Origin of the sequence: Parabacteroides acidifaciens, assembly GCF_003363715.1 — a bacterium.
GTDB classification, from domain to species: domain Bacteria; phylum Bacteroidota; class Bacteroidia; order Bacteroidales; family Tannerellaceae; genus Parabacteroides; species Parabacteroides acidifaciens.
The window spans coordinates 1-44,296 of sequence record NZ_QREV01000043.1; the positions used below are offsets into that span (position 1 = coordinate 1).

A 44,296-nucleotide genomic window follows, 5' to 3' on the forward strand; every position below is an offset into this window, starting at 1 on the left:
CTCAAAAAAGGCGAAAAAGTCCCTTTTTGAGGTCAAAAAAGCGGATTAACATTTGTTTTGTTTCGGATGTCTTTTGAGGCTGAAAAATGCGTTTTATACAATAAGCCTCCCCTGTTTGGATAGTTTTATATTATATCGAGGCTTTTTGATTATATTTGTATCTCCTTATAATAGATTCATTGTAACAATATATCATATTATGGAAATGTATAAAGCAAAAGAAAGCCGGTATGCCGATATGGTTTACAGGCGTTGTGGAAAGAGTGGATTACTGTTGCCCGCCGTTTCTTTGGGATTGTGGCATAACTTTGGCAGTGTGGACGTGTTCAGCAATTTTATACAGATTGCACATGCTGCTTTCGACAATGGAATCACGCACTTTGATCTTGCCAATAACTACGGCCCTGCTTACGGATCGGCGGAAGAGAACTTCGGCCGTATATTAAAGAAAGGTTTAGGACACTACCGCGACGAGCTTATCATTTCCACAAAAGCCGGATATGATATGTGGCCCGGCCCGTACGGGAACTGGGGAAGCCGTAAGTATTTGATGGCGAGCCTGGACCAGAGCCTGAAACGGATGGGGCTGGATTATGTGGACATCTTCTATTCGCACCGCCCGGACCCTCAGACGCCTGTCGAGGAAACGATGGGTGCACTTGTGGATATCGTGCGCCAGGGAAAAGCGCTCTACGTAGGTATCTCGAATTATAATGCCGAGCAAACGGAAAAGGCGCTTGCCGTATTGAAGGAACACCGGGTGCCCTGCCTGATTCACCAATCACGTTATTCCATGTTGGACCGTTGGACGGAGCCCGACCTGCTGCCTCTGCTGAAACAGGAGGGAGTCGGGATGATCGCTTTCTCTCCGCTGGCACAAGGAATGTTGACGGACAAATACCTGAACGGTATTCCTGAAAACTCCAGAGCTGCTAAATCCACGGGACATTTGCAACGGGAACAGGTGACGGACGAGGTGGTTGCCAAAATCCGTCAACTGAACGAACTTGCCGGAAAACGTGGTCAGACGTTGGCCGAGATGGCACTTGCCTGGTTGCTGAAGGATGAGCGGGTGACAAGCGTCCTGATCGGCGCCAGCTCCGTAGCCCAGTTGATGGACAACCTGAAAGCATTGGGGAATATCACTTTCTCAGAAGAAGAATTGCAAACGATAGAAAATATATTAGCTTAATACTCAGCTTAATGAAACCATTCTTATACCAGGTCGCCTCCCTGTTTTACTCTCAATACGGGGCGGAGATCAGCCGGTTGGCCTTTGTTTTCCCGAACCGCCGTACAGGACTTTTCTTCCAGAAATACCTGTCGGAGGTAGCCGGGAAGCCGCTTTTCTCACCGACTATCCTGACGATTAACGACCTTTTCGTGCAACTTAGCGGCAAGCAGACTGCCGACCGGATCAGTATGCTGTTCAAATTGTATGGCATTTATCTGGAGCACAGCGGTTCGTCCGAAACGTTCGACGAATTCCTTTATTGGGGCGAAATGTTGTTGAACGACTTCGATGACATCGACAAATATATGGCGGATGCCCGTATGCTGTTCACGAACGTGACGGACCTGCGCGAGATTGAGAATGATTTCAGTTTTTTGAGTCCGGAACAGATTGCTGCTATCCGGACGTTCTGGTCGTCCTTCTATCCGAAGGGAGATACCCCGAATCAGGAAGAGTTCCTGGCTGTCTGGCAAATCCTGTATGCTCTGTATGCAGACCTGCGGGAAGCATTGTCTGCTGAAAATAAAGGCTATGAGGGGATGATTTTCCGGGAAGTGGTCGAGCGGATGGAGAAGGAGGAATGTTGTGACCTGCCTTATACAAAGATTGTATTTGTCGGTCTGAACGCCCTGTCTGTGGCTGAAGAACGTTTCCTCTCCCTGCTGCAAAAACAGGGTATCGCAGATTTCTATTGGGATTATGCCTCTCCGAAGGTGACTGATCCGGATAATAAGGCTTCCTATTTTGTGGAACGCAATTTAAAGCAATTCCCCTCGCAATTGACAATTGACAATGAAGAGAGCGACGACAAATTGTCAATTGTCAATTCTCCATTGTCAATTGAAGTGATCGGTATCCCTTCCGGTATCGGGCAGGCCAAACAGGTGTATAGCATCCTGAGCGATCTTTGCAAGGAGGATGAGATGAGTGCCGAAGAGGCCTTGAAGACTGCTGTAATCCTGCCGGATGAACACCTTTTGATCCCGGTCTTGAATGCAATCCCTGAACAGATCAAGCGGATTAATGTGACGATGGGATATCCGTTGGCAGGTACGCCGGTGGCTTCCCTGATGGAATATATTCTGGCTTTGCAAAAGAATGTGCGTTATGTGGACAGACAACCGGTGTTTTATTTCCGGGATGTTTTGCCGATCCTGAACCACCGTTACATAATGACGACTTCCCCGGATGTTATTTCCAGGCTTGTGAAAGATATTTCAGAGAATAACAAGATATACATTTCGTATGCGGATTTGAATAAAACCGCTTTGCTATCCATCCTTTTTACTCCGGTAACGGCTGTAGATATGTTCTCTGATTACCTGATTAATGTTTTGCAGGAGTTGAACAAAGCGATTGACAATGGACAATTGACAATTGACAATGAAGAGAGCGACGACAAATTGTCCATTGTCAATTGTCCATTGTCAATTAAAGACGTGGAGCAAGAGTTTATCTTCCACTACTTTACGACAGTCAACCGAATGAAGGAAGTCATGCAGGAGGCCAACGTCGAAATGAAGATCGACACCTATTTCCGTCTGCTGAAACGGGTGACGGATACGATTACGATTCCTTTCCACGGTGAACCTCTTTCAGGATTGCAGATCATGGGTGTGTTGGAAACGCGTGCGCTTGACTTCGACCGCCTGATCATCCTTTCCATGAATGAAGGAATCTTCCCGTTGAAGAAAGCGGCCAATTCGTTTATTCCTTACAACCTGCGCCGCGGTTTCGGTCTGCCGACCTATGAGCATCAGGACAGTGTCTGGGCCTACCATTTCTATCGTCTTATCTACCGTGCCAGCCATGTCAGCCTGCTCTATGACACGCGGAGCAACGGATTACAGACAGGAGAGGTGAGCCGTTTTGTCCACCAGTTGCATTATCATTACGAGGAACCGATACAAAATAAGTTAGTTGTCTATAATGTCTCTTCCTCCAAGACCCCGGCCCTGCAGGTCGCCAAGACGGAAGAGGTCATGAACCGCCTGGCCGTCTTCCGTAAAGACGGGCCGCGTGCGATTTCAGCCAGTGCGATCAATACGTATCTGGATTGTCCGTTGAAATTCTATTTCTCGGTTGTCGAAGGCATCCAGGAAGAAGAAGAGGTGAGCGAGACGATCGAAAGCAATGTCTTCGGGAGTATCCTGCATAAAGTGATGGAGGAATTGTACAAGCCTTTCTGCGGAAAGATGGTAACAGCCGATTTGCTGAAAGCGATCCGGAAAGATACGCCTGCCCTGACGGGTGCCGTTGCCCGCGCCTTCGCCGAAGTGTTCTTCAAGACAGATGTTGTCCGTCCGCTTACCGGACAGAATTTCCTGATTGGCGAGATGATTCGCAAGTATGTGGAGAAGGTACTGGAGCGTGACGGTAAACTGACGCCTTTCCGGTATATCGAATCGGAAAAGAGGATTAACAGACTGTTCACGCTTACGGATAAGAGCGAGATACAACTCAAAGGCTTTATCGACCGTATAGACGAGGTGCGTGATGCCGTCCGTATCATCGATTATAAAAGTGGGAGCGGCACACCTCAGTTTACATCTGTCGACGCCCTTTTCGATAAAGAAGAAACGGACCGCTCCAAAGCTGTCATGCAGGTCTTTATGTATGCCTGGATGTACGGCATGGCTCCTGCCGGAAAGGTGATACAGCCAGGCATATATTATATGCGGACGCTCTTTTCTCCATCCTTCGATGCCGGCGTCTACCAACGCATCGACCGGAGCAAGACGGAGCTGGTTGTTGATTTCGCCAATTACTATACGGACTTCGAGAATGGCCTCCGGAAGTGCCTGGATGAGATATTCGGAACAGAAACACCGTTCGTGCAGACACCTAACGGAAAGGCATGTACGTATTGCCCGTTTAAAGATATTTGCGGGAAATAAGACCAGGTTAGCTTCTGCTGAATGTCTGGCTGACAAACTTCAGGACTTCCGGCAGAGCTGTCCGCCAGTACGTCCAGGAGTGCCCGCCGCCGTGTACGCGAAATTCGTGTTTGATGTTCTTCTGCCGCATGATCTGGTGAACTTGGAAATTTCCTTCCAGCAACCCGTCTTTGTCACCGCAATCGATATAGTAACGGATGTTGGGCAGTTTGTTTTCGTCCCAGTCGGAAAGTATCTTTTCGACGCTGTTCTTATGCCAATGTTCGTCGCCCGGCCCGAACAGGCGGTTGAATAGATCCTTGTGTGATTTGGCTTTCCGCGTATCCATGACCGAATCATCGAAGACTGCGGCGCTTAGCGGGGCGCATGCGCAAAACATATCCGGATGGTGCAGGCTGTAGAGGAATGATCCGTATCCGCCCATCGACAGGCCGGCAATGGCACGGCTTTCCTGGTTGCTGCGAACGCGATAGGTCTTTTCCATATAAGGGATCAGTTCTTCAAAAAACATATCTTCGTAAGGAACCTTTCCGTCATACTGGTTCACATACCAGGTGTCCCATGCGTCCGGCATGACGATGATCATTGGGACTGCCTCTTCATTGGCTATTGCACGGTCGGTAATCGTTTTCATCTGACCCATATGTATCCAGTTTGTTTCATTGTCTGTGTAGCCATGCAGAAGGTAAAGGACCGGATAATTCCTCTTTGAGGTGTTGTAGTCGGAAGGCAGGTAAATGGAGTAAGAAACTTTCCTTCCTAATTTCTGACTGTCGAATGAGAGCGATTCGAATACGGCACTTTGTGAATATCCTGCAAGATTGACTAACAAGCACAGGATAAGAGATAAGCATACTTTGTTTTTCATATAATATTGATAATTAGATTTGCCAGTTGTTCACGTAGAGGGGGTGCCAAAAGTCCCATTTATAGCGTCTGTGTCCTGGCGGGCTTGATCCGCCATCTTATCCTAATCATTGTAAATCAATTTAGTATGAGATTGCGGGGCAAGCCCGCAATGACATGCTAAAGCGTTAGAACTTACATTTGACGCACCCTCACGGATTAAAATTAATCGACAGGATAAGGGAACTGTGTCAGTCCTTTATACATGAACTGGTAAGTCGGCACTTCAACCCCCAATTCTTCAGCGGTCCGGACAACATAGCCCGTCAGTGTCTCCACCTCCGTACGGCTACCCCGTTTGAAATCACTATGCATGGAAGTGGTGGAATTGTTCGGCATGATCTTCTGTGCTTCAATAGAAGAAAACACAGGATTATCTTTAAACCGGATGCCTTTTGCCTCTGCCACGCTTTTCAGTTCATAGCTTAATGTAATATACAGGTCGATATGACGGTCGAGCACTTCACTTATCGTTTCATTAAAATAAGATGTGGCGGTTGCGGCTGTCGAAATCATAAAGAACTTTTTCCATATCTCCAGATCGATGTCGTCCGGCACAGTTGTCAGGATACGGGCGTTTGCCAATATCTCCTGCAATTCCTTCAACCGTGTTTTGTCTTTTTTGTTGTTACCTAAAAAGACACGGTCTTTGATTGTGAATTTCTCGATTCTTCCCGGTCTGACTAAGCGGGAACCTATATACACGCATCCTTTCCAGACTTCGTTGTCCGGTAATAATTTCTGTATGCGCTCTGTTATGTCCGCCCCGTTCAGGAGAGGGATGATAACCGTATCAGGTCCGATTATCGGAGCCAGTTGGGCTATATTCTCGTCCAGGTCGTAACTCTTGGTACAACAGAACAGATAATCGACCGGACCGCCTATCTCGGCTGGCTTGTCAGTCGCAAGGGTAGGCTTGGCTTTGATCGTCAGGAATGTATTTTTGACTTCGATGCCGTTTTCCCGGATTGCTTTCAGGTTTTCACCTCGGGAAATGAAATAAACATCTACATTGTCTGAATCTTTGTAACGGGCGGCCAATAATCCTCCGTAGTAACCGCCTACGGCTCCTATGCCGGAAATTGCTATTTTAGTTTTACTCATGTTTTATACTATTATTCTGCAAAGATGAAAAATAAAATTGGAATAACTATATCAGTTTGAGTTCTTTTAGAAAGTCAGGGATACATTGTTCAAAATTAACACCGAAACGATAATCCGTTTTCGCTTTATAGGTCCGCCGTATGCTGTCTGCCGTGAAGTTTACGGCTATCTGTGCCGATTCGTTTAAGCTGAAATTGTTCAGTAACCCGGATAGCAGGGCGCTCGCGAAAATATCGCCTGTCCCATGATATGCCCCCGGTATCCTTTGGGTGAACAGGAAGCCGACTGCATCTTCTTTTCTGTCGTAGGTCGCGGCTCCTAACTCTTCTTCTTTGAAATAGACACCTGTCAGTACGACTTTTTCCGGTCCGAGCTTGCTTAATTTCTTTAAGATATTTTCGATATAGGCCTGGGTGTAAGGGCCAGAATGGTAACTTTCTTCCAGCAATAAGGCGGCTTCAGTCAGGTTGGGGACGATGATGTCGGCTTTCTTGCACAGCGAACGCATACCTGCGGCAAACTCCGGTTGGAATATGCGGTATAGTTCGCCGTTGTCAGCCATGACCGGGTCTACCAGGATCAGATTGTCTTTGGACTTGAACAGGGTGAAGAACTCTTTGACAAGCTCCAGTTGGTCGAATGATCCTAAAAAGCCGCTGTATGTGGCATCGAATCTGATGTTCAAGGATTTCCAGTGCTGCATAAATGCCCGCATATCGCTTGTCAGGTCACGATAGGTATATCCGTTGATACCGCCCGTATGGGTGGATAAGATGGCTGTCGGCATGGCGCATGCTTCTATACCGGCTGCTGAAAGAATGGGTAAAGCGACTGTCAGCGAGCATTTCCCGAAACCGGACAGGTCATGGATGGCTGCTATACGTTTTTGATGTTCTTTATTTTTCATATCTGATACTGATTTATCCATATAACAGCCAATCGGGGAGAATCGTTCTCTGGTGGCAGGGGAAATGCCTGACTGTATGTCGAATAGTTATTTTTATTACTTTTGTGGCAGGCTTATGATTACTAATATGACTCATTAATAATAAAAGAGAATATGGAAAGAAAAGAAAATGCTGAAATATATCTGGCTGGCGGATGCTTCTGGGGAACGGAACATTTCCTGAAACAGATCAGAGGTGTGGAGAGTACGGAAGTTGGCTATGCGAACAGCCATGTTGCAAATCCGACCTATAAGGAAGTCTGTACCGGAAATACCGGGGCAGCCGAGACCGTTAAAGTTGTTTATAACCCGCAAATTGTAAAATTGCAGTTGCTGCTGGAGCTTTATTTCCAGACCATCGATCCGACCAGTGTCAACCGGCAGGGTGGTGACAGTGGCTTGCAATATCGTACAGGCATTTATTATACGGATAAAGAATATCTCCCGGTTATTGAAGCAGCCATACATGAATTGGCAAAAGCATATGCCGATCCGATTGCGATTGAAATAGAACCGCTCGTTAATTTCTATGCGGCGGAAGATTACCACCAGGATTATTTAGATAAGAACGTAAACGGCTATTGCCATATCAACCCGAAACTGTTCGAGTTGGCACGCAAAGCGAATATGTAGTTCGTATTTTAGGGGACGCAGACTACGCAGACGAGCGCAGAATAACGCAGAAATATAATTTAAATCTGCGTTAATCTGCGCTCGTCTGTGTTATCTGCGTCCGGTAAATCAGAACTTCTGCATATTCAGGTTCTTGTCCACCAGGATACCGTCGATCGCTTTCAGGTTGAATTTAACCTTGCGTTTCGCTTTCAGCTTGATGGTGAAGAGATCCGTTGAGCCTTCAAGCGTCGCCTTGTCGCCCAGATTGACGAAAGTAGGATAGAGCGCTTTCTGGCCGCTTGTGTGCAGGCGGTCGTACGTCAGGTTCTCCATTGCACCCAGACCGGCAGGTTCGATACCTGCGAAGTCATAGTCTTGCTGATCGTACGGAAGGGCGAAGCTCAGTGCATTGACAGCTTTGAGATCCTTACCTTTCACGAGGATTTCTATTGTCTCGCCTGCGTTGTAAGTCTGCTTCGGAGTGCTCAACTCGATTGTTCCGGCTACGCGATCCGTGCCCGGATCTTCAATGCCGTCTTCCAATTGGGTGGCAACAACCGAGATGTCATATGCATCGATCAGTCCGTTGCGGTTGATGTCGCCGGCGCTGACGTAGTCGAAATCGCTGTCGCCACGGCGCAGCCCCGTGTAGTTCATATACGAAGTCAGGTCGTTTGCATCGATCTTCTTATCGTTGTTGATGTCGCCCGGCAGATAGCTTTCAGTTCCCGGAACCTTAAATACATACAGTTCGCGGCCGGCACCGTAGTTGCCAACGCCTTCCGTGATGTGCAGCTTGATGTAACGGGCCTTCGGCTGTTCCTTGAATGTGAATGTCTTCACGTCGCCGGTGCGTTCCCAGCGGAAGGAGTCGACAGCTGTCCAGTCTTCTTTGTCCATACTGTAGGACACAGAGCCGGCGAGGATCGTACCGTTGCCACCATCCTGGCGAGGCAGGTAGTCGAACTTATCCAACTGGTTGATCGTGCGCAGGTCGATAATCATGTCGAACGGCATTGCGTTCTTGCGGTATTTCGTATGGAACATATCGCCCAACTCAGCAAAGTCGAACAGACGGAAGATTTCGAAGCCTTCCTGTTCTTCGGCTGTTACTTCGCCGCGAATGCCCTTGATCGCAAATTCCAGCGGGTTGGACTTAGTCTTGACAGAGACGGTAGACCAGTCGGACTGGCCATCTTTGTTGACTGCACGGACTTTGAATGTATAATCTGTTTCGGCACTCAGATCGTCGAACAGCAGTTCGGTGTTCTTGATCTGCGTGTACAGCATACCGTTGAACTCGATTTCGTAGAAGTCGGCGCCGGAGACCTTGTTCCAAGTCGGTTTCAGCGTGTAGGCTTCGATGTTTTCATCCGCCACCTGTACTGTCGGTGCAGTCAGTGAACCGGTAGAAATGCGGTGGCTGTCGCCCATTTCGAACTTGTAACCGTCGATGTTGACAATGGTTTCGTTTTCGGTGATGTCCGTAGCGGCCAGCTTCACTAACAGCTGCGGGTTCTTGGTGATCGTAACCTTTTCAAATTCGCTTCCTTTGGTGGCGAACTTGTTCAGGTTTGGAGTTGCGTCGTAGAAGTAAACGTCTGTGCCGTTCAGGTATTCGGCCATCGAACGGGCTGCGGTCAGTTTCACTTTGGAAGAACCTACTTTAGCTGTGATCTTCTTCGGCATTTCCGAAAGGTTGATGCGTAGTTCGGTTGCCTTTTCCTTCACGAAGCCGTCGAAGTTCCCTTTTGCCGGGTGTATCGTGATGGTAACTTTATCCGGATTATTTTTACCGTTTGAATCGATGATGGTCTTATTACCGATCACTACTTTCACTGCCGGATCATTGTTGTTACCGATCTCTATTAGTGTCGTAACACCTTCACCTTTCTGGTAAGCTTGTGTAATACCATCGTCGTCATATTCCGTGAACGAGCTGTAGCCCGACGGATAGAGTTCGTAGATACGCAGGTTCTTGTCGATTTCCTTTACATTATTATTCGGGTTCGTCATCGGGATGATCGCACCGGCTTTCACGAATACCGGAAGTTTCCAAAGCGGAGAGGCGAAGTTGTTGACAACGCAGCCGCCTGTATATTGTTCACCGGTGAAATAGTCGAACCATTCACCTTTCGGCAGATAGATACCGTCGCGGATGTCGTTACCTTTCTCGTCTGCCTGTGTTTCCTGGTAGATCGGGGCAACGAGGAAATACGGGCCATACATAAATTGGTATTGCGTAGCCTTACCGTATGTATAAGGATTCGGATCTTCGAGGAACATGGCGCGGATCATCGGCTTGCCGTCTACCGCTTCGCGGGCGATACTGTAGGCATACGGCATCAGTTCTGATTTCATCTTCAGATACCAGCGGTTGATGGAAGTTGCCGGTTCGCCTAAGGCATGCGGGTATTTCTCATTCGATCCCCAGCCGTCCATATTCAGTTCCATCGGCGTCCAGGTCTTCCACTGGAAGTCGCGGGTGTTCATTGCCAGGTTCTTGCCTCCGAAGATACCGTCCATGTCGGACGTGATGTTCGGCTGTCCGGAAAGTCCGGAACCGATATAAGTCGGGATGTGGAAACGGATGTATTCCCATTGTCCGCCTGTCTGGTCACCCGACCAGACACCGGCATAACGCTGTGTACCGGCCCAACCGTCGAGGGAGATGATAAACGGACGCGCATCGTTTCCGTAATACGGCATGATATGTCCGACGTCGGACACACCGTTCAATCCGAACGAGTAGCCCCAGCCAACCCAAGCCACGTCTGTTTTCAGGACGCGTACACCTGCGTCGCGCACCTCTTTCACGATGTCGCGTTGCAGCAGGGCGCTGATACTGTCTTTCGGATGCAGGTCCGATTGAGTCCAGAGACCGATTTCGACACCGTTCTGATGTGCGTAATCTGTCAGGCTCTTCAGGTTCTGGATATTGCCGTCCAGCGTTTCGGTCTGTCCATAGCCGGCTCCGTAGCCGTCGTTAGGCAGCAGCCAGCCGAGCGGCATATCATGATTCTTATAGCGGTCGATCACGGCACGTGCGGAGAACTGGTAGTTGTTCTTTTCGCCGTTCAGCGATTCTTTGATACCGCCGTTGTCTTTCTGGCTTTCCTTGTAGCGTTTGCCGTCTTCAAAAAGGATACCCTTTTCGTCTTCCACCCAGTAGTCGCGGTTGTAGGCATTCAGGTGTCCCTGGTAGAAACCGAACTTAGGCAACAGCACCGGGTTACCGGTCAGCTGGTAGAAGTCGTTCAGCAGGGCGACAGCGCCGTCGTTAACCATATAAAAGGCATCCAGATAGTCCGTGTCGTGTGACAGTTTCACCGTACCTTTCTCGGCTGCGCCGAAATCATATTTCCCTTGTTTGAAGGTGTACCACATGAAGCCGTAACCGTTCGTTGACCAGTAATAGGGAGTAGGAGAGGCCACGCCTCCGTCTGTCCAACTGTTCTGGTTTTCGATGGCGATTGCTTTTCCCTTATGTGAGAAGCGTCCGTTTTGCACGCCGCCACCGTAGAAGTATTCGTCGGGATTTTCTTTCAATGTCAGGATTGTCTTTCCTTTTTCGTAAGCCACCGGTTTCACCTCTTCGAAGGCCACTGTGTTTGTGGCAAGGTTGGTGACTTTCAGCAGGGCGGTCGATTTGTCCAGTTGCAACCGGACTTTTCCGGTCGTGATGGTTACTTGTCCGTTCTCGTCCTTGATATCCAGTGCTGACACCGGTCGGCGGGGATTGTTGACCAGGATTTGTGCTTCCGGTTTGGCTTCCGGATCGCGGATAATGCCGCCATTGTTGTCCTGGAACACGCGGAAGATGTTATCTCCGTAGAAGTCGAATGTCATTCGCTGGTTGTTGGAGAAGATTACGTCGACCGTTGTCGGGTTGATTCGCTGCACGCCGGTTATTGCTTGTCCCTGTTGGGTGATAGCCATCCCGTTTCCCGGGGTAACCATTGCCATTACTGGCGCAGAGGACAGCATGAACGGCACAGCTAAAGCGATCAGGATCGCCTTTTTCTGTTTACGATTAGCCATTAAGCGTTTCATGTTTAAATTAATTGATTTATTCAGGTTTTTATATCTGAAGACAAAAGTACGTAAAAATAATTTTACTTTCAATTTTCAACTCTTAACTCTCAACTATATTAGGGGACTTATTGTATAAAACGTATTTTTCCGACTTGAAAGACATCCGAAACTAAACAAATGTTAATCCGCTTTTCGGCCATCAAAAAGGGACTTTTTCCTCTTTTTTGAGCATTCTCCGCCACAAAGATGACCTTTATTTCATTTTTCTGGTACTTTATCGCCCTGAAGACGGTCGTTGTACCCTATGAAGACGGTCGCCATCCAGATGAAGACGGTCGCGAGGGCGATGAAGACGGTCGTCGTGGCGACAAGCTCCTTGAACTTCTTTTGGAATATTTGGAACGCCATCCGTTTTGTTTTGAAATATTCGATTCTCCGGGAGTTAAGGTTTATCACTTTGACGGTGTTTCCGGTTTTCAGTAATCAAATTGCACGCTTTTTGGAGTGGACTTAGCACCTCATTTTATCTATTGTTATCCGATCAGGTTAAAATCATGAAAAGAGTCAATCCAAAATCGATCAAGATTTCGGACGAAATAGAAAAACGGTTGAAATGGGGGTTATTGTATATTATTCAAGTTTGCTTTTTCTTTTCATTGGTATATTGACATATTATCTAAATGATATTTAACATCTAAAAGAACGGAAACTGTGACGGAGGATAATGAAGCATTTGAATTTTAAATATTCAATCCTAAAAGCCTGGCAGATTGAGGAACGGGATATGCCTGTTTATTCATAATAATGTATAAGGACACCTTTTTTGAGGCTCACTTTTAATCCCTAACTTCACCCGCTATTAATGTTGAATTAAAAAAGATTTTTATGAAAAAAGGTGTATTTTGTTATGCTATGGCATCACTTTGTATTGTATCTGTTATGTCGTCCTGCGATGATGATGACGATAATAAACTGGCGCCCGGTTATTCCGGCAAGGATATAAGCGGACAGGTGGAGCTTGTGCGTGATGCTGAAACCAAGAAAGCGGTTTTGAATGTTTCTACCGATAATGCCTGGCAATTGTATGCGGGAACGACTGAGGATGATATCGATTTGAGTGCACCTTATCTGGATGGAAGCGGGAAAGGAACTTTCGACGTGGACGCAGATACGAAGGCGAGGTCCCTTTTCCTGTTTAAGACCTCGGAAGGGCAGGGATTCGTGGCCGAAAAACATTTGCCGATGGAGGGCGGATATAACTTCCGTGATTTGGGAGGTATCAAGAACAGCGAAGGACGGTTTGTGAAGTGGGGAAAAATCTTCCGGACCGATGAAATGAATAAGTTGACCGATGAGGACTTGGCCTATTTAGCCAGCACCGGCCTGAAAACGGTTGTCGATTTCCGTACGGAAGCCGAAAAGAAAGGCGGTATGGGAGGTATGATACCGGAAGCATACGACAAGAATCCTTCGACTGTCGAAGAGACATATGAGTTGCCGATCAATGCCGGTAATATCTTTTCGGACGAAGTCATCGGCTATATAAGCGGCGGAGCTACAGCCGAACAACTGGAACCGATCATGGTCAGGACGTACGAGGAAATCGTGAGCGTGGATGAATATGTCGCCATGCTGAAACAATTCTTTACGTATGTACAGAATGAAAACTGCCTGCCGTTGAGCTACCATTGTTCCGCCGGAAAAGACCGTACGGGAGTGGCAACGATGCTTATCCTCTCGGCTCTTGGTGTGGACAAGGCGACGATTATGAATGACTATATGTTCAGCAAAGAATGTATTGCCGGGAAATATGACCGATATGTTGCCATGCTTCCCGCTATCGCCCCGTTGGTAACCGTAAAGGAAAACTACCTGAATGCTGCTTATGATAAGATTACGGAGAAATATGGCTCGGTGGATAAGTTTCTGACCGAAACCTTGCAGGTCGATATCCAAAAAATGAAAGATTTATATCTGTATTGATATAGGCATTTGCTCTTCTCTTTCCTGGGAAAAGGCGTGTTGTAATAAATATTACTTATCAGGTGATAGATAAATCCTATCCTTGCATCTGATAATAAGTAATATATAAATGATTACATTGCACAAAACACAATTAAACCGGAAATCCCATGAAAGAGAAAATTGATCAGTTAGAGGCTCTCAACCATCAGGCGGAATTAGGTGGCGGAGAAGACCGGATCGCGAAGCAACATGCGGCAGGAAAGCTGACTGCACGTGAACGTATTGAACTGCTCCTTGAAAAAGGCAGTTTCGTCGAAGTAGACAAGTTTGTCACCCATCGGTGCACCGAGTTCGGACTCGAGAAACAGCGTCCGCTGGGCGATGGGGTCGTGACAGGCTACGGGATGATAGGTAAGCGTACCGTCTTTGTCTTTGCCCAGGACTTCACGGTCTTTGGTGGTGCATTGTCGGAAACATATGCGCGTAAGATTTGCAAGATTATGGATATGGCCATGCAGTTGGGAGCTCCGGTGATCGGGCTGAACGACTCCGGCGGGGCGCGTATCCAGGAAGGTGTCCGTTCGTTGGCGGGGTATGCGGAGATATTCCTGCGCAACTCCCTTGCTTCGGGCGTGATCCCGCAGATCAGCGCTATCATGGGCCCGTGTGCCGGGGGAGCGGTCTATTCGCCCGCGCTGACTGATTTTATCTTTATGGTGAAAGATTCCAGCTATATGTTCATCACAGGCCCGGAAGTGGTGAAGAGCGTGACGCAGGAAGAGGTGACAATGAATGATTTGGGCGGTTCGGAAGTGCATAGCACAAAATCCGGCGTGGCCCATTTTACGGCGGATAACGACATGGAGTGCGTCATGAAGATACGCGAACTGATGTCGTTCCTGCCGAACAACAATATGGAAGAACCTCCCTTCGTCCCGACGACCGACAGCGCCAACCGCATCGACGAACAGTTGAACAACCTGGTCCCTATCAACCCGAACCAGCCCTACGACATGAAAGACCTGATCGTGTCGGTGGCAGACGATAATAACTTTTTTGAAGTACAGGAAGAGTACGCCCGTAATATCCTGGTCGGCTATATCCGCCTGAACGGGAAAACAATCGGGGTGGTGGCGAACCAGCCGGCTGCCCTGGCCGGGACGCTCGATATCAATGCGTCGGTAAAGGCGGCCCGTTTTGTCCGTTTCTGCGATGCGTTCAACATCCCGCTACTGACGTTCGTGGATGTACCTGGATTCCTGCCGGGCGTGAATCAGGAGTACGAGGGGATTATCCGTCATGGTGCCAAACTGCTGTATGCCTATTGCGAGGCGACTGTCCCGAAAGTGACCGTTATCACACGCAAAGCCTACGGAGGCGCCTACGATGTGATGAGTTCCAAACATATCCGGGGCGATATCAATTTTGCTTATCCGACAGCCGAGATCGCCGTGATGGGTCCTGACGGCGCCGTCAATATCCTGTTCCGCAAAGAACTGAAAAAGGCGGAAGACGTAGAGAAGAAACGTAAAGAATTGCAGGACGATTACCGCGAGAAATTCGCCAATCCTTACCGGGCGGCCGAGTTGGGATATGTGGACGAGATTATCGAACCTTCGGTGACCCGCCCGCGCCTGATCCGCAGCTTCGAGCTGTTGGCTAACAAACGGCAGTCCAATCCGCCGAAGAAACATTCCAATCTTCCACTTTAAAACGCAGTCAGTTATGATTAAGAAAGTATTAGTAGCCAACCGCGGCGAGATCGCCATGCGTATCTTTCGTACCTGCCGCGTGATGAATATCCCCACCGTCGCCATTTATACACACGTCGACCGGGGCGCCCTGCATGTCCGCTATGCAGAAGAAGCCTACTGTATTTCCGAGGATGCAGCCGACACTTCTTACCTGAAGCCGGAACTGATCCTCTCGATAGCCAAAAAGACCGGCGCCGCTATCCATCCGGGTTACGGTTTCCTGTCGGAGAATGCCGATTTTGCCCGCCGTTGCGAGGAGGAAGGTGTCATTTTTATCGGGCCGAGCGCCGACGTGATCGCCCGTATGGGTGTCAAGACGGAAGCCCGTAAGATTATGGCCGCGGCCGGTGTCCCGATTGTTCCGGGGACGGAGGAACCTGTTGCCGGTCTGGAAGAAGCCCGCCGTGTGGCGCTTGAAGTCGGTTACCCGATCATGCTCAAGGCGCTTGCCGGAGGGGGTGGAAAGGGAATGCGCCTGGTCCGCGATGAAACGGGGTTAGATGAAGCCTTCCGGCTTTCCCGTTCGGAAGCCGCCAACTCGTTCGGCAATGACGCGATTTATATAGAGAAATACATCGAGCATCCGCATCACATCGAGGTGCAGGTGTTGGGTGACAAATATGGGAACGTGATCCACCTCTACGACCGCGAGTGCTCGATTCAGCGCCGTAACCAGAAGGTGATCGAAGAAGCTCCTTCGCCTTTCGTGAAAGACGAGACGCGGCAGAAAATGCTGGCCGTGGCTGTCGAAGCCTGCCGCAAGATCGGTTATTACAGTGCCGGGACGCTCGAGTTTATGATGGATAAGGACCAGAATTTCTATTTCTTAGAAATGAACACCCGCCTGCAGGTGGAACACTCCGTGACGGAAGAGTGTACCGGCGTTGACTTGGTGCGCGACATGATCTTAGTGGCATCCGGCAGCCCGCTTCCCTATAAGCAGGAAGACATCGAGTTTCGCGGGGCGGCCATCGAATGCCGTATCTATGCCGAAGACCCGGAGAACAATTTCATGCCTTCGCCCGGCATCATCAAGGTGCGCGAGGCTCCTGAAGGACGTAATGTCCGCCTGGACAGCGCTGCCTACGCCGGCTTCGAGGTATCCCTGCACTACGACCCGATGATCGCCAAGCTATGCGCCTGGGGGCGTAACCGCGAGTCGGCGATCTCCAACATGGTGCGTGCCCTGCGTGAGTATAAGATTTTGGGAATCAAGACGACCATTCCGTTCCACCAGCGTGTGCTGCATAACGAGACATTCCTTTCTGGCAACTACGACACGACCTTCATCGACACCAAGTTCGACAAGGAAGACCTGAAACGCCGCCAGAACAATGACCCGCTTGTAGCCGTGATCGCTGCCGCTATCAAGCATTTCGAGCAGGAGAAAGAGGCTGCCGCACGGGCAACAACTGTTCCTCTCGTAGGCGAATCTCTGTGGAAGTATTACGGCAAGTTACAGATGACTGCCAATAATTATTAAGGAGGATTTATTATGTCAGCAAAAGCATTAGCGACTTATTTCGCAACAGTAAACGATATACCCGATACCGAGTTTAAGGTGGAAATCCTGGAAGACGGTCCGGTTAAGAAAGTCTCCGTCAATGGAAAGATATACGAAGTGGATTACAATATGGGAGGCGACACGATCCATTCTATCATCCTGAACCATAAATCGCATGGCGTGCAGATCTCGAACATCGGCGTCGACACGTATGAAGTGAAGAATAAAGGCGACCTGTTCCAGGTCCAGGTGATCGACGAATTGAAGAAGATGCGCCAGTCCCGCATCCGCTCGCAGGCTGCCGGACGCCAGGTGATCACAGCCCAGATGCCGGGTGTTATCCTCAAAGTCCATGTCAAACCGGGCGAGGAGGTGACGGCAGGCACTCCGCTCTGTGTCCTCGTCGCCATGAAGATGGAGAATGAGATTCGCAGCCCGATCGACGGTGTCGTAAAAGAAGTCTACATCGCCGATGGCGACAAGGTTGCCGTAAACGATAAGATGTTGGTAGTAGAATAGTTTTTTGTTCATTTTGCAATTTTTCATGGTGGTAAAAGGGAGTTTCTGCGAAGATTCTCCCTTTTTTGAATTTAAGGGGCAGTAGCGCTTGATTACTAATGAAATATTGTTTGGATAGAGTTGTCTATTTTTAAGATTGTACAGGCTGTTTTTGCGGAAATATTAAGATTAACTTTTTTATCGTTGCTTAAGTTGTAAGTATTCTTTAGTTTTGTCACCAATCCGAACCTTGAACACAAGGTTCTATGTTTAATTAAAAAAGATGACTTTATGAAGAAAATTTTTACTTCGATTAGTATGGCGCTATGCCTTGCTGCGTCTTCCTTTACTACCTCTGCGCAGACAGTGCAGTTGAGCGAAGCTCAGAAAAAACAGATACAGAAAGAAGTTCTGCCTGTCGTATTCGAACAGATCAAAGAACAAGCAGGTCTTGACATCTTAGGATTGGCACAGCCACAGTTGACATCCGATTTTATCGGAAGTTTGCCTATTTTTAATGCACAAAGCGGTTTACGGGCAGATGCGACTGATCCGTTCAAGTTGCAAGTGGACAGTATTATAATTAGTACTGCTGCTATTCCTGGCATTCCCGCCTTCATCGCTCCTATACTTGGGGAGAAACTGAAAGTGGAATTTTCGGACTTCAAGACCACCACGATTCCAATGGTAAGTATGTTCATAGGACGTGACTTAAAGATCGAGCTGCCGGGTACTATCAAAGCTGGGGCATTGGCAGAGATTAATATCACAACCACTGGTAAAGATGGCGATTTGGCTCCGTTTACAATGACTATGACAATGTCTTTGTTAGGAGGTGCTGCTACGCCGTTGTTGGAATACTCCATGATCCAGAATCCGACGACTTCTTTGCTTGAGGCATCGTTGGATATCCAGGAAGGAATGAGAGCCCTTATGGGAATGTTGTCACCGGCCGAGCCTGGACAGCCTGAGACGCCGGCTATGGATTTCCTGGTAACGATGAATCCTGCCGGCTTCTTTACCGGTGCAATCCCTATGTCGCTCTACGGTGTTCCCGAAGCTGCTCCTACACAGAGAATCCCGATGGGAGATGCTGCCCTTGCTCTTGATTTCAGCAACCAGCAGATGCCGATTAAATCCATCGGACTTACTTCTTATGAGATGGCACAAGCTAAAGGATGGCGTGATCTCATGTTCAAGATGGAACAGAAAGACAAGGATCTGGTGCTGACGATCGACAATATGGTATATAGCTCCGCTGATAGGAATGATGCTAAGTTGGCCAATTCGACAATCGTTACGATGACCGATAATACGAAGGATATGACCTTGAAAGATACGAAGTCTGTCGTACGTTCTGTCATTAACCGTGTTGTTACCGAACTGGCGACAGAAGGCAAGGTTGCTCCCTACAGAATGCTTGTAGAGACTGCAATTGATGCAGATGGTGACGGCGTGATTGACGCTAACGACACAAAAATGCCGGTTATGGACGTCGAAGTGACCCCGAGCATCGTCGGAACAAACGCTGTTGCCGAAATGAATATCAAATCGTATGCATATGATGAAACAACACATGCTCAGACCGTCACGAATATGACTGTTAATGCAACAGCCGACATGACAAGCGAAATCATTAAAGTCGACGTGATTCCGGAAGGCTCACCAGTTTCGATTGCCAGTGCTTATTTCAAATCGAATGCTTTAGGAATCATTGCTACAAGCAACGATAACATCACTGTAAGCGACCTGAAAGTAACACCTGTAGACGGTGGCTTGTATATCGCCAACAACGGAAAAGCAACCTATCGCATTATCAATATGACGGGTGCAACTCTTGTTAACGGAACTGTTTCCGGTGATAACGCTTACATCTCTACCTCTTCTTTGGCAAAAGGTATTTATGTAATCGTCGTAACTGAAAATGGCGTTAGCCAGTCTGTGAAGTTTGTTCGTTGATCAGTATTTTGATCTGAAATATTTATTTTAATGACGCCGGCTGTCTCTTCGGATTCAGCCGGCGTTACTTTTTTTGCCTCACCCTTTGGGGAGAAATTAGAATCAGTAAAGGTTTTGTGTGTCAAAATAATCCATATATTTGTAATGTAGTATAGTAAAAATATATCGTATATGAAAACAACGCAAGAAATCATACAAATATTAAAGGACTTCAAAATACGCCATGCCAGCCAGTATGGTATTTTGAGGATGGGAATATTTGGGTCTGCCGCGAGAGAAGAGCAGGTAGAAGGTAGCGATGTTGATATATACTATGAAGGGGAATTATCCGGATTGTTTGCATTATCGCATCTGAAAAATGAATTGGAAGAACTATTAGGTTGTAAGGTGGATATTGTACGCTTGAGAGACCGCATGAATCATTTGCTTCGTAAAAGAATAGAACAAGATGGCGTATACATTTGATAAAGATTTAGCTGTTGATACTCTCGAATTAATAAAGGAAACTTTATTAACTGTTATGAGGCGAACATCCCATATCAATACAGTCGATGACTTTTATGCAAGTGAAGTAGGGATGATTCTTTTAGATAGTGTTTGCATGAAGCTGGTTGCTGTTGGGGAAAGTGTTAAAAACTTGGATAAGATAACAAATAAGAGTTTATTAGAAAACTATCCTGAAATCAATTGGAAAGATATCATGGGCATGAGGGATATTATTGTGCATCATTATTTTGATATTGATGCGACAATTGTAGTTGCAACTCTCCGAAATGAAATACCTCAGCTCTATAGAGTAATAGAGCTTATTATTGAGGATTTAATTTGAACTTCACCCAACAAGCATTCCTTTTTCTCTCCTGCTATCTTTACCTCGGCGCCTTCTGATATAAATAAATGGCGATGAACGTGTACAATATATTTGGAATCCAGGCTGCCATGGCAGGGCTGAGGCTGCCGTTGATGGCAAAGGTCGAGGTGACAGTGGTAAAGAGGATATAGGAGAAGCTTAACGCCAGTCCGATACCGATATTCAACCCCATGCCGCCTTTGATCTTGCGTGAGGAAAGAGAGGCTCCTATGGAGGTCAGGATGAAAGCCGCCATAATCGCAGCATATCGTTTGTGATATTCGATCTGGAACGTCTGGATGTTTCCAATACCCCGCTTCTTTTGGCGGTCGATATAGGTCGATAGTTCGGGTGAAGTCATTGTCTCGCAGTCATTCACGGAGATCAGGAAGTCGGAAGGGACGATCGTCAGTGTCGTATCCATACGGCTACCCTGGGTGATGTGTTCGCGCATGCCGTCAAAATCGCGGATCATGTAGTCGATCACTGTCCAGTTGTAAAGCGAGTCGTATTTGATGGACTTTGCTGTCAAACGGGAAATCATCTTCTTATCCTCAAAATGCTCTAAGGAAAAACGGTAGCCCATACCCGATTTCGCATCATAGCGGTCGAAATAGGCAATTACACCCGGCTCTATCTCCAACTGGGCGGAACGGACATAATCTACTTTTTTGTTTTTGATGTATGTGTTCTGGAAATCGATACGCGTTTCATTAGCCGGAGGGATGATATATGCATTCAGGACGAAGGTACTGAGCGCGATGATCCCTGCTGAAATCGCATACGGCAACATCAACCGCCGGAAACTCATCCCGCTTGCCAGCATGGCGATGACTTCCGAGTTGTCCGCCAGTTTCGACGTGAAAAAGATTACCGCGATGAAGGTGAACAGCGGACTGAACAGATTCGCAAAGTAGGGAATGAAGTTCATGTAATAGTCGAAGACGATCGCTTTCAGCGGCACGTCCGGACTCAGGAACTTGTCGATCTTCTCATTTATGTCGAACACAACCGAGATAGCGATAATCAGGGCAATAGCAAAGATGTATGTGCCCAGAAACTGCTTGATGATGTACCAGTCTATCCGTTTCAGTTTGAATTTCATGTGACAGCTTTCTTATAACCGGTTTGATAATTGGCGGACCATTTCACTCTTCCAAGTGGTGAAATCGCCGGCAATAATATGTTTACGCGCCTCTTTGACGAGCCACAGGTAAAACGCAAGATTATGGATGGAAGCCAGTTGCAGCCCCAACATCTCGTTCACCTTGATCAGGTGATGCAGGTAAGCCTTGCTGTAGCGTGTGTCGATTGCCGAATGTGCATCCGGGTCGATAGGAGAGAAGTCGTTCTCCCATTTCTTATTACGCATGTTGATCGTGCCGAAGCGGGTAAACAACTGCCCGTTGCGTCCGTTGCGTGTCGGCATGATACAGTCGAACATATCGATACCCCGTTCGATCGATTCGAGGATGTTGATCGGTGTACCGACACCCATCAGGTAGCGGGGTTTGTCTTTCGGCAGGATTTCGTTGACAACCTCGATCATCTCATACATCTTTTCAGTCGGTTCACCCACTGCCAGTCCGCCGATTGCATTGCCGTCGGCTTCTTTGCGAGCAACGTTTTCGGCTGCTTCCCGGCGCAAATCCGGATAGACACAGCCCTGTACGATCGGGAAGAGGCTCTGCCGGTAACCGTATTTCGGCTCTGTCGAGTTGAAACGATCAAAACAGCGATCCAGCCAGCGTTCCGTCAGGCCGAGGGATTTCTTTGCATAATCATAGTCTGCATCGCCGGGGCAACACTCGTCAAAAGCCATAATGATATCCGCTCCGATAATCCGTTGGATATCCATTACTTTCTCGGGTGTAAACATATGTTTGGAGCCGTCGATATGCGAACGGAACATGGCGCCTTCTTCGTGCAGCTTACGGTTTTCGGATAGTGAGAACACCTGAAAACCTCCGCTGTCGGTCAGGATCGGGCGGCTCCATGTATTGAACTTATGCAAGCCGCCGGCTTGTTCCAGTATTTCCAACCCGGGACGGAGATACAGATGGTATGTATTTCCTAAAATAATTTGTGCGTTGATATCTTCTTCCAACTCGGTCATATGCACCCCTTTAACAGTGCCTTGTGTCCCGACCGGCATAAAAATAGGCGTTTCAATTACTCCATGATCAGTGGTAATCAGACCCGCCCTTGCATTTGATTTTGTGTCGTTATGTTGTAATTCGAATTTCATACTGCAAAGAAACTCATAATTCTTCTAAGAAAAAAGAGTTTGCGGGAAAGATAATCCGATCATATATTCAGCGGGCCCGAATTGGAGACAGGTAGGGGGAAAGATGCTTCGATTGTGGGGTCCTGCTCCTGCGAGAATGTTTGATAGAGGTAGATTTCTTCTTTTCCTTCAAAAATCTGGTTTCGGATCGTATAGTACATTTCGAAATTCGTATTCTTCCCCAGATAGAAAGGACCGGCAGCAATGATATGGAGGTTATAGTGCCCCGGTTTATCCGTACTCTTCGCTTCGAACCGGTGTGAACGGACCTGCTCCCCTTTGGAATCATGGACGAGTCCGCTATTGACATAAGCGACATATCTCAATCTTTTCATATCCGAATATTCCCAATCCTTTTCCTTTCCGTTAACTGTACGCTTGCATTGGCACGTAAAAGGAATGAAAAATTCACCTCCTTCTTTGGGGATTATGAACGGGTTCTGTTCGGATTCGATTTTGTATGCATATGAGATTTCGGAGGCGGATTGTTTTAGCGCTATTTCTTCTGTTTTTGTCACAGCTCCGTCAAGGACGGAAACAAGAAGAGAGGCCTGCACCAGAGTGTCTGCCTGGTTTTCTTCTACACTGATGTCGAATAATGCGGCAGAAGAGGAGGTGAGTTTGAATTCATCCGACTTAATTGTAACGGATATTCCGGATTCCGAAACCGGGACCCACTGGTCGGTGGCAATCCCATCCGCATATTTCTGCTTTAATGCAGAGATGGTGAAGGTGCGTTTTTCTCCGATATTCTTGAAAGTCGTTGTGTCGCCTTCAAAGACAATTTTACAATCTGCATACGTGATTTCTTCATTGTCACAAGAGATACAGAAAAACAATAAGACAAATAAGGCAAAACTACATACTTTCATGACGGATGGAATTTATGGTTTACTATTCAATGTGTGGCAAACATAATGAAAAAGCCTCACTTTCGCAAGCGAGGCTTCGTAGTATACTGGTTTATGAAAAATATTCCATCGTCAGAACCCGAAATCGTCAATTTCGACCTCTTTTACCTCTTCTTCTTTCGGTTTTTCGACATATTTATGTTCCACATTCGACTTGACGATAATCGCACGCATCGGACGGACCGGACAAATCGATTCGCATCCGCCACATCCGATACAAAGATCCGGATTGATCTGCGGAATCGTCAACGTCCCTTTGTAGGGAACCATATGCACGGCCTGAGTCGGACAGTGTTCTGCACAGGCGCCACAGTCTTTTTCTTCCGTATTCACGACGCAACGGCCTTTGAAGAAGGTGGCGATGCCGACCTGTGTCGTGACTTTCTCTTCAATGGTCAGCGGCTTGATTGCACCTGTCGGGCATACATCGGAGCATACCGTACATTCGTAGTTGCAATAACTGCTGATGTAGGCGAGGCGTGGTTTCAGCATATAATCCAAACCATATTCCAATCCTGTAGGACGGAGCACCTGGCTCGGACAGCGGACTACACATATTTGGCATCCCGTACATTTGTCTTTGAAACGTTCCAGGCTGATAGAACCCGGCGGGGTGAGGGGCGGCCATTTCTTTCCGCCTTTTCTGTGTTTTTTACCTTTTCCCGCTTCTTCGGCAATAGCCGATACGATAGGCAGGGAAGCGGCTATTGTCGCACCTGTCGCCAGGAATGTACGGCGGCTGTTGGCTGCCGAAGGCTGTTCGATAGGTGACGATTGTGCAGCCAAGACGTCAGCGGTTGCTCCTTCCTGTTTCTTTTCCGGAAGTTGCAGGCGATATTGCAACCCGCCTTTTGCGCAGGATGATACGCAGTTGAAACAGTCCACGCAGCGGGATGTGTCGACCGTTAGGCTTTTGCTGTCGATCGCTTCCGCCTTGCAGGTATGTTCGCAGTTTCCGCAATGTGTACAGCTTCCTTTATCGAAAGAGATACGGAAAAGCGAGTAGCGCGAGAAGATGCTCAACAGTGCTCCCACAGGACAGATCGTGTTGCAGAACAGCCGTCCGCGAAAGACTGTCATCACAATAAATACGATTAGTGCGATACTTGCCGCTATCAGACCGGATACCGTAACAGTGCTGATCGTCACATGGAACAAAGAATAGTTGTCCATTTTCATCAGCAGGTTGGCTGCAATATTGTTGCTCCACATCACGACGGGACGGAACAGGCTGGCTGCTATACGTCCGAAATTGCTATACGGATCCAGTAACAGGCATAGCCCGCTGAAACCGAGTACCGCCATAATAGCTGTAATTGCTAACAGGATGTATCGAAGCCAGTTCATCGGTTTATGGTAGGCGAAACGGCGCTGGCCTTTCTTCTTCTTTTTCCCGATGCAGAACAGACGGTTGATGATGTCCTGCAATACTCCTGCCGGACATATCACAGAGCAATAAATACGTCCGAATACCAGCGCCAGCAGGAAATGGAATACGATGAGCCCGATCATTCCGCCCAACAGCGCCGGCATCAGTTGCAGATGCAGTAACTTGTGTATGTCGCCCGGTAAAACTCCAGAGAAATCGACAAAGAACAGAAGTATGGGTACGAAAAACAGGATTGCGAGCAGTACCCTCAATCCTTTTAGATAATTCGGTTTCTTCATCAGATCTTAATACGTTTGATGTTTATTTTTTTCAGATCGGTAGAACCTAATTTCAACTCTTCACCTTTGCCCAAGTGCCCAACTGCATCCATATCTAACTTTTTCACCTGGTTGAACAACGCGAGGGCAGCCGTATCAGCAGCAACAATGTTAGGAGATACGATCATTGATTTCAGGGTAGCCACGTCGGCTGCGCTTTTTCCTTGCGGACCGTTCTGGTGCATCATGCGGTAAGCGTCTACGATGTGCAGAACCGGTTTTTTCTGCCAGGTACAGATATCGGCGATACATTGCTGCAAATCGTTCTGGTGGAAGAAACGACGGTCCCATACGATACCCATCATGTTTTTCATCGCGCATGAGAGTTTGGCCCCTCCGTGATTTTTCAAGATAGGAACGTTGATCCAAGCGTCTGCTTCGATCAGTGATTCATGTATCTTGGCATTTTTCAGTGTTACACCGCCGGGGATGGCCACTTCTTTGAAGTACTTTTCGTCGTTACCCGGCATGATGATACCGCCGGCTTCTTTTACGGCTGCGGCGATACCGCTTGTTTCGTAGCATTTCTGCCAGTTGTCGCAGGTATGATCGAATACGGTTACCTTTTCCGCTCCCGCTTCGAAGCATTTCTTTACGAGCGCTTTTATCAGTTTCGGATTTGTATTTCCTGCCAATTCAGGTGTACGGTCCCATCCGATATTTGGTTTGATAACTACTTTTTGTCCTTTTTTGATATATTTATTAATGCCACCAAGAGCTTCTAATGCTTTGTCGAGCATTACTTCTGGCTCTCCACCCATCACTGCGACCAAGTCCGGGGCCTGTTCTACTGCAACAGTATTAGACGAAAGGGCAGCCTGTAGTCCTTCAAAATTCAAAGATAAAGCAGCACCTGCTACAACACTGGTCTTTAAGAAATCACGACGTTTCATTTTGTTCAATTGGTATTATGTAGTTTATAAATGTTTAAACAAAGATAGATAATCTCTTATATAATCCGTATATTTGACCTCGAAAAAAAATATAAAAGATGGATTTATATTCCTATGTTTCAGTAGAATCCTTTGTCCGGGGATGCCAGCTTTCCCAGACACCCTGTTCTTTCAGCCTTCGGGTTCCTAATTTGATGTATCGTTTGCCGGAGCAGGAAATAGGCTATGGCCTGTCTCTTCTTCGTCGTGCAATCGTTTTGTATGAAGAGCAAAAAGGAATCGGCGCGGAGCATAGTAAGCGTGAAATTCCTTTTTTCAGGACAAACCGCCGGATGCTGATCGGGCCGGAAATGGAAATGTATGCCCTTCCTGTATATCAGAGTCCGGAAATACCTTCAGGGTTGAAACAGGGAAAGAGTCCGTATCTGCGGTTGACTTTCGATTATGGAGCGATAGGAGAATATAGTTTGTCTGACGACAAATATTTGCTTCAGTGTAAATATAATGAGGAAGAGAATTTGAAGACTTTTGTCTCGCAGATGGAACGGGAGTACGATAAATTCTTCTACGATGAAGAACATACCGGGTTTACGCGGGATTCCCGCCTCTTTTCGATGCTTTGTAATGCCTGTCTCGAAGTACGGGAACCTTGTTTTGCTTCCGAACAGGAGTGGCGGATCGTGCAGTTTTGCGATCCGGTTAATGCCGGATATGATTTTACGGATGGCGATCTGGTCCCTTATGTCGACTATACGATACCATTCGATTGTCTCCGTCAGATTGCTTTGCAGAACCGGGCGGAGAACAATTTGACATACAGTGCCCTGGCTGGTTTTCTCCAGCGCATGGGGCTGGCTCCCGAGCGTTATCTGGAAGGGATGCAGGAGGAGTAATTGCTACTCCTCTTTTTTATCCAGCTTGTAGCTTAATGCGCCCGAAGGACATTTCCCGATCTGGTTGATCAGTTCTTCGGTTGTCGCATTTTCAATTTTGATCCAGGGACGTTCTTTGGGGTTATACACCTTCGGTAACATCTTAACGCAGATCCCGGCGTGCTGGCAAAGGTCAGGTTGCCAGACAATGGTGAGTTCACCATTTGAATACTCATGAATTTTTCCCATACTCTTTTTCTTATTACCCTATATTAATACCTCTCATAATTAAACTTTTCCATTCCGGGTGCTTTTGTATGTACCCGGCTACAAAAGGACACATCGGAACCAGACGGAGTTTCCGTTTCTCTATTTCCGTGAGTACTTTTTTTACCAATTGGCTACCGACACCTTTCCCTTCCAGTTCTACCGGAACTTCCGTGTGGGTCAAGTAGATCTCGCCGTTTTTCGATATGATATATTCGATCAGCGGTTTGTACTTGCCGATATGAAACTCGAATTGTTTCTCTTCGGTGTTGTCTATAAGTTCATAATCTTCCATCATGTATTTGTTTTAATTGATGTTTGGTTTTATTTAGAACAACAGATACAAAGATTTTGTTTTATGGAGACGAAGATTTGTAAGGCGTTAATCCTTTTTTCTTCATTTTAATGTTGATTTACACAGTTTTATAGAACTATTTTGGGTGTAGAATTGTTCAATTTTTAAAGCGAAAAGTATTTGGCTTTCTTAAGAAATGGTGAGGAATAATTTACATTTAAAAGCAAAGTATTATGAACAAGAACGATGTTGTTTCAGAGGCCGGTCAGATCTGGTCTTTGTTATCGGAAAGAAAGACTCTCTCTGTTGAAAAGATAGGTGAGATGACTCATCGTCAAGAGTCTTTGGTTTGTTTGGCTTTAGGATGGTTAGTCAAGGAAAAGAAAGTGCGCTTGGTAGAAAAAAGCGGTGTGCTGCATGCTGAATTGAATATTTCGATTCCTGAAATGTATTACTAAAATTGAACAGCAGTCTTTTTGATAAGATTCCTGAAAAATAGAAAAGCCTGCAAACGATTAATCTGCAGGCCTTCCGATTTTTATTTTGCGGAGAAAGAAAAGCGTATTTTGAAAATTTATGGAGCTTTCACTTCCTTTTTCAGCTCGATAAATAAAGTCTTCACACGTTCTTTTTCATTCCCTTTTCCTAACGTCTCAATAGGTAGGTAACCACAGTAATTTTTCTGCTGAATGAGCTTCATCAATTTTTTTACATCGGTTTTAGTCTCCACTCCATTGATGAACACACTTTCTTTTATCTGCCATGTAATAGCATGGTGGATCACTTCTTCTATTTCTGCATATGGATCACTCGTACGGAAACAACCGATATCAAGCATCAGTCCTACATTGTCCGATTTACACATGGACAAAAACTTATTCACTTCATCCGCCGTTTTCAAAAAGTCATTATGATTCTGTATGGCAACCATAACTCCGTATTGCTTACCAAACTCAGCACATTCGTCTGTCGCTTCTGCAATCCATTTAGCGGCTTCATCCCATGTATAGCCTTTTGGGATAGCTGGCCCGGAAAAAACACGTATTGTGCTTGCCCCCAGTTTTGCCCCTACGACAATCCAATCTTTGACTAATTGTATCTCTTTTTGACGTTCTGCCAAATCCGGTTTGGTAAAATCGTTTCGGACGCCAGTTCCTGATATATCGATCGCGTTACGAAACGCACAACGTTTTACATCATAAATATACTCATCGCTGGGGACCTGCGGATAAGTTGGGAAATAATAACCCGTAATATCTACACATTCCATATCTATGGAAGCTGCATACTTAATTACATCAAAAATATCGAGTTCATTATTTTTGATCGGATTATCAAAAGAGAAAAAATTCAGTCCGATCTTCACTCGGCTTTTCTCACCAATACTACCTCTATTGGCTGGTTGTGAAAAGCCGTTTGTTGCAAATAGAGCAACTAAAATTGTAGTAAAAATAATTGATTTCATGTTTGTAATTTTAAAAGGTTTAAAAATGTTAGTTGTTGAAATATAATTAAAAGTATTACATTCGGTGATAAAATGCAAGTATATTGATCCTACCAAGGTTTAGAGCTCATACAGGTCACAAAGAGTTTTTACAAGAGCAAGTGCTTTCTCAAACTGATCTACTGTAGTTATTCCGCCATACTGACTTCCACTACTTAAATGCGGTTCTAATGTCAGAAAGCCTTTATAATTCATTCTTTTCAGCTCCCAGATTAATGATGCAATTTGTGCGTCACCTTCTCCAGGGAAAGCACCGACATCTTTGCTTCCTAATATCCAATCCTTGATATGGACATGTACAATATAATTTTTCAGTATAGAAAAACATTGTTCTATATTATTTACGATAGATTCTCCCCATACGAAATTTGCCGGATCATATGCCTGTCTTAAAGAAGGTGAGTCTATCGTTTCCATAAGATCCAGACAGTTCGATGCCGAATGTCCATAGATACCCGATTCATTTTCATGTACCATTATAATATCTGTTCCTTCCAGATAAGACGTTTGAATATGAAATCGTTGTAGCACCTCATTTCTGAAATCTTCAATCTTACTCCCTAAAGGTGGATAGTAACTAAAAACTCTGATGAACTGAGTTTCAAAGATACTCGCAATCTCAACAGTTCGTTTAAAACGAATAAATTCATCTTCGAAAGGACTGGTTATGCAACTTTTTCCTATGGGAGAGGCAATTGCACTCACCTGAATATGATAGTCGTCCATCATCTGTTTCAAATATACCCATTTATTCCGGTCGACGTCTATAATATTCATTCCGTCAATAAAACGGAGCTCCAAATAGCCGACTCCATTTGTTGAAAGAAGCTCCAATTGCTTTTTAAATGCAGTAGAAACCTCATCTGCAAAGGCACTAATTCTAATCATTATATATTAAAAATAAGTAGGTAAAACTTTTATTATATAAAACGCTACGCATATTAAGGTTATTGCAATAGCAACAATCATTGCTGTGTTCCATATAAACCTTTTTCTGCCTCGCGGCATGTCCTCCTTTAGATAAGCAGCACTATTATTGAGCAGGAAAAAGCCGATATAGGCTATAGGTAGCATAATAAGGGCTATTGCTGATGTTGGAATCGCAATCCATGTACCCATTTTACTCCAAAAGATTGCTCCGAATATTCCGGGTGCCGGTATAAGAGTGGCCATCCTGTATTTCCATCCTGTGGGTTCGATTTTAAAGATTTCACAAACAGCGAACCCGGATACTACCATATGCAAAATAATAGCATTTATCGCCATTGCAATGATACCCAAGCCAAAAATCACACGTGAGATAATAGGAGGTAATCCTGTTGCTTCCAACATACTGGCGGCTGCTATGGGAGAAATGTTGGTAACATTCGAATCCAGAAAATCTTGTGTATGTAAAGTTGAACCAGCTGCAATAATCATTAACGATGTGGCAAGTGTGTAAGGTATTAACATACCGGTAATTAAATCAAAATTGGCCAATCCTGTATATTCTTTTGTCCATCCTTTTTTTAAAAAGCTATAACCAAATAAAAATGTCATATTCAAGCCTACTGCCGCACTTAATGATGCAATAAAAATTGAAATTCCGGTAGTATCAGATGGTATGTTCCAATGAAATCCGTTTTTAAACGAAAAAGGAATAAAACCGGATAAAACTTCACCCCAGTCTATACCCTCATTTGTTAAACCTTCTGCCATTACAACGCCGGCAAACGAGATAATAATAAACCATACGATACTTTTAATCGTATTTTCGAAAAAGGTCACACCTTTACTGCCTTTTCCATAATTCCATACAATCGTTGCTGCAACACAAAAAATTATAAACGCAATCACCAGAAGGATAAAGGTCTGTTGTATAGATGAAGGGGCAAGTTTAAACGAAAAAATTTCTTCTAATAAGTCTAATGACATTCCAGAAGCTATTGCATATTGTGGAAAATGCCAGATCATCGTGGTTATAAGCGTGAAAATGACCCATATCCATGCTACGGCCGGACTTACATATTTCTTCATTGCATAAAACGGCCTTTCACCTCGTGTCAAGGTCTGGAAAGAAAGAGCCGATAACATTGTAATCCCAATAAGCATTGCTACGGGTTGTACCCAAAGCAACTGATATTTTAAAAATGCTCCGGAAAACAAGGCAGCCATAGCGCTTCCTCCTCCTAAAGTCATCGCACTTTGCATCCAGCCTGGACCTGATTTGGAAAAATACCACTTCAGGCGAGTTGGTAGACTTTTATTTTTCAACGAAAGTAACTCTTGCCGTTCTTTCTCTATATTTGTTTCGTTCTTCATTATGCATAATCTTTTATATGAATTTAATCAGATACCAAACAAATCTCAAGTTCAGCCCCTTTTTTTTCAGCAGACAAGTATGCCGTATATATTGTAATAATCGTATCGGCAGCTAACTGACTATTGCTTTCAATTCTACCATTTTCAATATGAGCATTATAAAATGCATTCATTTCGTGCTGATACCCAAGAAACCAACCTTCGTCAGGAGAAACTTGGCTCCATCCTTGTTTTGTTTCAGTTTTTTCCACGATATATACATCTTCAAAGTTTTTCTCTTCCGGCGTATAAGTTTGCATTGAATTATTATGGCTCATATTACATTCCGTACGATGATTATTCGCGTAAATTTTCAACCAGTTGTTTGTTCCTCCCAAACTTAACTCGTTGGCAAAAATGTCGGCGACTGTTCCATCTTCGAAGACCAGATGCAACGTTGCAAAATCTTCAATATCAGAATAGTGTGTTTTTAAATAGCCTTTATTATCGTAACTATCCATTCTCGTTAGCGCATGAACACGAGCTGAGACTGTTTTTGGACGAATAGGCCTGCCCAATCGGGCATAACCTTCCACTGCTTTTAGATAAAATACAGCCGTTAGCGGATGACATCCTTTTCCGATCAAAGATCCACCTCCTGATAATTTCCACTTTCCGTATGACAAAGAATGTGATCCTGAATGTGACTGTTCTCCGCTTATCCACAAAATTTGTGACTTGCTTTTTTCAATAATTTCACGTTCCTTTTGGACAGCAGGTGCATATATCCAGTTTTCGGCGTACATAATACGTCCTTTACTTTTGGCTTCCGCTTGTAACATGCGCTTTACACTGTCAATGGCGTAAACCAACGCTTGCTCACGAGGAAAGGTGTCTCCGTTAAATCTATCATCTTGATTTCCAAAATACCCGGTAAAAGGTTTTTCAACAATGACATCTTTATCGGCTTTTAATGCAGACAGGACTATCTCTTCATGATAGGCAGGCGGTACGCAAACATGAATTATATCGACATCTGCCATAATTTCCTGTAAAGTCGCATATCTCTTTATTCCACGGCTCGTTGCAAAATCTTCCGCTTCGTCCATTGCGATAGAATATACGCCTACTACTTCAACCGCTGCACTAAATACACGCTGTAACGCTGCATAATGAAAAGAAGCCGCAAATCCGGAGCCAATAATCCCGGCTTTTATAGTTTTTTTATTTTGCATAATCAGTTGTTTATTTAAGTCCCTATCTTATTTGAGACAATAAAACCTTCTCCAACTCAAAAGAGCGGATTCTAAAAAGAATTAAATGATAAAAAAATGAATTGTGAAAAGATGACTACAAGCTATGTAAATCAGGAGTAAAAGAAAAAGTCACATCCAAAAGCTAAAATTGCTTTTTAGGGTGGGTGAGAGGGGACTATTCTTATTCCTTCACTCCTGGTTCACATATGTGTGCCATTAATTCCCGGAATAGATCGCATCGTTAGAATCCCAACCTGCGTTCTGTTTCAAAACACCATTACTTAAATTAATCTGATTTAAAGGTATTGGAAGAAGACCTTTAGTTTCAGGACGATATTTAATCGTGATAACTTCCGGAATGCCAAATCTGTACACTGGTACATCTGTTTTATATTTTGTGATTTGTTGCTCTTCAATCCCCCATCTTCTGATATCCCAGGCACGGATTCCTTCAAAAGCAAACTCATGCCTTCTTTCTTCTTGGATATTTTCCTGGCTAACCGCTTTATAATAAGGAGTATTTTCCAATGGCGTATCTCCATGATTCGCAAAATATCCGCGCGACCTTACCCGGTTATAATAGCTCTGAGCATTAGGACTACCTAATTCAGCTGCCATTAAAAGAACGTCTGAGAAACGTATAATATAGATACCGACAAAAGAATCGGATTGTCCGTTCTTTGTTGCAATTCCATTTACAATGGTATTTGCAGCAACTCGCGCTCCATCAACTTTTACATAAATATGACTGTATTTTTTCTGATGGAAACCGGTTTCTTCCATATTACTTTGACTGTTAAAATAAAACTTTCCCGAGTTTGGAGCCGGAGTTTCACTAAACTCAATGCCTTCTGTTTCAAAATCTCGTACATTCCATATCGAACCGGCTTTTCTTAAGTCATCGTTATCCCATTCATTATAAACTTTAGGATTAACGGCACTCATTCCACCGCCATTGCCAAAAGGAAATAATCCTCCTACCGTACAACTTACACTATGAGCAAATCGATTGAAGTTCATATTTTCGCCTAAGGCAGAAAAAGATATTGAATAGATGGCTTCCGTATTATCTCCTTTTTCTCCAATCCAAGATAGGTTATTATCTCTTGCAAACTTGTAATCATCAGCATTCCCACGATTAGCAAGCGCATATAACCATAAATTTCTAAAATCATTTATTAGGCGATATCCACTATTGTCAATCACATCATGGAGCCAATCTAAAACTTGACTTTTATTTATAGCGCCGCCTTCAAAAAGAGGTAATTCTGATTTATTATAGTAACCAGTATAGAATAAAAACACACGACCCGCCATCGCTTCTGCAGCCCATTTGTTCGCATTAAACAAATCTGTCGCCTTATTAATTCCCTGAAAAGAAGTGGAAGGCAATATTTCAATAGCCCGTTTTAAATCACTTGCAATAAGCGCAAAACAGCTGTCTGTACTCACTCTGGGAGGATTATTTGATTCGGTCGATAACTTAAGCGGAACTTCTCCGAATAGTCTGGTAAGATCGAAATATAAAGATGCTCTTAAATAGCGGGTTTGCCCTTCAATATTATTCTTGGCAGCATCAGAAAGTGTATTTCCGTTTTTCTCCAGGCTCTCAAGTACAAAATTCGCTCTGAATATCCCGGTATAGTAGTTCGACCAAGGTGTACTATATGCATCCAAGTTCCGAACCTGATATCGCTCTGTTGCTCGGATCGCAGGATCATCAAATAAAGCTCGTCCACCGGCAATATGATCGTCATCCAGATAGTTGGACAGACCTACAAAACTATTTATCTGATCATAGTAGCAACTTTTTTGTGCAGCATATACTGCCGCGATTGCTTGTTTGTAATCATCCTCCGTAATTGGAAAAGTCGAATTGGTTTTTTCCGTCAGGTCATCTGTTGATAAAAAATCAGAACAAGACACTGAAGCAAGAACTGATAATATTAATAATAAGATTATATACTTTTTCATGATCTGAAATTTTAATGATTAATGTTTTATCGTTATGCCAAACATGACTGTACGGGCAAGCGGGTAAGGAGATGTGTCCACTCCACCAGCCCAGTTTCCACTATTCGGACCACTATTCCCAACTTCCGGATTAAAGCCTTTGTAAGAAGTTATGGTAAAAAGATTTTGAACAGACACGTAAAAACGGAGCTGTTTCAAAGGCATTTTCTTCCATAGTTGACAAAAATCATAACCAAGTGTCAGATTTGTTAATCTTATATAGTCCGCATTAGCAACAAATCGGTCAGACATTCGTACGTCCTGGGTAGATCCGGTGTTAATTCTTGGATAAGAATTAGAGGTGCCTTCTCCATGCCATCTGTTTAAAGCGATATCCATCCAATTATAAACTCCATGATTGTTGTTATTGAAATAATTCCACATGATTTGATTTCCGGCCATACCGTTGGCTATGGCGTTAAAATCAAACCCCTTGTACGATAGATCAAGGGAAATGCCAAATATACAATTCGGATTTGGATCTCCTAAGTTTACATTGTCTTCCTGATCAATGACGCCATCTCCATTCTGATCCACGAATCGCATATCTCCTGGTTTAGCATTCGGCTGAATGACCGCTCCTTCGGCATTCTTATAATTATCTATCTCACTTTGGTTTTGGAATAAGCCATTACTCTTTAAACCCCAGAAATATCCGATCGGGTATCCTACTTGGGCACGGTATGCTTCTGTTTGGTCAGCATGTAATGTACCATTGGGACCATGGATAATACCTTCGGGGTTGTTTATTTTAGTTACCTTGTTTTTCTGAAATGTAACATTGGGAGTTATTGAATAGCTAAAACCTTTAATATTATCTCTCCAGCTTAAAGCAATTTCATATCCTTTATTTTGTACATTTCCACCATTTACATAAGGAGCACCCGTACCATCCGAAGCTAAAATCGGGGCGCGGATTAACCAATCTCTCGTTGTTTTCTTATACCAGTCAAACGTAACTCCTAATTTGCTATCTAATAAGTAACTGTCAAAGCCTATATCTACTTGCTCGGAAGTTTCCCAAGTTACATCTTTGTTTGCAATAATATTGGGATATCCTCCACTCGTGTACTTCGATTTATCTGAATAGTTATAAAAATTCGCGTCGGAAAATGAAATAGTGGATAAATATTGGAAAGGAGATATGGATTGATTTCCATTCTGCCCCCAGCTTGCCCTTAGCTTAAATTGGTTGATCCATTTTCTGGCAAACTCCATAAAGTCTTCATTGATAATTGACCAGCCCACTGAAACGGATGGGAAATATCCCCATTGGCTTCCTTTGGCAAAGTTGGAAGATCCGTCTGCACGTAACACAACCGTTGCCATATAAGTCTGATTATAATCATAGCTCACGCGCCCAAAGAATGATAATAATCGACCAGGGGTAAGCGGACTACCGGTTAAGGTTGTCATAGATGGGTCAATTGTTTTATTATTCACTAAGTACGCATAATCAAAATCATTGAATAACGAATTTCCATTACTTCCAGAGATATTTTCCCCGATACCGGATTTTTCAGCAGACGTACCCAATAAAAAGTCAAAATGGTTCTTTTTTACATCTAAACTGTATGATAAAGTATTCTCAAACATCCAGGTTAACCCGGTACTCATTGTTTGAGTTGTCCGGTCTATACTATTGATATAATAACTGGAAGTAGTGGTCGCTGTTAGAAAATATTTGGGAACATATTGGCGGTACGACTCCGAATAATGATTGATCCCGAAAGAAGACCTGAAAATTAGATTCTTAATAGGTTGAAATGAAAGATAGACATTTCCGTTAAGACTATTTGCCCGGCTACGATTTCCAGACCGTGCATATTCTAAGTAAGCTAACGGATTTGGTGCTGTCGGAGCTATTCCTGTTGGTCCTCCATATTTGTCATAAGGAAAATATGCTGGATATAAGCCCGGGCTTGTCGGGTCTGGGTTATATACCTGAATAACTGGTACACCGCTCATTATGCTTGCAAAACTGTTTTGATTGGCGGAATTCGGACTAACAGATACCCTTCTGGATCTATTGTTATAATTCAAATTTTCACCGATTTTTAATATGTCAAAGTTGCTATTCTTCAATAGGGTAGTTTCCGTATTTACCTGGAATGTATATCTGTCAAAAGTAGGTGTTGCCGGTTTTCCGACTATTCCTTCCTGAGAATATAAAGACAGCCCCAGTGAGTATATAGATTGTTCAGTACCCCCCGAAACATTTATACTGTGACTATGAATTGGTGCATTTTTGTTTGTTGTCTCATGCAGCCAATTCGAACCATTCCATTTTCCACTGACAATATCATCATAGCCGGATATCATGGAAGCATAATCTGGAATTGGGGCATCATTATTCGTATAAAACTCAGACATGAGCATTAAATAATCTTGTGCATTCAGATAATTGAGTTTTTTGGCAATATTTTGTATGCCAAAATAGCCATCATAAGTCACAGTCGGTTTACCTATGACACCTTTTTTCGTCCCGATCAGTACAACGCCATTCGATGCCCGAGCACCATAAATTGCAGCTGAAGAGGCATCTTTAAGTACATCTATCGTCTCAATATCAGATGGATTCAGATTATCAATATCCGGTACGGTTACACCATCCACAATGAATAAAGGAGATGAATTACCTGTTGTGCCTAAGCCTCGGATACTAACTTTAAAGCCGTCTCCTGGTTGCGCCGAAAGTCTCTGAATACTAACACCCGGTGTCTGACCTTTCAGTGCGTCTAATACAGTGGATGTGTTTTTTTTAGTAATCTCGCCACCTTTAATTTGGGTGGTGGCACCTGTTACCAGCTTTTTTTTCATCACGCCATAACCAACGACAACAACTTCGTCGATTGCTTGCATATCTTCATGTAGAATGATATTGAATGTTGTTTGGTTAGCCGTATTAATGGTCTGCGTCAGATAACCGATATAGGAAACAAGTAATACTGCGTTATCAGAAACATTCAGTGTAAACTTACCGTCTATATCTGAAATAGTTCCGTTATTCGTGCCTTTCTCCATGATACTGGCTCCAATCACAGATTCGCCTTTTTCATCTACAATTACGCCTTGTATGCTTTTATTGTTTTGAAGGCGTTCATTTATGACAAACTCGTTTTTACTTAATATTATTTGCCGGTCTTCAACTTTGTAGATCACATCAGTAGTTGCAAATAGTTGTTCCAGAACCGAATCGATAGATTTTGATTCTACATGTAGATTAACCTTACGGTCTACATTGATCAATTTACTGTTATACAAAAAATAAAACTCGGTTTCTTGTTCTATCGCATTTAAAACTTCTTCTATTGTTGCATTTTTCATGTTTAACGATATGCTGGCAGATTGTGAATAAAGGCTGGTTGTAATAGCCCCTGCTTGTAAAATCGTTATAAATAATAGAATTATGGTTATTCTCATAAAAATAGGGATTTTACGTATTAGTATAAAATAACACTTTGAATTTTTGAATTGTTGTGTATTCTTCATAATTTTGCATTGTCAAATTAATTATGTTGTAAACTACTTAATTGATTGAATTACCGCTCCTAAGATGAGATTCTCGGATTGGTAGTTTTTTGATAGGCGGGAAAATACTGGTACTATTTTCCCGCTTTGTTTTTTATGATCTTTTCTCCATAGGCAATTTAATTTTTAGGTGATTTATTCTCTTAAATGAATTAAAACAGTTCGTTTTGAATACGTGTAATCGTCCGATTGCGATGGCTCTATGATCTTGCACTTTATCGGTGCCGATTTTTCCAAAAAATACAATATTTCATTTAATGTTTCGGTAGTAAATGTTGCCGAATATTCATAGTCATATAATTCACTTCCTTCAAGATATATATCAACATTGAAGTGACGTGATAACCGCTTGACTATTTCTGTCATCTTTGTTCGACGGAATATCATTTTACCGTCTTTCCATGATGTTTTTACAGCCAGATTACCGTCTTTTATTTCAAGACGGTTACTTTTTTTGTCAAAGATGGCTTGCTGTCCTTTTGATAAGATTTCCGAACCTGATGATTCAGGTAATGAAACTTCGATATTCCCAGATGCAAGTGTTGCTTCAATTGTAGAATCTTCGTCATAGGCGGATACATTAAATTCCGTACCATAAGCGCTTACTACGATTCCATTCTCAGTTAATACCTCGAAACGATTTGAAGGATCAGCCTTTACCTTAAAATAGGCCTCACCACTTAATAATACTTTGCGTGTTTCCGTTGAAAAGGATTGTGGATACGAAATTGTCGATCCCGAGTTTAGCCATACATCTGAACCATCAGGCAATGTGACCTTCGAAACTAAACCATATGCAGATGTTAACTCAAGTTGTCCAGACAAAATACTTTCCCGATCTTTCAATATGCTGTACATTATGAAAGTCGTTATCATAACCGGCAAAAGCAATATGGCTGCTGTATTACGGATGAATCGCCATAAATTATTTTTATATTTATATAAGGTAATCCGACGGGATATTTCCTCCCAGTTCCGTGATACATTAATTTGTTTGTGTAATGCCAGTTCAGATGTTTTTTCCCAGACAAAACGAATCTCTGATACTTCTTTTCGTAGCGTCGCAGAATTATTCAACATCTGTTCGAAATGTTTCTTTTCCTCTGCAGATAGTCTCCCTTCAAGGTAATCAATGATGAGTCTTGTTTGTGCTTTCATATAAATTAGACGTACATCAAAGAAAATACCCTATAGGAAAAAGATACTTTTTATCAAAATAAAAGTAAAGCGAGTGGCAAATAATCTTTTAACTCTATGCGAAGTTGCTTCAAAGCCTTTGTTATATAAGCTTCAACGGTTTTAATGGAAATACGCTGTTGTGTTGCAATTTCTGTATATGTCAGGCCTTCAAAACGACTCATCTCAAAAACTTGACGGATATTTTCCGGCAAATTCGATAATGCAGCATTCAACATATTTTCTAATTCTACAGTCGCGTATAAGTCATCAGTGGAATATTCTGTTTTATGAAGTGATTTTTTTTGTATCCATGAAGTTTCAATTTCCTGCTTACGCAAATAATCTACGCAACTATTCCGTACGCTGGTCAGCAAGAGATTTCTACCGGAAGTATTAATGATCATTTTTTTTCGGTTTTTCCATATCTTAAAGAATGTATCCTGCACAATATCTTCGCAGGTTTCCCACTGTTCTATATATCTATGAGCAAATACACAAAGGGAAGAGAAAAATTTAAAAAATAAAGAACGAAAAGCATCTTCGTCGTCCAATTGTGCGATCTTCCAGAATAACAGATCAATCTCATTTGTATGTGTGCAATCATCCATGTAACGAAGATACGACTATTTTTCGTTATTAAAAGTTGTTGTTATATTGAATATTCGTAAAGTGTACGGTTTCTTATATACCAAGATTGTGTGGACAAATGAGCAAATCGGGGAAAAGAATCTTTTTTTGTAGCGTTTGTCATTGTCAGCAATGAAATATAAATAAGATAGAACTCTTAAGTATGTGCCTTATCTTATTAGCGGAGAAAGAGGGATTCGAACCCCCGGAACCTCTCGGTTCAACGGTTTTCAAGACCGCCGCAATCGACCACTCTGCCATCTCTCCAATTATATTTTGCAACAGTATTTTTTTTCTCTATTGCGGTGCAAAGGTAGTGATTATTTTGGAATATCCTATTTTTTGCGCTGATATTTTTTATTTATGAGCTCATACTTTTCTTTTAACCACAGGGATTGAACGTTTGTGGTTTTTTATTGTTATTTTTGTAGGTAGTAATAATTAATAGTAACGAGGTTTATATGAGAAATTTGAAAAGTCTATTGATGGTGGCTATGGCGCTGATTTTGGTTAGTTGTTCCATGTCTGCAAAACCTGAAAAGAATGAAACAGAAAAGGCGGCTGCATCGGGGGAAGTGGTTGTCTTAAATAAGGCGGACTTTCTGACGAAAGTATATAATTACGAAAAGAATCAGACGCAATGGGTGTATGAGGGAAACAAACCTGCAATTATAGATTTCTATGCAGATTGGTGCGGACCTTGCAAGCGTGTGTCTCCGATCCTGAAAGAACTGGCAGCGCAGTATAAGGACGACATTATTATCTATAAGATTAATGTGGATAATGAAAAAGAATTGGCGGCTGCATTCGGCATCCAGAGTATACCGACTTTGCTGTTTATCCCCAAGAATGGTAAGCCGCAGCTTGCTCAGGGAGCTTTGTCGAAAGAGCAGTTTGTGGAACAAATCGACAATTTCTTGTTGAAGAAGTAAAGTATATCTCTTTGAAGATAATTGCATAGCGCCTGGTTCTCTTTGTAGGGCCAGGCGTTTTTTTGTGTAGGAGAGAGGCGGCGGGCAATAAAAAAGAGGGCACCTTGGGGGTGTCCTCTTTTTATTTTGGCTCGGCACGAATTATTCAGCGCTTTCTGCTGCTGCAGGAGCTTCTTCTGCCGGAGCGGCAGCAGCTGCTTCTTCAGCTTGCTTAGCAGCTTCAGCGGCTGCCAATTCTGCTTTCTTTTTAGCAACGATTTCTGCTTTTGCCTTGTTTGCTTCTTTTTCGGCTTCCAGACGAGCTTTTTCTGCAGCTTTTGCAGCTTCGCTGTCTTTCTCTTTTATAGCCTGAGTAGAAGCTTGTTTGTTCTTCAACCAAGCCTGAAACTTAGTTTCAGCTGTTGCTTCGTCGAATGCACCTTTCTTAACGCCTTCCAGTAAGTGCTTTTTCATGCAAACGCCTTCACGGGAAAGGATATTACGAGTGGTGTCTGTAGGTTGTGCACCTACCTGTAACCAATACAAAGCTCTTTCGAAGTTCAAATCTACTGTAGCAGGATTAGTGTTCGGATTATAAGAACCTATCCTTTCAATAAACTTTCCATCACGTGGAGCCCTGCTGTCTGCGACTACGATCTGATAAAAAGCGTAGCTTTTACGACCGTGTCTCTGCAATCTAATTTTTGTTGCCATGTTTGAAATAATTAATTTAAGCTGTTTGTATTAGCGGGTGCAAAGATATGAATTCCCGGATAGAAAACAAATAGATCGGGAAAGAAAATAATTGCGTATTTTTGTAGCGGATGCAAAAATACACAATTGCCTAATAATAAACGAATACATTATGAATACAAATATACTGAAAAAGATAATCTTTACATTGCTGTGGACTCTGTATGTGAGTGTTTCCGCCTTAGGGGAAGAAACGGTTTCTACAGTCCTGCCGATTGCCGATCCTTATATCTTGTGTTATAAAGATATGTATTATGCCTACGGAACTTCAAGGGGAGACGGTTTCGAGGTCTATTGTTCGAACGATCTGAAATCATGGAAGCGGTCTGCAAACCTGGCTTTGAGCAAGGATGATTCGTATGGAGACAAGTGGTTCTGGGCGCCGGAGGTTTACTATGTCGAGAAATACAAGAAATTTTATATGTATTACTCGGTGGAAGAACATGTTTGTGTCGCGACGTCCGATTCCCCTTTAGGTCCCTTCGTGCAGGACGAAAAACGACCTATCCGTGAAGAGAAGGGGATCGATACTTCTGTCTTGTTCGATGAAGACGGGAAGGCTTACCTTTATTTCGTCCGTTTTACGAATGGCAATGTGATCTGGTGCGCGGAGCTGAAAGACAACCTGAAAGAAATAAAGGAAGAGACACTGACGCAATGCATCGAGGCGACCGAGCCATGGGAAACAGTGTTCGGAAAGGTTGCAGAAGGACCTTCATCACTTAAACTAAACGGTGTTTATTACTTGCTCTATTCAGCCAATGATTTCAGAAGCCTGGATTATGCGGTCGGTTATGCCACTTCCGCATCGCCCTTCGGCCCGTGGAAGAAATACACGGGAAATCCCTTGTTGCACAAAGTGGAAAACCTTGTCGGCACAGGGCACGGCGCTCCGTTTGTGGACGGAAATGGGAAATATCGTTATGTCTTTCACGCGCATAAAAGCCAGACGGAGGTCAATCAGCGGAATACATATATTATCGATATGTCTTTTTCTGACAAAAACGGAGTCTCGATCGGCGGCAATCTGATTCGACCGGTAGTCGTGGAATAAGCTTCCGCCTTATAGTTTATTGACTAACTCATCTGCAATAAAACCGAGCTCTACATCTCCGATTTCTCCTATTCGTACGACTACAACTTTTTTGTCAGGATCTACGTATAAGACTTGCTTCATATATCCCATGGCATAAAAGGCATTTGTATATGCGAGGACGCACCATTTCCCATTTCTCTGCTTTTTTATGTCGTAATAGTCGTATTTTGTTTGCTGCATAGCTTTTGCAGCACTGATTGAATCCGGAAAATAGGGCCCGTCTTTGGTGTAATACCATTCATCCATGCTATACCATTGATATTGATAGCCTTCATTGTTGACATTAGGCGTGGTGGATTTCTTTATCCAATCGGGATTAATAATTTGTTTTCCGTTCCATTTCCCCTTGTTCAGGTAAAGTTGTCCGATCTTGGCCAGGTCGATAGCCGTCAGGTTTAGTCCTTGATAGGCTTTGGCCGAACGATGTTTCTCGTCGTCGAGGCTCCAGGTGGCATCATGCTCCATGCCTAATGGAATCCATATTTTCTCTTCCAGGTATTTACCCAATTCTTTACCTGTTGCCTTTTCCAGGACGATACCTAATAGAGCGGTGGTTACGCTTTGATACTCATATACGCTGCCCGGTTCGTGGGCGAACTTCATTTTCTTTATTTGTCCCAATTGGTTTTTACCGTAATATAGCTTGGCCATTTTGGAAAAACGGCTGCCATAATTTTCATTGAACTTCAGTCCGGAACGCATATTCAGCAAGTCTTCAATCGTCAGTCTCTGAAATTTAGCATCACCACTCAACAGTTCGGGTACATACTTCGTGACAGGGTCCGTAACGCTTTGTATATAACCGTCTTCAATGGCTAATCCGGTCAATAGGGATGTTACTGATTTTGAGATGGAGAAAACGTTTATCAGCTGGTTGCGGTTGTAACCGTTATAGTATTTTTCAAATAAGACGGAGTCGTTTCTTATAACGACAAAAGCGGCTGTCCGGGTCGATTGCAAGTAGGTGTCTAAAGGTAAATCGACTGTATCTCTGTCCCTGCCTTGACCTCTTACTAATAGCTGGCTAATGTCGTTATTGCCGCGTGGTTTAAAATGATAAACGGAATCTCCATGATGGATTGCGGTATAAGGGAATTGGGTATAATCGTTGATAGTCGGATATTTATAGAATATCCCGCATGATGAAAGCAGGGCAACGGCAAGGCCGATAGAGCCAAGAGCGCAGATTGTCCTTTGTTTGGATTTAATGTAACTGTTGAATTTCATGTTGTCGTGTTTAGTAGTTCTTTGTTTATATAAATGCAAAAAATGTGCCAATGTGTTTAAGACGTTGGTTATCAATTGGAATAGGTCTGTCGGTGTGGTGGCTAACTGTCAAATTTTTAGACAACGGTGTCTAAAAATTTGACATATTTGAAGCAAGAAATAATGATTTACTGTTTTATTTTTGGCCTGTTTTGAACCTCCTGCAAATCTGAAAAATATACATTACCCCCCCTTTTCGACCGTTTTTCTATTTCGTCCGAAATCTTGATCCATTTTGGATTGACTTTTTTTGCAGTTTAAGCTCCCCTTTATGACAATAGGAAAAACGAGGTGCGCAGTCCGTTCTGAAAAGTATTCTTTTTGATTGCCGGAAGGCATAAACGCCGACAAAGTGATAAAGCTTAACTCCCGGAGAATCGA

The 44,296-nt window shown here is 44.0% G+C and carries 36 protein-coding genes, 1 tRNA gene and 1 pseudogene; 15 read left to right on the forward strand and 23 right to left on the reverse strand.

Annotated features, from left to right (window positions below):
• Positions 1 to 199: 199 nt before the first annotated feature.
• Both mgrA and DWU89_RS15185 read left to right on the forward strand, forming a co-directional pair.
• Entirely contained in the window at positions 200 to 1,192 is a 993-nt protein-coding gene (gene mgrA / locus DWU89_RS15180; protein ID WP_115500482.1) for an L-glyceraldehyde 3-phosphate reductase, read from the forward strand.
• Between the two features lie 11 nt (positions 1,193 to 1,203).
• The gene (locus DWU89_RS15185) at positions 1,204 to 4,131 is read left to right on the forward strand and encodes a PD-(D/E)XK nuclease family protein (protein ID WP_115500483.1); all 2,928 of its coding nucleotides are present in this window, start codon (positions 1,204 to 1,206) and stop codon (positions 4,129 to 4,131) included.
• Positions 4,132 to 4,138: 7 nt separating this feature from the next.
• On the opposite strand, the gene DWU89_RS15190 is transcribed toward DWU89_RS15185, so the two are convergent.
• The 3 genes from DWU89_RS15190 to DWU89_RS15200 form a co-directional block, all read right to left on the reverse strand.
• Positions 4,139 to 4,999: an alpha/beta hydrolase gene (locus DWU89_RS15190; RefSeq protein ID WP_115500484.1), complete on the reverse strand. Its 861-nt coding sequence runs from the start codon at positions 4,997 to 4,999 to the stop codon at positions 4,139 to 4,141.
• Positions 5,000 to 5,202: 203 nt separating this feature from the next.
• Complete coding sequence (locus DWU89_RS15195; protein ID WP_115500485.1) at positions 5,203 to 6,141, reverse strand: ketopantoate reductase family protein; 939 nt, start codon at positions 6,139 to 6,141, stop codon at positions 5,203 to 5,205.
• 46 nt (positions 6,142 to 6,187) lie between these two features.
• On the reverse strand, positions 6,188 to 7,048 hold the full coding sequence (locus tag DWU89_RS15200) for a pyridoxamine kinase (RefSeq protein WP_115500486.1): 861 nt from the start codon (positions 7,046 to 7,048) through the stop codon (positions 6,188 to 6,190).
• A gap of 153 nt (positions 7,049 to 7,201) precedes the next feature.
• On the opposite strand from DWU89_RS15200, the pseudogene msrA reads away from it, so the two are divergent.
• Positions 7,202 to 7,714: pseudogene (gene msrA, locus DWU89_RS15205) on the forward strand (peptide-methionine (S)-S-oxide reductase MsrA); the annotation flags it as partial.
• 114 nt (positions 7,715 to 7,828) lie between these two features.
• On the opposite strand, the gene DWU89_RS15210 reads toward msrA, so the two are convergent.
• A complete protein-coding gene (locus DWU89_RS15210) occupies positions 7,829 to 11,755 on the reverse strand; it encodes a TIM-barrel domain-containing protein (protein WP_115500488.1) in 3,927 nt (1,308 codons plus the stop codon).
• Positions 11,756 to 11,983: 228 nt separating this feature from the next.
• Here DWU89_RS15210 and DWU89_RS15215 point away from each other — a divergent pair, with 228 nt between their 5' ends.
• The 8 genes from DWU89_RS15215 (at position 11,984) to DWU89_RS15250 (ending at position 20,246) form a co-directional block, all read left to right on the forward strand.
• Positions 11,984 to 12,220, forward strand: a complete 237-nt coding sequence (locus tag DWU89_RS15215; RefSeq protein ID WP_115500489.1) for a hypothetical protein — start codon at positions 11,984 to 11,986, stop codon at positions 12,218 to 12,220.
• A 402-nt stretch (positions 12,221 to 12,622) separates the two neighbouring features.
• Positions 12,623 to 13,720: a tyrosine-protein phosphatase gene (locus DWU89_RS15220; RefSeq protein ID WP_115500490.1), complete on the forward strand. Its 1,098-nt coding sequence runs from the start codon at positions 12,623 to 12,625 to the stop codon at positions 13,718 to 13,720.
• 149 nt (positions 13,721 to 13,869) lie between these two features.
• A complete protein-coding gene (locus DWU89_RS15225) occupies positions 13,870 to 15,414 on the forward strand; it encodes an acyl-CoA carboxylase subunit beta (RefSeq protein ID WP_115500491.1) in 1,545 nt (514 codons plus the stop codon).
• Positions 15,415 to 15,427: 13 nt separating this feature from the next.
• Positions 15,428 to 16,939: an acetyl-CoA carboxylase biotin carboxylase subunit gene (gene accC / locus DWU89_RS15230; RefSeq protein WP_115500492.1), complete on the forward strand. Its 1,512-nt coding sequence runs from the start codon at positions 15,428 to 15,430 to the stop codon at positions 16,937 to 16,939.
• 12 nt (positions 16,940 to 16,951) lie between these two features.
• Positions 16,952 to 17,479 carry an acetyl-CoA carboxylase biotin carboxyl carrier protein subunit gene (locus DWU89_RS15235; RefSeq protein WP_115500493.1) on the forward strand — a complete coding sequence of 176 codons (528 nt, stop codon included), beginning with the start codon at positions 16,952 to 16,954 and terminating at the stop codon, positions 17,477 to 17,479.
• Positions 17,480 to 17,749: 270 nt separating this feature from the next.
• Positions 17,750 to 19,417, forward strand: coding sequence for a T9SS type A sorting domain-containing protein (locus DWU89_RS15240; protein ID WP_115500494.1), 1,668 nt, complete (start codon positions 17,750 to 17,752; stop codon positions 19,415 to 19,417).
• A gap of 171 nt (positions 19,418 to 19,588) precedes the next feature.
• Positions 19,589 to 19,882: a nucleotidyltransferase family protein gene (locus DWU89_RS15245; protein ID WP_115500495.1), complete on the forward strand. Its 294-nt coding sequence runs from the start codon at positions 19,589 to 19,591 to the stop codon at positions 19,880 to 19,882.
• A complete protein-coding gene (locus tag DWU89_RS15250) occupies positions 19,866 to 20,246 on the forward strand; it encodes a HepT-like ribonuclease domain-containing protein (protein ID WP_115500496.1) in 381 nt (126 codons plus the stop codon). Before DWU89_RS15245 ends, DWU89_RS15250 begins: the two co-directional genes overlap by 17 nt.
• Before the next feature lie 40 nt (positions 20,247 to 20,286).
• On the opposite strand, the gene DWU89_RS15255 is transcribed toward DWU89_RS15250, so the two are convergent.
• The 5 genes from DWU89_RS15255 to DWU89_RS15275 form a co-directional block, all read right to left on the reverse strand.
• On the reverse strand, positions 20,287 to 21,372 hold the full coding sequence (locus tag DWU89_RS15255; RefSeq protein WP_115500497.1) for an LptF/LptG family permease: 1,086 nt from the start codon (positions 21,370 to 21,372) through the stop codon (positions 20,287 to 20,289).
• A 12-nt stretch (positions 21,373 to 21,384) separates the two neighbouring features.
• The gene (tgt, locus tag DWU89_RS15260; RefSeq protein ID WP_115500498.1) at positions 21,385 to 22,515 is read right to left on the reverse strand and encodes a tRNA guanosine(34) transglycosylase Tgt; all 1,131 of its coding nucleotides are present in this window, start codon (positions 22,513 to 22,515) and stop codon (positions 21,385 to 21,387) included.
• A gap of 59 nt (positions 22,516 to 22,574) precedes the next feature.
• Positions 22,575 to 23,426 carry a hypothetical protein gene (locus DWU89_RS15265; RefSeq protein ID WP_115500499.1) on the reverse strand — a complete coding sequence of 284 codons (852 nt, stop codon included), beginning with the start codon at positions 23,424 to 23,426 and terminating at the stop codon, positions 22,575 to 22,577.
• Between the two features lie 111 nt (positions 23,427 to 23,537).
• On the reverse strand, positions 23,538 to 25,133 hold the full coding sequence (locus DWU89_RS15270) for a 4Fe-4S dicluster domain-containing protein (RefSeq protein WP_115500500.1): 1,596 nt from the start codon (positions 25,131 to 25,133) through the stop codon (positions 23,538 to 23,540).
• A complete protein-coding gene (locus DWU89_RS15275; protein WP_115500501.1) occupies positions 25,133 to 26,065 on the reverse strand; it encodes a DUF362 domain-containing protein in 933 nt (310 codons plus the stop codon). Before DWU89_RS15275 ends, DWU89_RS15270 begins: the two co-directional genes overlap by 1 nt.
• Positions 26,066 to 26,163: 98 nt before the next feature.
• On the opposite strand from DWU89_RS15275, the gene DWU89_RS15280 reads away from it, so the two are divergent.
• On the forward strand, positions 26,164 to 26,958 hold the full coding sequence (locus DWU89_RS15280) for a hypothetical protein (protein ID WP_115500502.1): 795 nt from the start codon (positions 26,164 to 26,166) through the stop codon (positions 26,956 to 26,958).
• 3 nt (positions 26,959 to 26,961) lie between these two features.
• Here DWU89_RS15280 and DWU89_RS15285 read toward each other — a convergent pair whose 3' ends face one another.
• Both DWU89_RS15285 and DWU89_RS15290 read right to left on the reverse strand, forming a co-directional pair.
• The gene (locus DWU89_RS15285; protein ID WP_115500503.1) at positions 26,962 to 27,186 is read right to left on the reverse strand and encodes a (4Fe-4S)-binding protein; all 225 of its coding nucleotides are present in this window, start codon (positions 27,184 to 27,186) and stop codon (positions 26,962 to 26,964) included.
• 13 nt (positions 27,187 to 27,199) lie between these two features.
• Positions 27,200 to 27,502: a GNAT family N-acetyltransferase gene (locus tag DWU89_RS15290; protein ID WP_167451700.1), complete on the reverse strand. Its 303-nt coding sequence runs from the start codon at positions 27,500 to 27,502 to the stop codon at positions 27,200 to 27,202.
• Positions 27,503 to 27,732: 230 nt separating this feature from the next.
• On the opposite strand from DWU89_RS15290, the gene DWU89_RS15295 reads away from it, so the two are divergent.
• Entirely contained in the window at positions 27,733 to 27,957 is a 225-nt protein-coding gene (locus tag DWU89_RS15295; RefSeq protein ID WP_115500505.1) for a winged helix-turn-helix domain-containing protein, read from the forward strand.
• 116 nt (positions 27,958 to 28,073) lie between these two features.
• Here the strand turns inward: DWU89_RS15295 and DWU89_RS15300 are convergent, their stop codons facing one another.
• From DWU89_RS15300 to DWU89_RS15340, 9 genes are all read right to left on the reverse strand, one after another.
• Positions 28,074 to 28,964 carry a sugar phosphate isomerase/epimerase family protein gene (locus DWU89_RS15300; RefSeq protein ID WP_115500506.1) on the reverse strand — a complete coding sequence of 297 codons (891 nt, stop codon included), beginning with the start codon at positions 28,962 to 28,964 and terminating at the stop codon, positions 28,074 to 28,076.
• Positions 28,965 to 29,063: 99 nt separating this feature from the next.
• Positions 29,064 to 29,891, reverse strand: a complete 828-nt coding sequence (locus DWU89_RS15305; RefSeq protein WP_115500507.1) for a sugar phosphate isomerase/epimerase family protein — start codon at positions 29,889 to 29,891, stop codon at positions 29,064 to 29,066.
• 6 nt (positions 29,892 to 29,897) lie between these two features.
• Entirely contained in the window at positions 29,898 to 31,304 is a 1,407-nt protein-coding gene (locus DWU89_RS15310) for a divalent metal cation transporter (protein WP_115500508.1), read from the reverse strand.
• 23 nt (positions 31,305 to 31,327) lie between these two features.
• The gene (locus DWU89_RS15315; protein ID WP_115500509.1) at positions 31,328 to 32,518 is read right to left on the reverse strand and encodes a Gfo/Idh/MocA family protein; all 1,191 of its coding nucleotides are present in this window, start codon (positions 32,516 to 32,518) and stop codon (positions 31,328 to 31,330) included.
• Positions 32,519 to 32,755: 237 nt separating this feature from the next.
• The gene (locus DWU89_RS15320) at positions 32,756 to 34,513 is read right to left on the reverse strand and encodes a RagB/SusD family nutrient uptake outer membrane protein (protein ID WP_115500510.1); all 1,758 of its coding nucleotides are present in this window, start codon (positions 34,511 to 34,513) and stop codon (positions 32,756 to 32,758) included.
• Positions 34,514 to 34,531: 18 nt separating this feature from the next.
• The gene (locus tag DWU89_RS15325) at positions 34,532 to 37,975 is read right to left on the reverse strand and encodes a TonB-dependent receptor (RefSeq protein ID WP_244205926.1); all 3,444 of its coding nucleotides are present in this window, start codon (positions 37,973 to 37,975) and stop codon (positions 34,532 to 34,534) included.
• 243 nt (positions 37,976 to 38,218) lie between these two features.
• Positions 38,219 to 39,241, reverse strand: a complete 1,023-nt coding sequence (locus tag DWU89_RS15330; RefSeq protein ID WP_115500512.1) for a FecR family protein — start codon at positions 39,239 to 39,241, stop codon at positions 38,219 to 38,221.
• 53 nt (positions 39,242 to 39,294) lie between these two features.
• A complete protein-coding gene (locus tag DWU89_RS15335) occupies positions 39,295 to 39,870 on the reverse strand; it encodes an RNA polymerase sigma-70 factor (protein WP_115500513.1) in 576 nt (191 codons plus the stop codon).
• Between the two features lie 201 nt (positions 39,871 to 40,071).
• A tRNA-Ser gene (locus DWU89_RS15340) sits at positions 40,072 to 40,156 on the reverse strand.
• Between the two features lie 194 nt (positions 40,157 to 40,350).
• On the opposite strand from DWU89_RS15340, the gene trxA reads away from it, so the two are divergent.
• Entirely contained in the window at positions 40,351 to 40,821 is a 471-nt protein-coding gene (gene trxA, locus DWU89_RS15345; RefSeq protein WP_115500514.1) for a thioredoxin, read from the forward strand.
• A 141-nt stretch (positions 40,822 to 40,962) separates the two neighbouring features.
• On the opposite strand, the gene DWU89_RS15350 is transcribed toward trxA, so the two are convergent.
• Positions 40,963 to 41,514 carry a 30S ribosomal protein S16 gene (locus tag DWU89_RS15350; RefSeq protein ID WP_115500515.1) on the reverse strand — a complete coding sequence of 184 codons (552 nt, stop codon included), beginning with the start codon at positions 41,512 to 41,514 and terminating at the stop codon, positions 40,963 to 40,965.
• A 151-nt stretch (positions 41,515 to 41,665) separates the two neighbouring features.
• Here DWU89_RS15350 and DWU89_RS15355 point away from each other — a divergent pair, with 151 nt between their 5' ends.
• On the forward strand, positions 41,666 to 42,607 hold the full coding sequence (locus tag DWU89_RS15355; RefSeq protein WP_115500516.1) for a glycoside hydrolase family 43 protein: 942 nt from the start codon (positions 41,666 to 41,668) through the stop codon (positions 42,605 to 42,607).
• Positions 42,608 to 42,616: 9 nt separating this feature from the next.
• On the opposite strand, the gene DWU89_RS15360 is transcribed toward DWU89_RS15355, so the two are convergent.
• The gene (locus DWU89_RS15360) at positions 42,617 to 43,876 is read right to left on the reverse strand and encodes a serine hydrolase domain-containing protein (RefSeq protein ID WP_115500517.1); all 1,260 of its coding nucleotides are present in this window, start codon (positions 43,874 to 43,876) and stop codon (positions 42,617 to 42,619) included.
• A gap of 222 nt (positions 43,877 to 44,098) precedes the next feature.
• Positions 44,099 to 44,296 (reverse strand): hypothetical protein (locus DWU89_RS20900; protein ID WP_208642472.1); only part of this gene is annotated, 198 nt, incomplete at its 5' end.

What these genes read in the sequence shown, in the direction of transcription:
- mgrA (WP_115500482.1), top strand. Translation starts at nt 200, where the DNA reads ATGGAAATGTATAAAGCAAAAGAAAGCCGGTATGCCGATATGGTTTAC.
- DWU89_RS15185 (WP_115500483.1), top strand. Translation starts at nt 1,204, where the DNA reads ATGAAACCATTCTTATACCAGGTCGCCTCCCTGTTTTACTCTCAATAC.
- DWU89_RS15190 (WP_115500484.1), bottom strand. Translation starts at nt 4,999, where the DNA reads ATGAAAAACAAAGTATGCTTATCTCTTATCCTGTGCTTGTTAGTCAAT.
- DWU89_RS15195 (WP_115500485.1), bottom strand. Translation starts at nt 6,141, where the DNA reads ATGAGTAAAACTAAAATAGCAATTTCCGGCATAGGAGCCGTAGGCGGT.
- DWU89_RS15200 (WP_115500486.1), bottom strand. Translation starts at nt 7,048, where the DNA reads ATGAAAAATAAAGAACATCAAAAACGTATAGCAGCCATCCATGACCTG.
- DWU89_RS15210 (WP_115500488.1), bottom strand. Translation starts at nt 11,755, where the DNA reads ATGAAACGCTTAATGGCTAATCGTAAACAGAAAAAGGCGATCCTGATC.
- DWU89_RS15215 (WP_115500489.1), top strand. Translation starts at nt 11,984, where the DNA reads ATGACCTTTATTTCATTTTTCTGGTACTTTATCGCCCTGAAGACGGTC.
- DWU89_RS15220 (WP_115500490.1), top strand. Translation starts at nt 12,623, where the DNA reads ATGAAAAAAGGTGTATTTTGTTATGCTATGGCATCACTTTGTATTGTA.
- DWU89_RS15225 (WP_115500491.1), top strand. Translation starts at nt 13,870, where the DNA reads ATGAAAGAGAAAATTGATCAGTTAGAGGCTCTCAACCATCAGGCGGAA.
- accC (WP_115500492.1), top strand. Translation starts at nt 15,428, where the DNA reads ATGATTAAGAAAGTATTAGTAGCCAACCGCGGCGAGATCGCCATGCGT.
- DWU89_RS15235 (WP_115500493.1), top strand. Translation starts at nt 16,952, where the DNA reads ATGTCAGCAAAAGCATTAGCGACTTATTTCGCAACAGTAAACGATATA.
- DWU89_RS15240 (WP_115500494.1), top strand. Translation starts at nt 17,750, where the DNA reads ATGAAGAAAATTTTTACTTCGATTAGTATGGCGCTATGCCTTGCTGCG.
- DWU89_RS15245 (WP_115500495.1), top strand. Translation starts at nt 19,589, where the DNA reads ATGAAAACAACGCAAGAAATCATACAAATATTAAAGGACTTCAAAATA.
- DWU89_RS15250 (WP_115500496.1), top strand. Translation starts at nt 19,866, where the DNA reads ATGGCGTATACATTTGATAAAGATTTAGCTGTTGATACTCTCGAATTA.
- DWU89_RS15255 (WP_115500497.1), bottom strand. Translation starts at nt 21,372, where the DNA reads ATGAAATTCAAACTGAAACGGATAGACTGGTACATCATCAAGCAGTTT.
- tgt (WP_115500498.1), bottom strand. Translation starts at nt 22,515, where the DNA reads ATGAAATTCGAATTACAACATAACGACACAAAATCAAATGCAAGGGCG.
- DWU89_RS15265 (WP_115500499.1), bottom strand. Translation starts at nt 23,426, where the DNA reads ATGAAAGTATGTAGTTTTGCCTTATTTGTCTTATTGTTTTTCTGTATC.
- DWU89_RS15270 (WP_115500500.1), bottom strand. Translation starts at nt 25,133, where the DNA reads ATGAAGAAACCGAATTATCTAAAAGGATTGAGGGTACTGCTCGCAATC.
- DWU89_RS15275 (WP_115500501.1), bottom strand. Translation starts at nt 26,065, where the DNA reads ATGAAACGTCGTGATTTCTTAAAGACCAGTGTTGTAGCAGGTGCTGCT.
- DWU89_RS15280 (WP_115500502.1), top strand. Translation starts at nt 26,164, where the DNA reads ATGGATTTATATTCCTATGTTTCAGTAGAATCCTTTGTCCGGGGATGC.
- DWU89_RS15285 (WP_115500503.1), bottom strand. Translation starts at nt 27,186, where the DNA reads ATGGGAAAAATTCATGAGTATTCAAATGGTGAACTCACCATTGTCTGG.
- DWU89_RS15290 (WP_167451700.1), bottom strand. Translation starts at nt 27,502, where the DNA reads ATGATGGAAGATTATGAACTTATAGACAACACCGAAGAGAAACAATTC.
- DWU89_RS15295 (WP_115500505.1), top strand. Translation starts at nt 27,733, where the DNA reads ATGAACAAGAACGATGTTGTTTCAGAGGCCGGTCAGATCTGGTCTTTG.
- DWU89_RS15300 (WP_115500506.1), bottom strand. Translation starts at nt 28,964, where the DNA reads ATGAAATCAATTATTTTTACTACAATTTTAGTTGCTCTATTTGCAACA.
- DWU89_RS15305 (WP_115500507.1), bottom strand. Translation starts at nt 29,891, where the DNA reads ATGATTAGAATTAGTGCCTTTGCAGATGAGGTTTCTACTGCATTTAAA.
- DWU89_RS15310 (WP_115500508.1), bottom strand. Translation starts at nt 31,304, where the DNA reads ATGAAGAACGAAACAAATATAGAGAAAGAACGGCAAGAGTTACTTTCG.
- DWU89_RS15315 (WP_115500509.1), bottom strand. Translation starts at nt 32,518, where the DNA reads ATGCAAAATAAAAAAACTATAAAAGCCGGGATTATTGGCTCCGGATTT.
- DWU89_RS15320 (WP_115500510.1), bottom strand. Translation starts at nt 34,513, where the DNA reads ATGAAAAAGTATATAATCTTATTATTAATATTATCAGTTCTTGCTTCA.
- DWU89_RS15325 (WP_244205926.1), bottom strand. Translation starts at nt 37,975, where the DNA reads ATGAGAATAACCATAATTCTATTATTTATAACGATTTTACAAGCAGGG.
- DWU89_RS15330 (WP_115500512.1), bottom strand. Translation starts at nt 39,241, where the DNA reads ATGAAAGCACAAACAAGACTCATCATTGATTACCTTGAAGGGAGACTA.
- DWU89_RS15335 (WP_115500513.1), bottom strand. Translation starts at nt 39,870, where the DNA reads ATGGATGATTGCACACATACAAATGAGATTGATCTGTTATTCTGGAAG.
- trxA (WP_115500514.1), top strand. Translation starts at nt 40,351, where the DNA reads ATGAGAAATTTGAAAAGTCTATTGATGGTGGCTATGGCGCTGATTTTG.
- DWU89_RS15350 (WP_115500515.1), bottom strand. Translation starts at nt 41,514, where the DNA reads ATGGCAACAAAAATTAGATTGCAGAGACACGGTCGTAAAAGCTACGCT.
- DWU89_RS15355 (WP_115500516.1), top strand. Translation starts at nt 41,666, where the DNA reads ATGAATACAAATATACTGAAAAAGATAATCTTTACATTGCTGTGGACT.
- DWU89_RS15360 (WP_115500517.1), bottom strand. Translation starts at nt 43,876, where the DNA reads ATGAAATTCAACAGTTACATTAAATCCAAACAAAGGACAATCTGCGCT.